This is a genomic window from Hydrogenophaga sp. GW101-3F08, assembly GCF_059424585.1.
The window spans coordinates 615,274-670,575 of sequence record NZ_JBWKZP010000001.1; the positions used below are offsets into that span (position 1 = coordinate 615,274).

Annotated in this window: 55 protein-coding genes and 2 tRNA genes (2 of these 57 cut by a window edge); 28 read left to right on the plus strand and 29 right to left on the minus strand. The window is 66.5% G+C overall.

All coding sequences use genetic code 11. The features are described from left to right. The 9 genes from bamA to rpsB all read right to left on the minus strand — a co-directional run. Positions 1-478, minus strand: the 5' portion of a protein-coding gene (bamA, locus tag AC07YZ_RS03110) for an outer membrane protein assembly factor BamA (RefSeq protein WP_226492778.1). It extends 1,823 nt beyond the left edge of the window; the window shows 478 of its 2,301 coding nt (coding positions 1-478); its start codon is at positions 476-478; its stop codon lies off the left edge, out of view. Positions 479-491: 13 nt separating this feature from the next. After that, complete coding sequence (rseP, locus tag AC07YZ_RS03115) at positions 492-1,856, minus strand: RIP metalloprotease RseP (protein WP_494793666.1); 1,365 nt, start codon at positions 1,854-1,856, stop codon at positions 492-494. A gap of 75 nt (positions 1,857-1,931) precedes the next feature. After that, a complete protein-coding gene (gene ispC, locus AC07YZ_RS03120; RefSeq protein WP_494793667.1) occupies positions 1,932-3,119 on the minus strand; it encodes a 1-deoxy-D-xylulose-5-phosphate reductoisomerase in 1,188 nt (395 codons plus the stop codon). 4 nt (positions 3,120-3,123) lie between these two features. Next, positions 3,124-3,957 (minus strand): phosphatidate cytidylyltransferase, encoded by an 834-nt coding sequence (locus AC07YZ_RS03125; protein WP_494793668.1) that lies wholly within the window; start codon positions 3,955-3,957, stop codon positions 3,124-3,126. Next, positions 3,950-4,723 carry a polyprenyl diphosphate synthase gene (gene uppS, locus AC07YZ_RS03130; RefSeq protein ID WP_226492774.1) on the minus strand — a complete coding sequence of 258 codons (774 nt, stop codon included), beginning with the start codon at positions 4,721-4,723 and terminating at the stop codon, positions 3,950-3,952. Before uppS ends, AC07YZ_RS03125 begins: the two co-directional genes overlap by 8 nt. Before the next feature lie 55 nt (positions 4,724-4,778). Beyond that, on the minus strand, positions 4,779-5,339 hold the full coding sequence (gene frr, locus AC07YZ_RS03135; RefSeq protein ID WP_494793669.1) for a ribosome recycling factor: 561 nt from the start codon (positions 5,337-5,339) through the stop codon (positions 4,779-4,781). A 42-nt stretch (positions 5,340-5,381) separates the two neighbouring features. After that, the gene (gene pyrH / locus AC07YZ_RS03140) at positions 5,382-6,092 is read right to left on the minus strand and encodes a UMP kinase (RefSeq protein ID WP_068166087.1); all 711 of its coding nucleotides are present in this window, start codon (positions 6,090-6,092) and stop codon (positions 5,382-5,384) included. Positions 6,093-6,274: 182 nt separating this feature from the next. Next, on the minus strand, positions 6,275-7,192 hold the full coding sequence (gene tsf, locus AC07YZ_RS03145) for a translation elongation factor Ts (protein ID WP_226492772.1): 918 nt from the start codon (positions 7,190-7,192) through the stop codon (positions 6,275-6,277). Positions 7,193-7,308: 116 nt separating this feature from the next. Beyond that, the gene (gene rpsB / locus AC07YZ_RS03150) at positions 7,309-8,064 is read right to left on the minus strand and encodes a 30S ribosomal protein S2 (RefSeq protein ID WP_494793670.1); all 756 of its coding nucleotides are present in this window, start codon (positions 8,062-8,064) and stop codon (positions 7,309-7,311) included. Positions 8,065-8,408: 344 nt separating this feature from the next. Here rpsB and AC07YZ_RS03155 point away from each other — a divergent pair, with 344 nt between their 5' ends. Together AC07YZ_RS03155 and AC07YZ_RS03160 are read left to right on the plus strand one after the other, a co-directional pair. Beyond that, the gene (locus tag AC07YZ_RS03155; protein WP_494793671.1) at positions 8,409-9,695 is read left to right on the plus strand and encodes an FAD-dependent oxidoreductase; all 1,287 of its coding nucleotides are present in this window, start codon (positions 8,409-8,411) and stop codon (positions 9,693-9,695) included. 295 nt (positions 9,696-9,990) lie between these two features. Continuing rightward, complete coding sequence (locus tag AC07YZ_RS03160; protein ID WP_494793672.1) at positions 9,991-11,598, plus strand: NAD(P)H-hydrate dehydratase; 1,608 nt, start codon at positions 9,991-9,993, stop codon at positions 11,596-11,598. On the opposite strand, the gene AC07YZ_RS03165 is transcribed toward AC07YZ_RS03160, so the two are convergent. The 3 genes from AC07YZ_RS03165 to rnr form a co-directional block, all read right to left on the minus strand. Beyond that, positions 11,599-12,150 carry a YggT family protein gene (locus AC07YZ_RS03165; protein ID WP_226492769.1) on the minus strand — a complete coding sequence of 184 codons (552 nt, stop codon included), beginning with the start codon at positions 12,148-12,150 and terminating at the stop codon, positions 11,599-11,601. Between the two features lie 112 nt (positions 12,151-12,262). Continuing rightward, the gene (locus tag AC07YZ_RS03170) at positions 12,263-13,231 is read right to left on the minus strand and encodes a gamma-glutamyl-gamma-aminobutyrate hydrolase family protein (RefSeq protein ID WP_494793673.1); all 969 of its coding nucleotides are present in this window, start codon (positions 13,229-13,231) and stop codon (positions 12,263-12,265) included. Positions 13,232-13,245: 14 nt separating this feature from the next. Further along, on the minus strand, positions 13,246-15,534 hold the full coding sequence (gene rnr, locus AC07YZ_RS03175) for a ribonuclease R (RefSeq protein ID WP_494793674.1): 2,289 nt from the start codon (positions 15,532-15,534) through the stop codon (positions 13,246-13,248). Positions 15,535-15,580: 46 nt separating this feature from the next. Between rnr and AC07YZ_RS03180 the strand changes: the two genes are divergently transcribed. Beyond that, positions 15,581-15,665 (plus strand) — tRNA-Leu (locus tag AC07YZ_RS03180). 172 nt (positions 15,666-15,837) lie between these two features. On the opposite strand, the gene rimO is transcribed toward AC07YZ_RS03180, so the two are convergent. From rimO to AC07YZ_RS03205, 5 genes are all read right to left on the minus strand, one after another. Further along, positions 15,838-17,223, minus strand: coding sequence for a 30S ribosomal protein S12 methylthiotransferase RimO (gene rimO / locus AC07YZ_RS03185; RefSeq protein ID WP_226492766.1), 1,386 nt, complete (start codon positions 17,221-17,223; stop codon positions 15,838-15,840). Positions 17,224-17,289: 66 nt separating this feature from the next. After that, positions 17,290-17,832: a polyhydroxyalkanoate synthesis repressor PhaR gene (gene phaR, locus AC07YZ_RS03190; RefSeq protein WP_226492765.1), complete on the minus strand. Its 543-nt coding sequence runs from the start codon at positions 17,830-17,832 to the stop codon at positions 17,290-17,292. A 198-nt stretch (positions 17,833-18,030) separates the two neighbouring features. Continuing rightward, a tRNA-Val gene (locus AC07YZ_RS03195) sits at positions 18,031-18,107 on the minus strand. A 63-nt stretch (positions 18,108-18,170) separates the two neighbouring features. After that, positions 18,171-20,501: a RelA/SpoT family protein gene (locus AC07YZ_RS03200; RefSeq protein ID WP_494793675.1), complete on the minus strand. Its 2,331-nt coding sequence runs from the start codon at positions 20,499-20,501 to the stop codon at positions 18,171-18,173. An 18-nt stretch (positions 20,502-20,519) separates the two neighbouring features. Further along, the gene (locus AC07YZ_RS03205) at positions 20,520-21,437 is read right to left on the minus strand and encodes an alpha/beta fold hydrolase (RefSeq protein WP_494793676.1); all 918 of its coding nucleotides are present in this window, start codon (positions 21,435-21,437) and stop codon (positions 20,520-20,522) included. 79 nt (positions 21,438-21,516) lie between these two features. On the opposite strand from AC07YZ_RS03205, the gene AC07YZ_RS03210 reads away from it, so the two are divergent. Next, on the plus strand, positions 21,517-22,287 hold the full coding sequence (locus tag AC07YZ_RS03210; RefSeq protein WP_494793677.1) for a 3-hydroxybutyrate dehydrogenase: 771 nt from the start codon (positions 21,517-21,519) through the stop codon (positions 22,285-22,287). Positions 22,288-22,359: 72 nt separating this feature from the next. On the opposite strand, the gene AC07YZ_RS03215 is transcribed toward AC07YZ_RS03210, so the two are convergent. Together AC07YZ_RS03215 and AC07YZ_RS03220 are read right to left on the minus strand one after the other, a co-directional pair. Beyond that, entirely contained in the window at positions 22,360-23,112 is a 753-nt protein-coding gene (locus AC07YZ_RS03215) for an SIMPL domain-containing protein (protein ID WP_494793678.1), read from the minus strand. A gap of 3 nt (positions 23,113-23,115) precedes the next feature. Next, positions 23,116-23,403 carry a hypothetical protein gene (locus AC07YZ_RS03220; RefSeq protein ID WP_226492761.1) on the minus strand — a complete coding sequence of 96 codons (288 nt, stop codon included), beginning with the start codon at positions 23,401-23,403 and terminating at the stop codon, positions 23,116-23,118. Positions 23,404-23,571: 168 nt separating this feature from the next. Between AC07YZ_RS03220 and ompR the strand changes: the two genes are divergently transcribed. Both ompR and AC07YZ_RS03230 read left to right on the plus strand, forming a co-directional pair. Further along, positions 23,572-24,303 (plus strand): osmolarity response regulator transcription factor OmpR, encoded by a 732-nt coding sequence (gene ompR, locus AC07YZ_RS03225; RefSeq protein WP_226492760.1) that lies wholly within the window; start codon positions 23,572-23,574, stop codon positions 24,301-24,303. Positions 24,304-24,507: 204 nt separating this feature from the next. Further along, positions 24,508-25,839 (plus strand): sensor histidine kinase family protein, encoded by a 1,332-nt coding sequence (locus AC07YZ_RS03230; protein ID WP_226494722.1) that lies wholly within the window; start codon positions 24,508-24,510, stop codon positions 25,837-25,839. A 31-nt stretch (positions 25,840-25,870) separates the two neighbouring features. On the opposite strand, the gene ispF is transcribed toward AC07YZ_RS03230, so the two are convergent. Continuing rightward, positions 25,871-26,368 (minus strand): 2-C-methyl-D-erythritol 2,4-cyclodiphosphate synthase, encoded by a 498-nt coding sequence (ispF, locus tag AC07YZ_RS03235; RefSeq protein ID WP_494793679.1) that lies wholly within the window; start codon positions 26,366-26,368, stop codon positions 25,871-25,873. A gap of 13 nt (positions 26,369-26,381) precedes the next feature. Continuing rightward, positions 26,382-27,104, minus strand: coding sequence for a 2-C-methyl-D-erythritol 4-phosphate cytidylyltransferase (gene ispD, locus AC07YZ_RS03240; RefSeq protein WP_494793680.1), 723 nt, complete (start codon positions 27,102-27,104; stop codon positions 26,382-26,384). Between the two features lie 123 nt (positions 27,105-27,227). Between ispD and mfd the strand changes: the two genes are divergently transcribed. The 3 genes from mfd to serB all read left to right on the plus strand — a co-directional run bounded on the left by mfd (position 27,228) and on the right by serB (position 32,129). Beyond that, the gene (mfd, locus tag AC07YZ_RS03245; RefSeq protein ID WP_494793681.1) at positions 27,228-30,719 is read left to right on the plus strand and encodes a transcription-repair coupling factor; all 3,492 of its coding nucleotides are present in this window, start codon (positions 27,228-27,230) and stop codon (positions 30,717-30,719) included. Positions 30,720-30,859: 140 nt separating this feature from the next. Beyond that, positions 30,860-31,366, plus strand: a complete 507-nt coding sequence (locus tag AC07YZ_RS03250; protein ID WP_494793682.1) for a DUF4405 domain-containing protein — start codon at positions 30,860-30,862, stop codon at positions 31,364-31,366. 37 nt (positions 31,367-31,403) lie between these two features. Beyond that, positions 31,404-32,129 (plus strand): phosphoserine phosphatase SerB, encoded by a 726-nt coding sequence (serB, locus tag AC07YZ_RS03255; protein ID WP_494793683.1) that lies wholly within the window; start codon positions 31,404-31,406, stop codon positions 32,127-32,129. A gap of 1 nt (position 32,130) precedes the next feature. Here the strand turns inward: serB and AC07YZ_RS03260 are convergent, their stop codons facing one another. Then, positions 32,131-32,493 carry a hypothetical protein gene (locus tag AC07YZ_RS03260; RefSeq protein WP_226492754.1) on the minus strand — a complete coding sequence of 121 codons (363 nt, stop codon included), beginning with the start codon at positions 32,491-32,493 and terminating at the stop codon, positions 32,131-32,133. Positions 32,494-32,677: 184 nt separating this feature from the next. On the opposite strand from AC07YZ_RS03260, the gene AC07YZ_RS03265 reads away from it, so the two are divergent. The 4 genes from AC07YZ_RS03265 to AC07YZ_RS03280 are packed head-to-tail and all read left to right on the plus strand — an operon-like array spanning position 32,678 to position 34,681. Then, positions 32,678-33,130: a DUF3106 domain-containing protein gene (locus tag AC07YZ_RS03265; RefSeq protein WP_226492753.1), complete on the plus strand. Its 453-nt coding sequence runs from the start codon at positions 32,678-32,680 to the stop codon at positions 33,128-33,130. Beyond that, the gene (locus AC07YZ_RS03270) at positions 33,127-33,786 is read left to right on the plus strand and encodes an RNA polymerase sigma factor (protein ID WP_226492752.1); all 660 of its coding nucleotides are present in this window, start codon (positions 33,127-33,129) and stop codon (positions 33,784-33,786) included. Before AC07YZ_RS03265 ends, AC07YZ_RS03270 begins: the two co-directional genes overlap by 4 nt. Then, entirely contained in the window at positions 33,783-34,136 is a 354-nt protein-coding gene (locus tag AC07YZ_RS03275) for a hypothetical protein (RefSeq protein WP_494793684.1), read from the plus strand. The genes AC07YZ_RS03270 and AC07YZ_RS03275 overlap by 4 nt, the downstream gene beginning before the upstream one ends. 2 nt (positions 34,137-34,138) lie before the next feature. After that, positions 34,139-34,681: a redoxin domain-containing protein gene (locus tag AC07YZ_RS03280; protein WP_494793685.1), complete on the plus strand. Its 543-nt coding sequence runs from the start codon at positions 34,139-34,141 to the stop codon at positions 34,679-34,681. Between the two features lie 33 nt (positions 34,682-34,714). Here AC07YZ_RS03280 and AC07YZ_RS03285 read toward each other — a convergent pair whose 3' ends face one another. Continuing rightward, positions 34,715-35,077 carry a translation initiation factor Sui1 gene (locus AC07YZ_RS03285; protein ID WP_494793686.1) on the minus strand — a complete coding sequence of 121 codons (363 nt, stop codon included), beginning with the start codon at positions 35,075-35,077 and terminating at the stop codon, positions 34,715-34,717. A 67-nt stretch (positions 35,078-35,144) separates the two neighbouring features. On the opposite strand from AC07YZ_RS03285, the gene AC07YZ_RS03290 reads away from it, so the two are divergent. After that, positions 35,145-36,395 (plus strand): DEAD/DEAH box helicase, encoded by a 1,251-nt coding sequence (locus AC07YZ_RS03290; RefSeq protein WP_494793687.1) that lies wholly within the window; start codon positions 35,145-35,147, stop codon positions 36,393-36,395. Between the two features lie 3 nt (positions 36,396-36,398). On the opposite strand, the gene AC07YZ_RS03295 is transcribed toward AC07YZ_RS03290, so the two are convergent. Both AC07YZ_RS03295 and AC07YZ_RS03300 read right to left on the minus strand, forming a co-directional pair. Next, a complete protein-coding gene (locus tag AC07YZ_RS03295) occupies positions 36,399-36,743 on the minus strand; it encodes a DUF6172 family protein (protein ID WP_494793688.1) in 345 nt (114 codons plus the stop codon). Between the two features lie 55 nt (positions 36,744-36,798). Next, positions 36,799-37,107, minus strand: coding sequence for a hypothetical protein (locus tag AC07YZ_RS03300; protein WP_226492746.1), 309 nt, complete (start codon positions 37,105-37,107; stop codon positions 36,799-36,801). 85 nt (positions 37,108-37,192) lie between these two features. On the opposite strand from AC07YZ_RS03300, the gene AC07YZ_RS03305 reads away from it, so the two are divergent. Beyond that, positions 37,193-37,789: a 3'-5' exonuclease family protein gene (locus AC07YZ_RS03305; protein WP_494793689.1), complete on the plus strand. Its 597-nt coding sequence runs from the start codon at positions 37,193-37,195 to the stop codon at positions 37,787-37,789. Between the two features lie 15 nt (positions 37,790-37,804). On the opposite strand, the gene AC07YZ_RS03310 is transcribed toward AC07YZ_RS03305, so the two are convergent. Beyond that, on the minus strand, positions 37,805-38,020 hold the full coding sequence (locus AC07YZ_RS03310) for a DUF3820 family protein (protein ID WP_068166182.1): 216 nt from the start codon (positions 38,018-38,020) through the stop codon (positions 37,805-37,807). Further along, positions 38,017-38,853 (minus strand): alpha/beta fold hydrolase, encoded by an 837-nt coding sequence (locus AC07YZ_RS03315; protein ID WP_494793690.1) that lies wholly within the window; start codon positions 38,851-38,853, stop codon positions 38,017-38,019. Before AC07YZ_RS03315 ends, AC07YZ_RS03310 begins: the two co-directional genes overlap by 4 nt. Positions 38,854-38,946: 93 nt before the next feature. Here AC07YZ_RS03315 and AC07YZ_RS03320 point away from each other — a divergent pair, with 93 nt between their 5' ends. After that, entirely contained in the window at positions 38,947-39,540 is a 594-nt protein-coding gene (locus tag AC07YZ_RS03320; protein WP_226492743.1) for a lysophospholipid acyltransferase family protein, read from the plus strand. A gap of 61 nt (positions 39,541-39,601) precedes the next feature. On the opposite strand, the gene AC07YZ_RS03325 is transcribed toward AC07YZ_RS03320, so the two are convergent. Together AC07YZ_RS03325 and AC07YZ_RS03330 are read right to left on the minus strand one after the other, a co-directional pair. Next, a complete protein-coding gene (locus tag AC07YZ_RS03325) occupies positions 39,602-40,099 on the minus strand; it encodes a GNAT family N-acetyltransferase (protein WP_494793691.1) in 498 nt (165 codons plus the stop codon). A 60-nt stretch (positions 40,100-40,159) separates the two neighbouring features. Next, on the minus strand, positions 40,160-41,350 hold the full coding sequence (locus AC07YZ_RS03330; protein WP_494794027.1) for an aminotransferase-like domain-containing protein: 1,191 nt from the start codon (positions 41,348-41,350) through the stop codon (positions 40,160-40,162). A gap of 194 nt (positions 41,351-41,544) precedes the next feature. Between AC07YZ_RS03330 and AC07YZ_RS03335 the strand changes: the two genes are divergently transcribed. The 12 genes from AC07YZ_RS03335 to AC07YZ_RS03390 all read left to right on the plus strand — a co-directional run. After that, positions 41,545-42,363 (plus strand): phosphate/phosphite/phosphonate ABC transporter substrate-binding protein, encoded by an 819-nt coding sequence (locus AC07YZ_RS03335; RefSeq protein ID WP_494793692.1) that lies wholly within the window; start codon positions 41,545-41,547, stop codon positions 42,361-42,363. Between the two features lie 380 nt (positions 42,364-42,743). Next, entirely contained in the window at positions 42,744-44,336 is a 1,593-nt protein-coding gene (locus AC07YZ_RS03340; protein ID WP_494793693.1) for a phage tail sheath family protein, read from the plus strand. Positions 44,337-44,347: 11 nt separating this feature from the next. Further along, positions 44,348-44,872, plus strand: coding sequence for a phage tail protein (locus tag AC07YZ_RS03345; protein WP_226492739.1), 525 nt, complete (start codon positions 44,348-44,350; stop codon positions 44,870-44,872). An 11-nt stretch (positions 44,873-44,883) separates the two neighbouring features. Next, positions 44,884-45,591, plus strand: a complete 708-nt coding sequence (locus tag AC07YZ_RS03350) for a hypothetical protein (protein WP_494793694.1) — start codon at positions 44,884-44,886, stop codon at positions 45,589-45,591. Positions 45,592-45,617: 26 nt separating this feature from the next. Next, a complete protein-coding gene (locus tag AC07YZ_RS03355) occupies positions 45,618-46,397 on the plus strand; it encodes a hypothetical protein (protein WP_494793695.1) in 780 nt (259 codons plus the stop codon). Beyond that, a complete protein-coding gene (locus AC07YZ_RS03360) occupies positions 46,394-47,722 on the plus strand; it encodes a Pvc16 family protein (protein ID WP_494793696.1) in 1,329 nt (442 codons plus the stop codon). The genes AC07YZ_RS03355 and AC07YZ_RS03360 overlap by 4 nt, the downstream gene beginning before the upstream one ends. Continuing rightward, positions 47,719-49,653: an ATP-binding protein gene (locus AC07YZ_RS03365; protein ID WP_494793697.1), complete on the plus strand. Its 1,935-nt coding sequence runs from the start codon at positions 47,719-47,721 to the stop codon at positions 49,651-49,653. The genes AC07YZ_RS03360 and AC07YZ_RS03365 overlap by 4 nt, the downstream gene beginning before the upstream one ends. Then, positions 49,650-49,904, plus strand: coding sequence for a hypothetical protein (locus tag AC07YZ_RS03370; protein WP_494793698.1), 255 nt, complete (start codon positions 49,650-49,652; stop codon positions 49,902-49,904). Before AC07YZ_RS03365 ends, AC07YZ_RS03370 begins: the two co-directional genes overlap by 4 nt. Further along, positions 49,901-51,211, plus strand: a complete 1,311-nt coding sequence (locus tag AC07YZ_RS03375) for an eCIS core domain-containing protein (protein ID WP_494793699.1) — start codon at positions 49,901-49,903, stop codon at positions 51,209-51,211. Before AC07YZ_RS03370 ends, AC07YZ_RS03375 begins: the two co-directional genes overlap by 4 nt. After that, positions 51,208-52,602, plus strand: a complete 1,395-nt coding sequence (locus AC07YZ_RS03380; RefSeq protein ID WP_494793700.1) for a TGL-type protein-glutamine gamma-glutamyltransferase — start codon at positions 51,208-51,210, stop codon at positions 52,600-52,602. The genes AC07YZ_RS03375 and AC07YZ_RS03380 overlap by 4 nt, the downstream gene beginning before the upstream one ends. A 214-nt stretch (positions 52,603-52,816) precedes the next feature. Then, entirely contained in the window at positions 52,817-54,589 is a 1,773-nt protein-coding gene (locus tag AC07YZ_RS03385) for an eCIS core domain-containing protein (RefSeq protein ID WP_494793701.1), read from the plus strand. A 79-nt stretch (positions 54,590-54,668) separates the two neighbouring features. Beyond that, on the plus strand, positions 54,669-55,302 hold the 5' portion of the coding sequence (locus AC07YZ_RS03390; RefSeq protein WP_226492731.1) for a carbohydrate porin. It continues 26 nt past the right edge of the window; the window shows 634 of its 660 coding nt (coding positions 1-634); its start codon is at positions 54,669-54,671; the stop codon falls past the right edge of the window.

The following is a 55,302-nucleotide window of genomic DNA, read 5'->3' on the forward strand; positions in this document are numbered from 1 at the left end:
CCACCTGCGCTGCGTACATGCTGCGGTTGATGTACTGGCGCTTGAGCTCCTGCTCGGCGCGGTCCGCCAGCGCCTTGTCAAACGGTCGACCCTCGGTCAACCCCACATCCCGCAACGACTTCTTCAACACGTCGGCATCGAACTCCTTGATGCCGGAGAAGCTCACGTCGGCCACGGTGGGCCGCTCTTCGACGATCACCACCAGCACATCACCGTTGATCTGCAGACGCACATCGGTGAACAGGCCCAGGCCAAACAACGAACGGATGGCGGTCGAGCCTTTTTCGTCGTTGTAGAGATCCCCGATGCGAAACGGCAGCGAGGCGAACACCGTGCCGGGCTCCACACGCTGGAGCCCTTCCACCCGGATGTCCCGCACCGTGAAGGGATCGGCTGCCCAGGCCGGCAAGGCCGCGAGCAGCGCCGTTGCCACGGCCGAAAGAGTCAGGCCACGCAGACCGGTTTTGATTTTTTTCATGGGAGAAGTACGTTCAGCCAGCCAAGCGGGCCACATCATTGAACAAGGCGACGGACATGAGGGCCAGAAGTACCGCGATACCTCCGCGCTGCAGGCGCTCCATCCAGACGTCGGAAACGCTGCGTCCGGTCACACCCTCCCAAAGATAATACATCAGGTGCCCTCCGTCCAAGACGGGCAGTGGCAGCAGGTTGAGCACCCCCAGACTGACGCTGATCAGAGCGAGAAACAACAGATAGGAGGTCAAACCCATGCTGGCCGACTTGCCTGCGTAGTCGGCGATCGTGAGGGGCCCGCTGAGGTTCTTGACCGAGGCTTCGCCGATCAGCATGCGCCCCATCATCTTGAGCGTGAGCCAGGACACTTCCCAGGTTCGCACAACCCCCAGGGTCAGGCCGTCCAGAAAACCGTGGCGCACAGTCATCATCTGTGGGGCTGCGCCAATGTAGGCGCCTATGCGCCCGATCCACAACTCGCCTTGCCGCTCGGGTGCTGGCTTGACACTCAGCTCCACGAGGCGCCCGGCACGCTCAACCACCCAGCGCTGCTCGACCGCCTGCCCGCCGGGGCCGACCGCGGCCTTGATCAAGGCGCGCAGGGCCTGACCATCCGCCACGGGCCGACCATCCACCTGTTGCACCCGGTCCCCTGCCTGCAAACCGGCCGCCGCCGCAGCCCCATCCGGCATCACCTCACCCACCAGCGGCGCTGTCCATGGTGCCGTGATGCCGATGCGCTGAAACAGGCTGGCATCGGCCTCGCGCACATTCAGCTCGCTCAGCGCCAGGGTCACAGCATGTGTGCTGCTGCCCTCTTCCCGCCCCACCCAAAGCGTCATGTCCTCACCCGACAGCGCCGCCTGGGTCAGGCGCCAGCGCAGGTCTTCAAACGAACCCACATCGGCCGGTTCCGCATCGGCTGTGCTGGACCGGGCCACCCATTCCCCGCCAGACAAGCCCGCGCCAGCGGCCAGCGAACCCGCAACGGGACTGCCCAGCACGGGCTTGGGCTCTTCGACACCCGTCCAGTTCACCACGGAGTACAGCGCCACGGCGAGCAGCAAATTGGCCAAGGGGCCTGCCGCAACGATGGCGGCCCGCGATCGCAGGGGTTGCGTGTTGAAGGCCAGATGGCGTTCGGCGGCATCCACCGGCGCCTCGCGCTCATCAAGCATGCGCACATAGCCCCCCAGGGGCAGCGCGCAGAGCACAAATTCGGTGGGACTGCCTTTGCGGTGCCAACGCAGCAGGGGCTTGCCAAAGCCAACCGAATAACGCAGCACCTTCACCCCGCAGGCCACCGCCACGCGGTAGTGGCCGTATTCGTGCACGGCGATCAGAAGTCCAAGGGCCACCACAAAGGCAACGAGTGTGAGCATGTCTGGGTATCCGTTGTGCCGCCTGGATGGGGATGTCCGGGGTCCATCGATCCAGGGCGATGGCCCGGGCTGGGTTCAGGCCCGAAGCCGATGAACCTGGGCTTCGGCCTGCGCGCGGGCTTCCGCGTCGATGGCCATCAGCTCGTCCAGGCTGTGCGGCTTGGAGGGCAACACAGCCGTCAAAGTTGCATGGTTGACCGCATGAATCTGGTCAAACCGCAGCCGCTGTCCGAGGAATGCGGCGACCGCCACCTCGTTGGCGGCGTTGAGCACGGTGGTCGTGCCTTCCGGCGCCAACAGGGCGTCCCAGGAAAGGTACAAGCCCGGATAACGTTCGCGCTGCGGGTCCATGAACGTCATCGAAACCAGTGAGGAAAAATCCAGCGGTTGCGCGCCGCTTTCCATGCGCTCCGGCCACGACAGGCCATAGGCAATGGGCACGCGCATGTCCGGGGTGCCCAGCTGGGCCAGCACCGAGGTGTCTTTGAACTGCACCATCGAGTGGATGATCTGCTGCGGATGGATCAGCACCTTGATCTTCTCCGGAGGCAGATCGAACAGCCAGCGCGCCTCGATGACTTCAAGCGCCTTGTTCATCATGGTGGCCGAATCCACCGATATCTTGCGCCCCATGACGAAGTTGGGATGCGCGCAGGCCTGATCGGGCGTGATGCCAGGCAGTGCCGACAGGGGGGTTTCCCGGAACGGTCCACCCGACGAGGTCAGCAGGATGTGGTCCAGCCGGGACGGCCAATGCCGCGCGTCTTCCGGCAGGCACTGGAAGATGGCCGAGTGTTCGCTGTCGATGGGCAGCAGGGTGCCGCCACCGTCGCGCACCGCGTCCATGAACAGCCCGCCGCCGACCACCAACGCCTCCTTGTTGGCCAGCAACAGCTTTTTCCCGGCATGGGCCGCCGCGAGCGTCGGCGCCAACCCGGCGGCACCCACGATGGCGGCCATCACCACCTGTACCGCAGGGTCCGCACTGACCTCGCACAAGGCCTGGGCCCCCGCCAGAACCTGGACCCGCAGGCCCAGTTCTTTCACCCGCGCGGACAGTTGCCGCGCATGGTCGGCGCTGGCCATGACCGCATAGCGCGGCGAAAACGCCTGGCACTGGACCAGCAGGGCCTCGACCTGGGTGGACGCCGTCAGGGCGAAGACCTCGTAGCGGTCAGGATGGCGGGAAATCACGTCAAGCGTGTTCACGCCGATCGACCCGGTGGAGCCGAGAATGGTGACGGTTTGTCTGGATGAAGTCATGGTTTCAGAAAGTGGCCAGCATCATGGCCAGCGGCAACACAGGCAGCAGCGCATCGACCCGGTCCAGCACCCCGCCGTGCCCGGGCAACAGTTGGCTCGAGTCCTTCATGCCCGCGCTGCGCTTCACAAGAGACTCCACCAGGTCACCGACCACGCTCATGGTGACGAGAAAAACACCGCCCAGCACCGCCAGCACGGGCCCCCAGGCCCACAGGCGGGAGAACAGACTGGGCTGCGCAAAGACCCCTTGGGCATCGATCCAGAGCCAGCCAGGCGCCAACAGCAACACACCCGCCATGCCACTGAACACCCCTTCCCAGCTTTTGCCAGGACTCACGGTGGGCGCCAGTTTGTGACGGCCAAAGGTCTTGCCACCAAAATAGGCCGAGATGTCGGCCATCCAGACCAGCGTCAGCACCGACAGCAGGAAACCCAGCCCAAGCATACGGGCCTGCACCAGGGCCAGCCAGGCGCAGGCGATCAACACCAGGCCAAGCCCCAGGCGCCAGGGCGCCGACCAGGCGCTCCACCCGGGCACACCGCGTCGCAACATGACCACCGCCAACAACACCCAGCAGACCGCAGCGGCCAGCCAGAGGCCGCGCCACGACAGCTCCAGTCCACCCGCGATCCAGACGCATCCGAGGATCAGCCCAAACCCCAGCCCCAAAGCCTTCGCCGCACGCTCGCTGCACCCATTGAGGCGTGCCCATTCCCAGCCCGCTGCCACAACCACCACCAGGGCCAGCACGGCAAAGGGTTCAATCGTCGGATAGAAAAGCGCCGGCAACAAGAAAGCCAGCAAGACCAGCGCGGTGATCACCCGCTGCTTAAGCATGGTGCAACCCGCCCACCGAAGCGGCACCGGGCACGGGCTTTTCCAACTGTCCAGACGTTTTGCCAAAGCGCCGTTCTCGGCTGGCGAAATCTGCCAGTGCCCGATCCAGCTCCGCATCATCGAAGTCGGGCCAGAGGCATGGGGTGAAAAACAGCTCGGTGTAGGCCGCCTGCCACAGCAGGAAGTTGCTGATGCGCATCTCCCCACCGGTGCGAATCATCAGGTCCGGGTCACCCACATGGGCCAGCGCGGTGTTTTCGGCCAGGCTTTGCTCGGTGATTTCCCGGCCAGCGGCCACCAGCCGGCGTGCGGCCTGCGCGATGTCCCAGCGCCCACCGTAGTTGAAACAGACGTTGAGCACCAGCCGCTGGTTCTGCGCCGTCTTGTCTTCGGCGGCTTGCAAGCCTTGCACCACCCGCTTGGAAAGACCCGTGCGATCACCCGGGAAAAACAGACGCACACCACTTTCGCTGAGCTTGGGCACCTCGCGCGACAAGGCCAGGGCCAGCAGCTCCATGAGGCTGGACACCTCCTCCACCGGCCGGTTCCAGTTTTCCGAGGAAAAGGCAAACACCGTGAGCACGGGGATGCCCCTGTCCAGGCAGGCCCGCACCGTACCTCGCAAGGCGTCCACGCCCTGCTTGTGCCCAGCGACACGCGGCAGATGGCGCTTTTGGGCCCAGCGACCATTGCCGTCCATCACGATGGCCACGTGGCGCGGCACACCGGCGGGCGTTGAGAACTCGGGGACGGGAGCGTCTGCCATCAGGGTGCTGGAAAAAAGGCCATGGGACAAGGCAGGAGGTGAGAGGCCGGACGCCTCAGACCGCCATGATGTCCTGTTCTTTGGAGGCGACCAGACGGTCGACTTCCGAGATCATGCGATCGGTCAGCTTCTGGATGTCCTCTTGCGAACGGCGGTCATCGTCTTCAGAAACCAGCTTGTCCTTGAGCAGTTTTTTCACCGCGTCGTTGGCATCGCGGCGCAAATTGCGGATGGCGATCTTGGCCGCCTCGCCTTCACCACGCACCACCTTGGTGAGCTCCCGGCGGCGCTCCTCGGTCATGGGGGGCATGGGCACACGGATCAGGTCGCCCTGGCTCGCCGGGTTGAGGCCGAGATCGGATTCGCGAATCGCCTTCTCGATCTTGGCGCCCATGCCTTTTTCCCACGGCGCCACGCCAATGGTGCGCGCATCGAGCAGCGTCAGGTTGGCCACCTGCGACAACGGCAACATGGAACCGTAGTAGTCCACATGCACCGTGTCGAGCAATTGTGGATTGGGCCGCCCGGTCCGCACTTTGGCCAGGTTGCCCTTGAACGACTCCACCGACTGCTGCATCTTGTGCTCAGCGGTTTGACGGACTTCAGCGATGCTCATGAATGCTCCTCCAATCGACAGTGTTCGGTGTTTCGGCTTGCGTCAGACGTGAACCAGGGTGCCCTCGTCCCCGCCCAGCACCACATTGCGCAGGGCGCCCGGCTTGAAGATCGAGAACACCTTGACGGGCAGTTTCTGGTCGCGGCACAGGGCGAACGCCGTGGCGTCCATCACCTGCAGGTTTTTCGCCATGGCTTCGTCAAACGAAATGGTCGTGTAGCGGGTGGCCGACGGGTCCTTGTTGGGGTCGGCGCTGTAGACGCCATCGACCTTGGTGGCCTTGAGCACGATCTCGGCGCCGATTTCCGCGCCACGCAGGGCGGCTGCAGTGTCGGTGGTGAAGAACGGGTTACCGGTGCCGGCGGCGAACACCACGACCTTGCCCTCCTCCAGGTACTGCAGGGCCTTGGGACGCACATAGGGCTCGACCACCTGCTCGATCGCAATGGCCGACATCACCCGGGCCACCAAGCCCGCCTTTTCCATCGTGTCGGCCAGGGCCAGCGAATTCATGACCGTGGCCAGCATGCCCATGTAGTCGGCGGTGGCTCGGTCCATGCCGACCGAGCCACCCGCCACGCCGCGAAAGATGTTGCCACCACCGATGACGATGGCCACCTCCACGCCCAGGCGCGTCACCTCGGCAATTTCTTCCACCATGCGAACGATCGTCGCCCGGTTGATGCCAAAAGCATCGTCGCCCATCAGGGCTTCGCCCGACAATTTCAGCAGGATCCGTTTGTAGGCTGGCATGGGGACAACTTTCTGGAAATGAATCAGCGAAAAACTCAACCCGCAAGTGTAGCGAGCAGCGACCAGCCTATGCAGGGCAGCGGCCCCGCATGCGATCGAAAAAACGGCACCCCACAAGACAACGGGCCTCACGGCCCGTTGTCTCACTCAGCAAAGGGGCTGGCCAATCGTCCAGCGACGGATCAGGCGCCCTTGGCTGCTGCGACCTGGGCCGCCACTTCGGCCGCGAAGTCGTCGACCTTCTTCTCGATGCCTTCGCCCACCACGTAGAGCGTGAAGCCCTTGACGGTGGTTCCGGCGGCCTTGAGCATCTGCTCGACGGTCTGCTTGTCGTTCTTCACGAAGGGCTGGTTGAACAGCGACACTTCCTTGAGGTACTTCTGCACGCCACCTTCGATGCGTTTGGTCACGATTTCGGCGGACTGCACCGGCTTGCCTGCGGCCTCGGCGACCTTGCGGTCCTCGTCGGCCTTGGCGGTCGCCACCGAGCGCTCGCGCTCGATCAGCTCGGCCGGCACGTCGGCGCTGGTCAGCGCAACAGGCTTCATGGCAGCGATGTGCATGGCGGTGTCCTTGGCGGGGGTTTCCTCGCCGTCAAACTCCACCACCACACCGATGCGGGTGCCGTGCAGGTAGCTCACCAGCCTGGCCGCGCCACTGTAGTGCTTGAAACGGCGGAAGCTCATGTTCTCGCCGATCTTGCCAATCAGACCCTTGCGCACGTCTTCGAGCGTGGGGCCGAAGCTGTCCTGGCTGTAGGGCAGCGCGCCCAGGGCGGCGACGTCGGCCGGGTTGTGCTCAGCCACCAGCTTAGCTGCGGCATTGGCCATGGCCAGGAAGCTGTCGTTCTTGGTCACGAAGTCGGTTTCGCAGTTGACTTCGATCAGGCCACCGGTGGTGCCGTCGATGAAGCTCGCGACCACGCCTTCGGCGGTCACGCGCGATGCGGCCTTGCCGGCTTTGGTGCCCAGCTTGACGCGCAGCAGTTCCTCGGCCTTGGCCATGTCGCCATCGGCTTCGGTCAGCGCCTTTTTGCATTCCATCATGGGGGCGTCGGTCTTGGCGCGCAGTTCGGCCACCATGCTTGCAGTAATTGCCATTTTCAGTTCTCCGTTGACCGCTGCACCCCGCAGGACGTGAGCGGACTAGTCAATTGATCGGTTTTCGCGTGCGAAAAAGGGGCCACGCGAGCCCCTCTTTCGCGCAAGGGCAGCAATCAGGCGGCTGCGCTGTCCTTGACTTCGACGAATTCGTCGCTGCCTTCGGCGGCCACGGCCTTGACAACGTCGTTCACGGCGTTGTTGCGGCCTTCGAGGATCGCATCCGCGATGCCACGGGCATACAGGGCCACGGCGCGAGCGGAGTCGTCGTTGCCGGGGATGACGTAGTCAATGCCCACGGGCGAGTGGTTGGTATCGACCACGCCCACCAGCGGAATGCCCAGCTTCTGGGCTTCGAGCACCGCGATCTTGTGGAAACCCACGTCGATCACGAAGATGGCGTCGGGCAGCGCGGCCATGTCCTGGATGCCGCCGATGTCCTTTTCCAGCTTTTCCATTTCGCGAGAGAAGGTCAGCTGCTCTTTCTTGGACATGCTATCCAGACCGGCTTCCTTCTGGGCCTGCATGTCCTTGAGGCGCTTGATGGACGTCTTGACGGTCTTGAAGTTGGTCAGCATGCCACCGAGCCAACGCTGATCCACGAAGGGCACACCGGCACGGCGGGCTTCCTGGGCCAGGATGTCACGGGACTGGCGCTTGGTACCCACCATCAGGATGGTGCCGCGGTTGGCGGAGAGCTGGCGCACGAACTTGGCGGCCTCTTCGAACAGGGGCAGCGTCTTTTCGAGGTTGACGATGTGGATTTTGTTGCGGTGACCGAAGATGTACGGAGCCATCTTGGGGTTCCAGAAACGGGTTTGGTGACCAAAATGGACGCCCGCTTCCAGCATTTCGCGCATGGAGATAGACATGAGATTTCTTTCCAGAGGTTGAGACTAAAATCCAGCCCCGATCACCTGGGTTGTGCGGCGCATCATGCACCGCCACATCCCTCGGCAACACCCGGTTGGGCTGGTTTGCGATTGGCTTCGCTGCATGGGCCTGAAAGGATATTCAGACCCATGGGGTAGCAAAGCCTATCAATTATAGCAGCCGGACCGACACCGACCCATTCCTCCAAGCCCGTCCGGTTGTGCCCGCTCCCGCACAGCCGGGAGTTTTTTGTGCCCAACCCCATGCCTCCCCCGCGTTCCCCCGTGCAAGCCCTGCTGAACCAGCCGTCCGCCCGGCGGACAGATCCAAGCCGGAGGCTGCCATGAAGCTCGCGATCATCGGGGCCGGCGTCGTTGGCACCACCACAGCCTACGAGCTGGCACTCGATGGCCACGAAGTCACGGTGTTTGAGCGTCGGCACACCGTGGCCGAAGAGGCCAGCTTTGCCAACGGCACACTGATTCACCCGGGCTGGATCCTGGCCCTGGCGGGCCATCGACGTGGGTGGCGGTCCTTGACGCCCTGGGCGGCCGCGGGATCGGGCCTGAAACTGGAGCGTCTTCCGCGCACAGGCGAATGGCCGTGGCTGTGGCAATGGCAGCGCGCGGGCCAGCCTGGTGCGCAGGTCGGCCACCTGGAACACGTGCACCGACTCGCGAGCTACAGCCACCAGCGACTGCAGGCTCTCAGCACCGCGATGCAGCTGGACTACGACCGCAGCCAGGGGTTGCTCGTGTTGTGGCGCACCCCGCAGGAGGCTGAACAGATGCGGGGGTCGTTACAGCTCATGCGGACACTTGGCGTGGAAGTGCGGGAGTTGTCCGGCCAGGACACCCGTTTGCTCGAACCCGCGCTGAACCCAGACACCCCGCTGCATGCCGGAATCGAGCTGTTCGGAGACGCCGTGGCGAACTGCCGCCAGTTCACCTTGCTGATCAAAGCACAGGCGCAGTCGCTCAACTGCCGCTTTGCGTTTGGCACCCGCGTCGAGCGCATCGATGTGGACGGTGGCGTCACCCTGACCCACGCGCCCGTCGACAGCGCCAGCCCATCGGAGGCGCCATCCAGCGAACGCTTTGACGCAGCGGTTCTCTGTGCCGGCGCCGCCAGCGCCGAACTGCTGCGCCCGCTGGGGCTGCGGATTCCCCTGCAGCCGGTGTATGGGCACTCCATCAGTGCCGCCATTCGGGAGCCCATGGACGCACCACTGTCCGGCGTGCTGGACGCGCGGCACGGTGTTTCGATCACGCGGCTCGGACAGCGGGTGCGGGTGGCCGGCGGCGCCCGCCTGGGTGGCCGCCCCGGGTTGAAATCGGCCACGGAACTGCGCCGCCTGTACCAAGTGCTCGCTGACTGGTTCCCCGGTGCCGCCCGGATGGGAGGTCAGCAAGACAGCGTGCTGGAGTGGCAAGGCGCCCACGCCATGCTGCCGGACGGCCCGCCGGTGGTGGGTGCGAGCCGGTTGCCGGGCCTGTGGTTGAACCTGGGCCATGGCGACAGCGGATGGACCACGGCCTGCGGCAGCGCACGGGCGCTGGCTGACGCCATCCGGGGCGGCTCGCCCGACATCGACTTGAGCACGTACTCGCCGCAGCGCTTCGGTCTCTGACCGGTGACGCGATCCGTCGGAGCCGCGTCACCTGACCGCCGCGCGACCGTGTTGAAATGCCATCAACAGGCTCACCGTCCGCGCAGGCGTGGGCAGGTGCCATGCGCCAAGGCCGGCGGTCACCATGCGGTGGACTTGACGGTTGGCGCACGGACCCGCAGGATGCCTGCTGGCTTTTCCCCCATCTCTCCAGGAGCACCACCATGGACATGTTCAGTTTCCTCGATGAGCCCGACGAAAAGCTGCTGGGTACCGGCAAGGCGCAGGCCGCGGCCTGAACGACTGTTGCGGGGCGATGCGTCAGATCGATCACACCCAAGCGCAGGCGCTGTACAGCGTTGAGGCCACCCGCCAGATGGAGCGGGCGGCGGCCAGTGCACTGCCCCCCCACACGCTGATGGCCCGTGCCGGCCTCGCGGTGGCGCGCCTGGCCCAGGCACTGCGACCCCACGCGCGCAGCATCTGGGTCGCCTGCGGTCCCGGTAACAACGGCGGCGACGGCCTGATCGCGGCGACCCACCTGCACCGCTGGGCCCAGGCCAACGGTGGTGCCGAGGTATGGGTCACCCACTTTCTCGGGGACCCGGCCGATGAAAGCCGCCTGCCCGCCGATGCCCGCAACGCCCTGAACCAGGCGCGCGCCGCCGGCCTGCGTTTCTGCGCCGAACCGCCCGCGTCGTGGGACCTCGCCATCGACGCCTTGCTCGGCATTGGCGCCACCCGTGCGCCGCAAGGGACGATGGCCCGATGGATGGAGCAACTGCAGACCTCGACAACGCCGGTCCTGTGTGTCGACGTTCCGAGCGGACTCAATGCCGACACAGGGCAATGGGTGGACATGTCCACGCTCACCCAGCCAACCCGCGGCACCACACCCCATGGCCCGCGCCACACGCTGACGCTGCTCACGGTCAAGCCCGGCCTCTTTACCGCCCAGGGGCGAGACGCGGCCGGAGTGGTCTGGTTCGACGATCTGGGTATCAACCCGGAACCCGACGCACCGGTGTCCGTCTGGCTGTCGGGCCACAGTGGCTGCGGCGTCGCGGCATCACAACCGCCACACGCCAGCCACAAAGGCAGTTTTGGCGACGTGCTGGTCATCGGCGGGCAGGACATGGCAGCGGATGGCGCGGGCATGACCGGCGCTGCCCTGCTGGCCGCCCGTGCGGCGTTGCACGCTGGTGCGGGACGGGTTTTCGTCGGCTTGCTCGAAGCCCCCTCCTCGGTCAGCAACGTCCGGTGGGACCCGGTATGCCCGGAGCTGATGTTCCGGCAAATCGCCCCTTTGCTGGAATCCGAGTTGCTCAAAACCGCAGGTGTAGTCTGTGGTTGCGGCGGCGGTTCTGCGGTGACCAGGGTGCTACCGAGGGTGCTGTCCCGCGCGCCACGCCTGGTGCTCGATGCCGACGCCCTGAACGCCGTGGCCGCGGACAGCGCCCTGCAAACCCTGTTGCGCCAACGCAGCGCGCGCGGCTGGTTCACGGTGATCACGCCACACCCACTCGAAGCGGCTCGCCTGCTGGGCAGCGACACAGCCACCGTGATGGCCGACCGCCTGCTGGCCGCACGCACCCTGAGCGAGCGTTTCGGTGTGGTGTGCGTGCTCAAGGGCTCGGGCACGTTGATCGTCGCACCCGGCCAGATCCCACGAATCAATCCCACCGGCAACGCAGCGCTGGCCACAGCCGGCACCGGCGACGTGCTCGCCGGCATGATCGGCCGCGCTGTGGCATTGCCAGGCGGCACAGAGCGTCACCGGCTGGACCTGGTGGCCGGCTCGGTGTTCCAGCATGGCTGGCTGGCCGATCACTGGAGCACCGAAGATGCACCGCCCGGCCACCGCACCGAAGCGCTGAGTGCCAGCCGGCTGGCGGCGCGGGTGCGGCCCATGGGTGGCGTGTAGCTAACCCAGCAGCATCAACCCGACCTGCAACAGGATCACCAGCACCAACACCGACAGGTCGACACCGCCCACCATGGGCACGATCCGGCGCACGGGGCGCAGGATGGGAGCGCAAAGCCGGTCCAGCGTGGCGAGCACGGGCGAGTGGGGCTGCACCCACGACAGTACCGCATAGGCCAACAACAGCACCATCAGACCCTGCAGCAGCGTGCGCAACAGGAACTTGACGGCCATCACCGGAATGGCCAGGACCAGGGCAGCAGGCGAAGCCGACACGGGAGACAGCGCCATGGCCAGCATCATCCAGATGCCGCCATACGCCATGGCCAGCAGCAGCGCCGCCATGAGACTGCCCCAGTCCACCCGGCTTTGCGCCAGGCTGCGGGGCAAGACGCGCCGCACCGGCGCCACCAGCCAATTGGTCACCGCGATCACCAACCGCCCCGGCTGGGCCGACATATGGACCCGCTGATGGTTCATCCACGCGCGCAGCAGCGCGGCCGCCACCAGGAAGAAAAACAGGGTATCCAACAGAAAGAAGACGATGCGCATAAGGGTGGTCCAGTGGGCTGGCCTGGCAGAGGATTGCGGCAAACATGCCATCGAGCCAAGCGTTGTGCACCGAGTTTAGAGGCAGAGCACCGGCCCCGGCGCCGGCGCCGCCTCAACCCGCGGGCAGTCTGAGCGGGGCCCTGGGCACCCTGGGGTCGGGCTCCAGACCGGCGGCCAGCCGCTCCAGCGCGGCCGATCGGGAGGCGTGCAGAAAGTCCAGCATGATGGGCGAGCTGTCGGCCAGGGAGTCTCGCCCGTGGTGAAACTCCGGGTGCCATTGCACACCCCGGGCGTACGCGTCACCGGTCCAGCGGATCGCCTCCACCAGACCGTCGAGTGTGGACACCGCCTCCACCACCATGCCCTTGCCCAGCTCCGCCACCGCCTGGTGATGGATGCTGGTGACGCGCAATTGCGACGAGGTGGGGTACAGCCTGGTCAGCGCACTGCCCTGCAGAAACGTGACGTCGTGTTCGAGTTGGTCGTACAGATCGGTGTCCACGTGGGCATGCGCTGCCGGGCACTGCATGGCGATGTCCTGGTACAGCGTTCCACCAAAGGCCACGTTGAGCAACTGCGCCCCACGGCACACCCCGAGCACCGGCCGTTTCTGTGCCAGAAAGGCCCGCAGCAACGCCAGTTCATAGCGGTCGCGCACCACGTCACCGTGCCAGCGTGGATCGATCGGCGTCTGACCGTAGGTCTGCGGCGCCACGTCGGCCCCGCCCTGCAGCACCAGCGCGTCCAGCTCCTGCACCACGAGTTCGACCTTGAGGTGGCGCGCCGCGTGTTTGCTGTCGTGCGCCACGGCCGGCACCATGAAGGCCACCGCACCGTGTTCCATGATCCAGTGCGCGAGCGACTGCTCGATGTACTGCAGGTTCTTGTTGCGAAAACCCAGCTCGGATGGCACCTGGTAAAGCAGACGGGCGGACACGCCGATGCGCAGAGGCCGCTCCGCGGGCCCCGCGCTCTTCTTGCGCCGCCGCTGCACCGGTTTTGCAGGTGCAGCGCCGTTTTCGGCACCCGCCGAACCCGCCGGCTTGCGCCGCACGGAGGGGGTGCTGGCAGCGCCGGACATGCGGTCCATCCTTCCTAACGGCGGCTCTTGCGGGCCTTGCCGGCGGTACCGCGGGCACCGCCGCCTCGCTCACCCTTCTTGGTGGCAGCCTTGCGCACGGACGCCTTGACCTCCATCACCGGCGGCAACGCCCCCCCGGCCTGCCGGCTCTGCCCCTGGGTTTCGTTGCGGCCCCGACGGGGCTTCCCACCGCGGCCGCTGGAAGACCCGCCTTCGGTTTGGCCGGTCTTGTCGCGCATGGCCCGCAGCACCAGATCGTCTTCGCCCGTGACCAGGCGGAAGTCGATGCGACGCCCATCCAGATCCACCCGGCTGACCTGCACCTGCACACGCGAGCCCAGTGCGTACCGGATGCCCGTGCGCTCCCCACGCAATTCCTGGCGCGCTTCGTCGAAGCGGAAATACTCGCCACCCAGTTCGGTGATGTGGACCAGCCCTTCGACATACATGGCGTCGAGCGTCACGAACAAGCCGAAACTGGTCACCGAGCTGACCACGCCGCTGAACTCCTCGCCTAGGTGCTCGCGCATGTACTTGCATTTGAGCCAAGCCTCAACGTCGCGGCTGGCCTCGTCGGCACGGCGTTCGTTGGCGCTGCAGTGCAGGCCCGCAGCCTGCCAGGCCAGCGTGTCGGCCGACGGCTTCTTCACCGGTTCCCCGGTGACCGGCTTGGCACGACTGGCCAGGCGCTTGCTCAGTTTGGCATGCGCCTCACCCGGCGTGGGCAAGGCCGGCAACTGGTAGCGCTTGCCAGCCAGGATTGCCTTGATGACACGGTGCACCAACAAATCCGGGTAGCGCCGGATCGGGCTGGTGAAGTGGGTGTAGGCGTCAAAGGCCAGACCAAAGTGACCGGCGTTGAGCGGCGTGTAGATGGCCTGCTGCATCGAACGCAGCAGCATCGTGTGAATCTGCTGCGACTCGGGCCGGTCCTTGGTCGCGTTGGCGATCAGCTGGAACTCCGAAGGATGCGGGTTGTCGCTGATGGTCTGCGTGACCCCCATGGCCTTGAGGTAATTGCGCAGGATGTCCTGCTTCTCGGGCGTGGGCCCTTCGTGCACCCGGAACAGACCCGTGTGTTTGCCTTCGCCAATGAAATCGGCCGAGCACACGTTGGCTGCCAGCATGGCCTCCTCGATCAGCTTGTGCGCATCGTTGCGGGTGCGTGGAACGATCTTTTCGATCCGGCCCGACTCGTCGCAGACGATCTGGGTCTCCACGGTTTCAAAGTCCACCGCGCCACGCACATTGCGCGCCGCCAGCAGCGCACGGTACACGTCGTGCAGGTTCAACAGATAGGGCACCAGCGCCTTGCGCTGCGCCGCCTCGGGGCCCCGGGTGTTCTGCAGGATGGCGGCCACCTCGGTGTAGGTGAAACGCGCATGGCTGAACATCACCGCCGGGTAGAACTGGTAGGCGTGCACCTCGCCTTTGGCATTGATCAGCATGTCGCAGACCATGCACAGACGCTCCACACCTGGGTTGAGCGAACACAGGCCGTTCGACAGCTTCTCGGGCAGCATGGGAATCACGCGGCGCGGAAAGTACACCGAGGTCGCCCGGTCATAGGCATCCACATCGATGGCAGAGCCGGTCTCCACGTAGTGGCTCACGTCGGCGATGGCCACCAGCAGACGCCAGCCTTTGCTTCGCCCGACCTTGGCCGGCTCGCAATAGACCGCGTCGTCAAAATCGCGAGCATCTTCGCCGTCGATCGTGACCAGCGGCACATCGCGCAGATCGACGCGGTGTTTGTGGTCCGAAGCACGCACGTGATCCGGCAAGGCACGGGCTTGCGCCAGTGCGGCTTCGGAAAACTCGTGAGGCACGCCGTACTTGCGCACCGCGATCTCGATCTCCATACCGGGGTCGTCGATCTCGCCCAGCACTTCCTTGACCCGCCCCACAGGCTGCCCATACAGCGCGGGCGGCTCGGTCAGTTCGACCACCACCACCTGCCCGGGCTTGGCCGATCCGGTCGCGCCCTTGGGGATCAACACGTCCTGCCCGTACCGCTTGTCTTCCGGCGCGACCAGCCAGACACCGCTCTCCTGAAGCAGCCGCCCGATGATGGGCGCGTTCGCGCGTTCGACAATTTCCGTGACGCGCCCCTCCGGGCGGCCCTTGCGGTCCAGTCGCACGATGCGCGCCTTGACCCGGTCCTTGTGCAACACGGCCCGCATTTCATTGGACGGCAGATAGATATCTGCCTGTCCGTCATCGCGGATCACAAAGCCATGTCCGTCACGATGACCCGACACGACACCTTCAAATTCGGCCAACAGGCTGTTTTTTTCGTTCACTTTTTAAATTCAATTTTCCGTGCTATACTAGCGTTTTTCCTGAGATGCCCAGGTGGCGGAATTGGTAGACGCACTAGTTTCAGGTACTAGCGCCGAGAGGCGTGGAGGTTCGAGTCCTCTCTTGGGCACCAATCATAAGGGCTTGCAAACGTGATGTTTGCAAGCCCTTTTTTATTGTTCCCTCGCGGGAAACCACAAAAGCCGCCACGCTCGCAGCGTCGCGGCTTTTCTCTTGAAAACAAGGACGGGCTTTGACCCCCACCGGCCGGCGGCTATCGCAGCGCACTGTGCCGGTGGCTGCGGTCAAAACGGAACCGCCAGCAAATCGTGGCCTTCCGCCGCCACGATGCGCGCCTTGGTGAATTCACCCACCTTGAGCGTCTTGCTGATTTTTTCCGGTGGCAACAAACGCACCACACCATCGATCTCGGGCGCATCGGCGTAGCTGCGCCCCACGCCACCCTTCTTGCCCAGACCGGGCGCCGAGTCCACCAACACCTGCATGGTCGCACCCACGCGCTGGCGCAGCTTGTCCGCGGACACGGCCTCGGCCACGGCCATGAAACGCGCACGGCGTTCTTCGCGCACCGCATCCGGCACGGCATCCGGCAGCGCGTTGGCCGCGGCACCGTTCACCGGCGAATAGGCAAAACAACCGGCCCGATCAATCTGCGCTTCCTGAACAAAGTCCAGCAGGTGCTGGAACTCCGCTTCGGTCTCGCCGGGGAAACCGGCGATGAAGGTGCTGCGCACCACGATCTGCGGACACAGTTCACGCCAGCGCGCGATGCGCTCCAGATTCTTCTCGCCACTGGCCGGGCGCTTCATGCGCTTGAGCACGTCGGGGTGGCTGTGTTGCAGCGGCACATCCAGGTAAGGCAGGCACAGGCCTTCGGCCATCAGCGGGACGACGTCATCCACATGCGGGTACGGATACACATAGTGCAACCGCACCCATGCGCCATAGCCCTTGGCCAGCTCACCGAGCGAGCGCACCAGATCGAACATGCGCGTTTTCACCGGCTTCCCATCCCAGAAACCGGTGCGGTATTGCACATCCACACCATAGGCCGAGGTGTCCTGGCTGACCACCAGCAATTCCTTCACACCAGCCTCAAAGAGTTTGCGAGCCTCGGTGAGCACGTCGCCGATGGGACGGCTCACCAGGTCGCCACGCATGGACGGAATGATGCAGAACGTGCAACGGTGGTTGCAGCCCTCGCTGATCTTCAGGTAAGCGTAATGACGCGGTGTGAGCTTGATCCCCTGCGCCGGCACCAGGTCCACGAACGGGTCGTGCGGCTTGGGCAGGTGCTGGTGCACCGCCTCCATCACTTCGTGCGTGGCATGTGGCCCCGTCACGGCCAGCACACTGGGATGCATCTGCCGCACCATATTGCCGCCGTCCTCACCTGCGCGCGCGCCCAGGCAACCGGTCACGATCACTTTGCCATTCTCGGCCAGGGCTTCGCCAATCGTGTCCAGGCTTTCCTTCACGGCGTCGTCGATGAAGCCGCAGGTGTTGACGATCACCAGGTCGGCACCGGCAAAAGTCTTGGAGGTCTGATAACCCTCGGCGCTGAGCTGCGTGAGGATGAGTTCGGAATCGGTCAGCGCCTTGGGGCAACCCAGGCTGACAAAACCGACCTTGGGCGCCGCAGCGCCCGGGGTGGCAACAGTTTCAATCATGGTCCGATTGTCTCAGACCATGGCCTGTCGCGTGCGCGGAGCGGCCACCGCGCGGCCCGCCAGCACTCAGCGCTTGAGCCCCATTGCCGCGAGCATCTGCTCGCTGCTCTTCTGCATCTGCTCCTGCATCTGGGTAAAGGCACTGCGCGACTGCTCCATATAGGCTCCCATCATGCCCTGCATCATGGGCGACTGCATGTTCGCAAATTGTTTCCACGCCTCGGGATTGAGGCCGCTGGACTGCTCGGACATCTTGTGCTGCAGGTCCATGAAAATCTGGACGTTCTTCTCCAGGTAGGCACCCATGAAGTCCTGCATGGCGTTGCCGTAAAAACGGATGATGTTGGCCAGCACCTGCTCGGTGAAGATGGGCACACCCGCCGTTTCTTCTTCCAGAATGATCTGCAACAGAATGCTGCGGGTGAGATCGTCGTTGGTCTTGGCATCGCGCACCACAAACCGCTCGTTGTCCATCACCAGCGCCTTCACCTCCGCCAGCGTGATGTAGGACGAGGTGTCGGTATCGTACAGACGTCGGTTGGGGTATTTTTTGATCACCCGCACGGCGCCCGGACTGGCGCTGCTGGCTTCGGCCTTGCTTTTTTGCACGACGGGACTTTCAGAATGGGACTGGGCACGGTCGCCCTGAACAGCTCAGAGCATACGGCACATTCTAGAAAGCCCGGTCGACGGCTGTCTGCATGGGTTTACCCTGTGCGGTATCCGGCAGCTGTGGCCGGCGCGAGCCATCGTACAAAGCAAAAGGGCCCGACGAAACGTCCGGCCCTTGGGTGCATCGAATAGGTTTGGTAGGCGCGATTGGACTCGAACCAACGACCCCCACCATGTCAAGGTGGTGCTCTAACCAGCTGAGCTACGCGCCTACAAACTGTTCGAAGCCTCGCAGTATAGCTGTTTTTTCAGCGATTTCTGAAAACCGACGAACATCATTTGCGACGCACCACACGAACACCGGGCACGTCCCCCACCACCGCCATGGCGCGGGCCACCTGGCGCGCGTCGAGCACTTCGATGGTGAAGGTCATCCAGGCAATGCCGCGCACCGACTGCGTCTGCACTCCGATGACGTTCATCTTTTCACGGGCGAACACGTCGGAGATGTCGCGCAGCAGGCCCTGGCGGTCCAATGCCTCCACCGCCACGTCCACCGGGTACACCGCAGCACTACCATCGCGACCGGGGCTGCTTTGTCCACCCCACTGCACCTCGATCACGCGGTCCGGGCTCTTGCGCTGCAGATGGGCGAAGTCACTGCAATCGGCCCGGTGAATGCTCACCCCTTTGCCACGGGTGACGAAGCCGCCGATCTCGTCGGGTGGTGCGGGTTTGCAGCACTTGGCCAGCTGCGTCATCAGCGAGTCCACCCCAACCACCAGCACACCACCACTGGGCTGGCCGGACGCCTTGCGCGGCTTCTTGAGCCAGGCCGGTATCTCCGATGGAGCTTCGGGTTCGGGCGGCCGCAGTTGGGTCTCAATGGCACGCAGCGAGAGCTCGTCCTTGCCCACCTGTTCAAACAGTTCCTGCGCCGACGACAGGCCAAGGGCGACCGCCAGATCGTCAAGCTTGAGGGCCGTCTTGCCTTCGCGCTGGAGCAGCTTTTCCACGGCCTCGCGCCCTCGCGCCACGGTCTCTTCCATGGCCTGGGCGTTGAACCAGGCGCGCACCTTGCTCTTGGCGCGGTGACTGACCAGATAGCCCAGATCGGCGTTGAGCCAGTCGCGCGACGGACCGCCCTCCTTCGCCGCGGTGATCTCCACCGTCTGCCCGTTCTGCAGCGGCGTGTTGAGCGTGACCATGGCGCCATCAACACGCGCACCGCGGCAACGGTGCCCCAGACTGGTGTGCACGCTGTAGGCGAAGTCCACCGCGGTGGCTCCCTGGGGCAGCTCCACGATGGCGGCGTCGGGCGTGAGCACGTAAATGCGATCGTCAAACAGCCCCTCGGCCGCGCCACTCAGGTCGCGCTCCCAAGCCAACAACTGGCGCAGCACCGCGATCTTGGCGTCGTAGTCGGAGCTGGCCGACACGCCGGCATAGCCCTTGGCTCCGGCCTCCTTGTAGGCCCAGTGGGCCGCCACGCCGTGCTCGGCGTGGTCGTGCATGGCCTGGGTGCGAATCTGGATCTCAAACGCGCGCCCTTGCTCATCGCGCACCACCGTGTGCAGCGACTGGTAGCCATTGGGCTTGGGCTTGGCGATGTAGTCGTCGAACTCTTCGGAAACCGGCGTGAAGTGCGAGTTCACGTAGGCCAGCGCAGCGTAGCAGTCGTTCACCTCGGGCACGATCACCCTCAAGGCCCGGATGTCGAACACCTGATCAAAGTCCAGCGATTTGCCGCGCATCTTCTTGACGATGCTGTAGATGTGCTTGGGACGACCCTGCACCGAAGCCTTCACACCCATCCGCTGCAAATGGTTTTCCAGCGACTGGCGCACCTGCTCCACATGGTCCTCGCGCTCGCCCCGCTTCTCGTCAAGCAGACGGGCAACCTGCTTGTAGGTCTGCGGCTCCAGGAAACGGAACGCCAGGTCTTCCATTTCCCACTTGATCTGCCAGATGCCGAGCCGGTTGGCCAGCGGTGCGAACACATGCAACGACTCACTGGCCAGGGCTTCGCCGGGCTCGCCACGGCAGGCAGCGAAATAGCGCAGCGTCTGCAGCCGGGAAGTCAGGCGCAGCATCACCACGCGCAGGTCGCGCGAGAACGCCAGCAGCATCTTGCGCACGTTTTCGGTCTGGCTCGCCGCCAGCTCCGAAACCGGCGCCTTGTTGGGTGACACCAGCGGCAAGGACAGTTCCTGAGCCGCCGCGCGCTCTTCATCCTTTTTGGCTTGCACCTCGGCCGCCTTGTAGCGCGCCTGGCGCTGCAGTTGGACCAGCTTGGTGGTCTCCACCGCGAGGTCCGCAAAATTGTCGCCAAAGGCCTTGGCAATCACGTCGTGCGGACGGTTGAGGTACTGGCAGGCGTACACCAGGTAGGCGGCGGCCTGCATGGCCTCGGAACCGCCAATGTCGTTCAGGATGGCCGCGACCGCGTCGGCGTGCGCCAGGATGTTTTCGCCCGTGTCCAGTTGCTCGCAGGCGAGCAGCGGTTCCGCAAACGCGCGGGCACGGGCCAGCGCCTGCGCCTGGTGCGGCAAACTGTCGGAGGTCGCCGCGACGATGGCCGAGGGCATCACCGTGCCCACAGGGGCGGTCTCCGCGTTGAAGGCCTGCGGTGCGCCGTTTGATGCAAGTGACGTCGAACGCTTCATGTCAATCCCGGGACGCACTCACGCAGCCCATAAAAAATCCCGAACCGCGGACCATTGATCGGCGGCCACCAGCGTGGGCGCATGGCCCACACCCTCGAACGACACGCAACGCGCGCAAGGACCGCGCCGGGTCATCAGCTCCGCCGTCTCCGGCGTGAGCAGATCCGACCCGGTGCCACGCAGCAGCAAGGTCGGTGCGGTGATGCTGTCGTACAGTGCCCACAGGGCTGCTTCACCCTCGCGCACGGCCTGTCTCGAAACGGACTCGTCCCCGGCCATCAAAGCCTTGAAAGGCAACGCGATCGCCGGGTCGTAATGCAGCCACCAGCGGCCATCGCGCTCACGCAGCATGGGCAATGACAAGGCCCGCCATTGCTCCGGACTGTGCGGTCCGAACCCCGGCGAGATGGACGCCAGGTAGTCCATCGCCGCCTGTTCGCTCGCAAACGACGGGTTCAGCCCCAGGTAGTTGCCGATGCGCTGCAAGGCCTCCCACTGGATCACAGGCCCGACATCGTTGAGCACCAGCCTGTGTGGCGCCAGTGCGGGCTGCGCCGCCAGCGCCATACCGATCAGCCCCCCCATGCTGGTGCCCACCCAGTCGATCCGCACCCCGGGCGTCTGCGCGCGCAATTGCGCCAACAGCGCGGCGAGGTCGGCCGCATACGTGCCGAGTTGATAGGCCATGGGGTCCTGCAACCAGTCGCTGTGACCCCTCCCCGCCACGTCCACCGCGATCACGCGGCAGCGGCTGGTCAGGCTGCACGCGAGGGTGTCGAAGTCGCGCCCCTGCCGCGACAGGCCATGCACGCACACCACCACATGGGCCGTGGTGGCACCGGTCGTGGGCCAGTCCCAATAGGCCATGCGCCGTGGCACACCACCCTGGGCGGCCGGCCCGCTGACGGGCAGAAAGTTGAGCGTGGGTTCCTGCATGCTGGTCTTGTGCCCCTGAGCGTCCGTGATAATGTTTTCAGCGTCTCTCAACGAATCGTAATGGAACTGGAGCTTACCCATGCTTGCAAACAAAACCGCCCTTGTCACCGGCTCCACCAGCGGTATCGGACTGGGTATTGCCAAGGCGCTGGCGCGCCAGGGCGCCAACATCGTGCTCAACGGTTTTGGTGACGCCGAAGGCCCGAAGGCCGGGATCGCGGCACTGGGCGCGAAGGTGGCCTACCACGGCGCCGACATGAGCAAGCCGGCCGAGATCGAGGACATGATGGCGTTTGCCGCGTCCCGGTTTGGCCAGGTGGACATCCTCGTCAACAACGCCGGCATCCAGCACGTGGCCCGGGTGGAGGACTTTCCCGTGGAACGCTGGGATGCCATCATCGCCATCAACCTCACCAGCGCGTTCCACGCCACGCGCCTGGCGCTGCCAGCCATGCGGGCCGCCAACTGGGGCCGCATCATCAACGTGGCGTCGGTCCACGGCCTGGTGGGATCGGCCGAAAAATCGGCCTACGTCGCGGCCAAACACGGTGTGATCGGTCTGACCAAGGTCACCGCGCTGGAAAACGCCACCTCCGGCGTGACCTGCAACGCGATCTGCCCGGGCTGGGTGCTCACGCCGCTGGTGCAAAAGCAGGTGGATGCCAAGGCCGGAGCCCTGGGCATTTCCAACGAGGACGCCAAGAAGGTGCTGCTCGGCGAAAAGGAGCCGTCCATGCAGTTCACCACACCCGAAGAGCTGGGCGAACTGGCGGTGTTTTTCTGCTCGCCGGCGGGCAACAATGTGCGCGGCGTGGCCTGGAACATGGACGGTGGCTGGGTGGCGCAATAAGGCTGCAAATCCCGTCATCGATGGAAAGGCCCGCTTCGCGGGCCTTTTTGCTGCGCGGAACACCCGTCCGTTTCAGCGCAGCTGGATGGAACCGGACACGGTCACGTTCACCATGCTCTTGCCCGCTTCCGCGGACACGGGAGAGGTGTCCGCCACCGACTTGGCCGATTGGGCCAGCATGCGCATGGGTATCGGAGCGTTCTCCTGGTCGGCCGAACTGATGGAGACCTCGCGCAAGGCGTAGCCAGTGAAACCAAACCCCTTGGCCACGTCATTGGCCCGTGCCTTGAAACGATCAATGGCCAGGGCCTGCACGTCGGCCTCCAGCTTTTGCCGTGCCTCTCGCGAAAGCGAAAAGCCCACTTGGCCCATGGTCAGGGTCTGGATCTTTCCGGCCGTGGTGCTGATGCGCGCGAAATCGCGCCCTTCGATCACGAGCTCGGTACTGCCCTGCCAACCGTTGATCTTGCCGTTGGTGCCGTAACGCGGGTATAGAGAAAACTGACCGGTGCGCACCTCCATTTGCTGGGGCTGGGCCGCCGTCCTGGCCACCACGAGCGCAGCGTCCAGTGCCACCTTGAGCTGGTTCTGCACGGTGGCGGCGTCGGGACCGTCCCGGGTGGTGTTCAGGCTCATGCTGAGCCAGTCCTGCTGGACTTCCAGAAACCCGCTGGCTGCGATGTTCACGATGTTGGCCGGCTCTTTGCCCTCCTGGGGCGCCTGGGCCCAGGCGCTGCCACCGCCACTGGCGATCAACAGGATGAGGATGACAAGGCGGCGATGAAATCGGTCAGAAAAGGCGGAGCGTCCGGAAAATGGCGACATGAATTACTTTTTGTGGAGGTTGTTGGTCTGGCTGCGAAGCTGCTCGCGCAAAAGGTGGCGCTCTTCCAGCGTCAACCGGTACGGCTTGCCGACGTCATCCCGTTCATCCAGTGGAAGCCGCAGGCTGTCACGCAGCCGTGTATGGCTGCGTGTCTCGCGCTCTTCGCCGGCCTCGGATGGCACGACCTCCACCGTGGCGCCCATCAGGGCATCACCGCGACCATTCGGCGCCTGGGCAAAGACCGGACCGAGCACGAACAACAACATCAGGGATGACAAATACGTCTTCATGAGCCACCAAGTATCCACGTTTCAGCGATTGTGAGATGAGCGCCCGGTGAAGCAGATGCCATCCGACGCAACATTTGTAACAGCCGGTCAGGAAAACAAAAAACCAGTGCTGACAGGCGTTTACCGCTGCCACAATCGCGTTTGTTACATTTTCCGGAGGTCACTTCCATGTCGCAAACCAACGCCCGCCCCAACAAGATTCTGGTTGTGGACGACGATGTCCGCATCCGTGATCTGCTGCGCCGCTACCTGATGCAGGAAGGCTTTGAAGTCATGCTGGCCGAAGACGGCAAAGCACTGAACCGGGTGCTCCAGCGCGAGTCGGTGGACCTGATCGTGCTGGACCTGATGATGCCCGGCGAGGATGGTCTGTCCATCTGCAGACGCCTGCGCGCCAACGGTGACCGGACCCCCATCATCATGCTGACCGCCAAGAGCGAAGACGTGGACCGGATCGTCGGACTGGAAGTCGGTGCCGACGACTACCTGGGCAAACCGTTCAACCCGCGCGAACTGCTGGCCCGCATCCACGCCGTGCTGCGCCGCCGTCCGCCCACCGAAGTACCGGGCGCCCCTTCGCAGGAAGCCGAGGTGGTCAACTTCGGTCCGTTCGAATTCGACCTGAGCCTGCGCACGCTGCGCAAGCAGGGCGAAGACTTGCCGTTGACCACCGGCGAGTTCGCCATGCTCAAGGCCCTGGTGCGCCACCCCCGCCAGCCGCTCTCACGCGAAAAACTCGCGCAGCTGGCGCGTGGTCGCGAGTTCGAACCGTTCGACCGCAGCCTGGACGTGCAGGTCTCGCGTCTGCGCAAACTCATTGAAGAAGACGCTGCTTCGCCGCGCTACCTGCAGACCGTGTGGGGTGTGGGCTATGTCTTTGTTCCCGACGGCAACACATGAACGCCGCGCCGAGCCACTCCCAAGCAAGCTCGCACCGCAACCCGCAGGGCGAAGGTGCTCCGGTGAGCGCTGCCCGGCCGAGGCGCTCAGTCCCACAGTGCGCAACACGGAGGTAGTCCAGTGAGCGCTGTACCGACGCGCGACTCGCGCGTCCCTTTTGAAACCCAGCCGGCGGCGCTGGAGACCGCACCGGCCCCGCTGGAGATGCGTCCGCAACGCGGCGTGAGCCTGTTCTGGCGCACGTTTTTCTTCCTCGCCCTGCTTCTCGTGGGCTGCATCGTTGCCTGGCTGCAAACCTTTCGTGCGCTGGAGTTCGAGCCGCGCGCGCTGCAAAGCGCGCAGCAACTGGCCTCGCTGGTCAACCTCAGCCGCGCCGCGCTGGTGCATTCGGATTCCATTGCCCGGGTATCGCTGGTCAAGACACTGGCCGACGAAGAAGGCGTGCGCATCGCGCCGCGCGAGCCCAACGACACCTACAAGCTCTACAACACCGACTCGCTCAGCCAGAACATCAGCGAGCGCCTGAGCGCGCGGCTGGGCCCGGGCACCGTGGTCGCCCGGGAGGTCAACGGTTTTCCCGGGCTGTGGGTGGGATTCAACATCGACGATGACCCCTACTGGCTGCTGACCGACCCCTCCCGCGTCGGACCGGTGACCGGCGCCACCTGGCTGATCTGGCTGGCCACCGCCGCCGCGCTGTCCCTGGCCGGTGCGGCGCTGATCGCGCGGCTGATCAACCACCCCCTGAAGAAGCTCTCGTTTGCCGCCAGCCGGGTGCGCGAAGGGGACTTCAACGCCAGTCAACTCAACGAAATGGTCGCCACCAGCGAGATCCGTGAAGTCAACATCGGCTTCAACCGCATGGCACAGCGTCTGTCCAAGGTCGAGCAGGACCGCGCGCTCATGCTGGCCGGCATCTCGCACGACCTGCGCACGCCACTGGCGCGGCTGCGGCTCGAAACCGAGATGAGCGTGGCCGACCCGCAGGCCCGTGAACACATGACGGCGGACATCGAACAGGTCAACGCCATCATCGACAAGTTCCTGGACTACGCACGCCCCGACCAGCTGAAGCCCGACCGGGTCAACCTCAACCAGGTGGTCGACGCCGCGATCTTTTCGCTGGGCAACGACCCCACCCTGATCATCGAAACCCAGATTCCCCCCGACACCTTCGTGCTGGGTGAGGCGGTGGAGCTGCAGCGGGTGTTCTCCAACCTGCTGGAGAACACCCAGCGCTACGGTCGCAATCCGGAGACGGGCATGGCCGAAGTGGGGATCGCCGCCAAGATTCGGGACGACTGGGTGCTCGTCAAGCTGCGCGACCACGGCCCCGGGGTCAGCCCCGATCAGTTGCAACACCTCACACAACCGTTTTTCCGGGGCGATGCCTCGCGCTCGTCGGCCACTGGCACCGGCCTGGGGTTGGCGATCGTGGAGCGGGCCATCGCCCGCATGGGCGGGCGCTTTGCCATGGCCAACAGCAGCACAGGCGGCCTGTCCGCCCACATGAAGCTGCCCAAAGCCCCGGACTGAGTCCAGCCGCCGCGCGGGCCGCTGCCCGGCGCTATGCCTGCGCGTTCAGCAGGACCACGGCGCGCGCTTCCATCGACAGTCCCTGCCCCACCGGCCCGAGCTTCTCGGCGGTCTTGGCCTTCACGTTCACCCGGCCGACCGGCACCCCCAGCGCGCGCGCAATGCTCTCGCACATGGCGCCGATGTGCGGTGCCAGCTTGGGTGCCTGGGCAATCACGGTGCTGTCGACGTTGACGATCTCAAAGCCGGCATCGCGCACGCGACGCGCCGCTTCGGCCAGCAACACGCTGGAGTCGGCCCCTTTGAAGTGCTGGTCGGTGTCGGGAAAGTGACGACCGATGTCGCCCAGCGCGGCCGCGCCCAGCAAGGCATCGGTGATCGCATGCAGCAGCACGTCGGCGTCCGAGTGTCCGAGCAGGCCCAACGTGTGCGGGATGCGCACCCCACCGACGATGAGCGGGCGGCCGGGCACCAATGCGTGGACGTCCCAGCCTTCACCGATGCGCAGACTGAATGGCGAGGGATTCATTGGGGGTTCCTGCTCAGGTTCGGTTGTTCAGAATGGCCTCGGCCAGGGCAAAGTCTTCCGGGTAGGTGACCTTGAAGTTCTGCGCGCTGCCGGGCACCAGCAGCGGACGGTGGCCCGCCAGCTCCATGGCGCTGGCCTCGTCGGTCACCCCGGCGAACCCGCTGTCGGCCTGCGCAGCGAGTGCGTCGCGCAGCGCACCGAGGCGGAACATCTGCGGCGTCTGGGCCAGCCATTTGTCGGAGCGGTCCACCGTGGCCGCCACGCGGCCGCCGGCCTCGGTTTTCAGGGTGTCGGGCAGCTTGAGCGCCAGCAGCCCGCCCACGGGGTCGTTTTCGCAGGCGTCGAGCAAGGCGTTGATCTGGGCCGGCGTGACCAGGCAGCGCGCCGCATCGTGCACCAGCACCCAGTCGTCCTGCGCCGCTCCCTGGGCCAGCAGCTCGTGCAGGCCGTTGAACACGCTCTCCGCGCGGGAACGGCCACCGCAGCGCGCCAGCACCACGCTCGGGTGGTCCACGCTGAGAAACCGGTCCCCCGGCGCGATGACGATCAGGCACTGGGCAATGCGTGGCACGGCCTGAAACGCGGCCAGGGTGTGCAACACCATGGGCAAGCCGGCCACCAGCTCGTATTGCTTGGGACCCGCCGTGCCCGCGCGCGACCCAGTTCCGGCACAAGGCAGCAGCACGTGGCAACGGGGAGCAAGCGCGGGGGGAATCGGGTGGGCGGTATCGGTCATGGCTTGTGCGCATTCTAGAATCAGTGTTTTCACACCCCCCGCCCAGCTGGACGGGGGGTGTTCGTCATGGCGGGTCCGGTTGGCCCGCCGCGCCCACCGCCCTCATTCACCACCCCCGCCCGCATGGACCTGCCCAAACTCACCCCCGGCAAACGCTTCACGCTGCCGCGCCCCAGCGGCGCGGCCGACGCTCTGCTGCTGGCCCGGCTCGGTGAGCGCGAGAAGGCCGCCGGCCGGGTCACCGCCATCGTCACCGCCGACGCCACCGACGCGCAGCGCCTGATCGACGAGATGGCGTTCTTCGCGCCCGGCCTGCGCTGCGCGCTGTTCCCGGACTGGGAGACCCTGCCCTACGACACGTTTTCGCCGCACCAGGACCTGATCTCCGAGCGCCTGGCCACGCTCTGGCGCATCCAGCAGCACGACAAGGACACCGGCGCCGACGTGGTGCTGGTGCCCGCCACCACCGCGCTGTACCGGCTGGCGCCGCCGGCCTTTCTGGCCGGCTACACCTTTCACTTCAAGGTCAAGCAGAAGCTCGACGAGGCCAAACTCAAGAGCCAGCTCACGCTGGCCGGCTACCAGCACGTGACCCAGGTCGTCAGCCCGGGCGAGTACGCGGTGCGCGGCGGCCTGATCGACCTCTTCCCCATGGGCTCGCCCGTGCCCTACCGCGTGGACCTGTTCGACGACGAGATCGACAGCATCCGCACCTTCGACCCCGACAGCCAGCGCAGCCTGTACCCGGTGCCCGAGGTGCGGCTGCTGCCTGGGCGTGAGTTTCCGATGGACGACGCGGCGCGCGCCAAATTCCGCAGCCGCTGGCGCGAACTGCTCGACGGCGACCCGACCAAGAGCCGCATCTACAAAGACATGGGCAACGGCGTGGCCACCGCCGGCATCGAGTACTACCTGCCTTTGTTCTTTGAACAGACCGCCACGGTGTTCGACTACCTGGGTGAAGCGGCCACCGTGGTGCTGCATGGCGACCTGGAACCCGCCTTCCAGCGCTTCTGGCAGGACACGCAGGACCGCTACCGCCTCGTCAAGGGCGACCCCGAGCGCCCCACCCTGCCGCCCGAGAGCCTGTTTCTCTCGGCCGAGCAGTTCTACACCGGAGCCAACGCCCACGCCCAGCTCGCCATCCGACCGGCGGTGGAAGACGTGGCCGACAACGCCTTCGCGCAGAAGCTGGGCGATCTGTCGGTGCTGCGCGGCGCCGAAGACCCGCTCGCGCGCCTGCAGGGCCACATGCGCAACAGCGCGCACCGCGTGCTGCTGCTGGCCGAAAGCGATGGCCGGCGCGAGAGCCTGCTGGACTTTCTGCGCGCCAGCGGCCTGAACCCGCCGGCCTTCGATTCGCTGACCGAATTCCAGGGCAGCGATGAACCGACCGGCATCGCCACCGCCGCCTTGACGGTGGGCTTCTCCTGGCTCGAAGGCGGCATCGACTTCGTCACCGAGACCGAACTCTTCGCCACCGGCCCCACCACGCGCCGGCGCAAGAAGCAGGAACAGGTCAGCGACGTCGATGCGCTGATCAAGGACCTGTCCGAACTCAACGTGGGCGACCCGGTGGTGCACAACGCCCACGGCATCGGCCGCTACCGCGGCCTGATCCACATGGACATGGGCGAGAAGAACCCGGACGGCACGCCCGCGCTGATGGAGTTCCTGCACCTGGAGTACGCCGACAAGGCCGTGCTCTACGTGCCGGTGAGCCAGCTGCAGCTGATCGGCCGCTACACCGGCGTGAGCGCCGACGAGGCGCCGCTGCACCGCCTGGGCAGCGGCCAGTGGGAGAAAGCCAAACGCAAGGCCGCCGAGCAGGTGCGCGACGCCGCCGCCGAGCTGCTCAACATCTACGCCCGCCGCGCCGCGCGCCAGGGCCATGCGTTCCGTTTCTCGGCGCAAGACTACGAGATCTTCGCCAACGACTTCGGCTTTGAAGAAACCGCCGACCAGCGCGGCGCGATCCACGCCGTGATCCAGGACATGATCAGCCCGCGCCCCATGGACCGCCTGGTGTGCGGCGACGTGGGTTTCGGCAAGACCGAGGTGGCCCTGCGCGCCGCCTTCGTGGCCGTGACGGGCGGGCGCCAGGTGGCGTTCCTCGCACCGACCACGCTGCTGGCCGAGCAGCACTACCAGACCCTGGTAGACCGCTTCGCCAAGTGGCCGGTGAAGGTGGCCGAGGTGTCGCGCTTTCGTTCCGGCAAGGAGATCACGGCCGCCATCAAGGGCATTGCCGACGGCACCGTGGACATCGTGGTGGGCACGCACAAGCTGCTGAGCGAATCGACCAAGTTCCACGACCTGGGCCTGCTCATCATCGACGAGGAACACCGCTTCGGCGTGCGCCACAAGGAGGCCATGAAGGCCATGCGGGCCGAGGTGGACGTGCTCACGCTCACCGCCACGCCGATCCCGCGCACGCTGGGCATGGCGCTCGAAGGCCTGCGCGACCTGAGCGTGATCGCCACCGCGCCGCAGCGCCGACTGGCGATCAAGACCTTCGTGCGCAACGAAGGCAACGGCGTGATCCGCGAAGCCGTGCTGCGTGAGTTGAAGCGCGGCGGCCAGGTCTACTTCCTGCACAACGAGGTCGAGACGATCGAGAACCGCAAGCAGAAGCTCGAAGAGATCCTGCCCGAGGCGCGCATCGCCATCGCTCACGGCCAGATGCCCGAGCGCGACCTGGAGCGCGTGATGCGCGACTTCGTGGCACAGCGCTACAACCTGCTGCTGTGCTCCACCATCATCGAAACCGGCATCGACGTGCCCACCGCCAACACCATCGTGATGAGCCGGGCCGACAAGTTCGGCCTGGCCCAGCTGCACCAGCTGCGCGGCCGCGTGGGCCGCAGCCACCACCAGGCCTACGCCTACCTGCTGGTGCCCGAGATCGAAGGCCTGACCAAACAGGCCTCGCAGCGACTGGACGCGATCCAGCAGATGGAAGAACTGGGCAGCGGTTTCTACCTCGCCATGCACGACCTGGAAATCCGCGGCGCCGGCGAGGTGCTGGGCGAGAACCAGAGCGGCAACATGCTCGAAGTGGGCTTCCAGCTCTACAACGAGATGCTCAACGAAGCCGTGCGTTCGCTCAAAGCCGGGCGCGAACCCGACCTGCTCTCGCCGCTCTCGGTCACCACCGACATCAACCTGCACGCCCCGGCCCTGCTGCCCAACGACTACTGCGGCGACGTGCACCTGCGACTGTCGTTCTACAAAAAACTCGCCACGGCCAAGACCACCGACCAGGTGGACGGTCTGCTCGAAGAGATCGTGGACCGCTTCGGCAAGCTGCCGCCCCAGGCACAGACGCTGATCGACGTGCACCGCCTGCGCTGCATCAGCGCGCCCTATGGCGTGGTGAAGGTCGATGCGGCACCCGGCGTCACGAACATCACCTTCAAGGCCAACCCGCCGGTCGAGCCGATGCGCATCATCGAGCTGATCCAGAAAAACCGGCACATCAAGCTCGCGGGCAACGAAAAGCTGCGCATCGAACGCGCGCTGCCCGAGGTGAAAGACCGGGTGCAACTGGTGCGCGACGTGCTCAAGGCCCTGGGCCAGCCGATGAGCGCTCCCCGCGCCGCTGGCGCGGTTTGACCCAGATCAAGGGAACCCCCTTCTGACGTGCGCCGGGGCGTCCGCAGGGGCCCCGTTCACGTGGCGTTCATGCGCCGGAAATGAAACTTCAAATGGCGGTCGCACCATTGCGGCTCGATCATTTGACGGAGAAAACGACCATGAACCTTGCCAATCAACGCCCCTGGATCACCCCGCTGGTGATGGGCAGCTTTGCCCTGTCCGCCGTGACGGGCGCCCTGATGTTCTTCCACCTCGACACTGGCCTGAACAAGGCGGCGCACGAATGGCTGGGCTGGCTGATGCTGGGCGCCGTGGTGCTGCATGCGCTGCTCAACCTGCCGGCCGTGAAACGGCATCTGCAGAACCCCACCGGGCGCTGGGTGGTGATCGGATCGTTCGCGGTGCTGGCCCTGAGCTTCATCCCGGTCGGCGGCAGTGGTGGCAGCGAGCCCGGCTTTGCGCCCCCGGTGCGCGCCCTGGCCAAGGCCCCGATCACCGTGCTGGCCCAGGTGGCGGGCACCAGCACCGATGAGGTCAAGACCCGGCTACAGGCCGCCGGTCTCACCGTCACCAGCGACCAGCAGTCGGTGGCCGATCTGGTGGGTGGTGATCTGAAGGCACAGATCGGCACGATGACCAAGGTGCTGGCACAACCCAAGTCCTGAGCGGAACGGCCGTCCCGGCTCCCGCGATAATTCCGGGATGACTTCCACCTCCGAATTCGCCCCCGGCCTCACCGTCCAGGGCTTCACGCCGCCGTTGAACCTGGAGGACTTCAAGCTCATCGCGTTTGACATGGATTCCACGCTGATCAACATCGAGTGCGTGGACGAGATCGCCGACGCGGCCGGGCTCAAGGCCGAGGTGGCGGCCATCACCGAAGCCACCATGCGCGGCGAGATCGCCGATTTCAAGGAAAGCCTGCGCCGGCGCGTGCGGCTGCTGCGCGGCGTGACCGTGGCCCACATGGAACAGGTGCTGGCCGAACGCCTGCAGCTGAATCCCGGGGCCGAGGCGCTGGTGAAAGCCTGCAAGGCTGCGGGCATGAAAGTGCTGCTGGTCTCGGGCGGTTTCACCTATTTCACCGACCGCGTCCGCGACCGCCTGGGCATCGACTACACGCGCTCGAACGTGCTGGAAATTGAAAGCGGCCCCAACTGCGGCCAGCTGACCGGCCGCATGGTGGACCAGCCCTGGGGCGACATCTGCGACGGCGCCGAAAAACGCAAGATGCTGCTGGAGACCTGCGCGCTGCTGGGCATCAGCCCCCAGCAGGCGATTGCCATGGGCGACGGCGCCAACGATCTGCCCATGATGGGCGAGGCGGGCCTGTCCGTGGCCTACCACGCCAAACCCAAGGTGCGCGAGCAGGCCATGGTCGCCATCAACGAGGGCGGGCTGGACCGCCTGCTCGAAGTACTGCGCTGATTCACTGGCCGCGCCGCTGGCGGTCGTGCTTGGCGTGGCGGATCGTGCGACTGGAACGGTCCTGCGCCTTTTCAATGCGCACGGCCTCCCGGACCGTCACTTTCCCGTCGGCCTCGGCGCGGTGCTCCATGCGATTGATGTGCCGCTGTTGCCGCTCCAGGCGCAACTTCTCGCGGCGGGTGATCTGGCCCGACGCCACGCCGTCCTCGATGCGATCGGCCTGCCGCTCCTGCCGGTTGTCCACGCGCTGCTCCTGTCGATCGGCCAGGCTGGCCGGCGTCTGCGCGCTGGCACTGCCCGCGAACACGGTCAGGCCAACGGCGGCGATGGTGGCGGCGGTGAAGGATGTGAGCCAGGTGGTCATGGTGTTTTTCCTTGGTGGTTGAATCACAGGGGCCGGGCTGGCCCATGCCTCCCTTGAACCTGCGCACGGTCGCCGGCTTACGCGGCGCCGGGCAATTCCGGGTAAAACCCTGGGGTATCGCGTAAGAACCTGTCTGGAGCGGGGTTCAAACGGGAAAGACCCATACCGCCTGATCACCCACCCCATGAAAACGCCCTTCCGTTCGCGCCTGTGCCGCTGGTTCGCCACCAGCGTGCTGCTGGTCTGCGCCACCGTACAGGCCGCCCCCGTCGCGGTGCCCGACGCCCAGGACTGGGCCCGCCTCACGCCCCAACAGCAGGCCGAGCGCCAGGCCGAGATCAAACGCCAGCTCAAGCTCGCCTCGCCCGAGGAACGCAAGGCCTTCCGCCAGCGGCTGCGCCAGCAGCTCGAAGCCCTTTCGCCCAGCGAACGCCAGGCCCTGATCGAACAGACCCGCCAGCGCTGGCAGGCCCTCACGCCCGAGGAAAAACGCCGCTTCGCCGACGAGCGCCGCGAACAGGTGCGGGCCATGACGCCGGCCGAGCGTCGCGAGCTGTTGCGGCAGCGGCGCGAGATGCTGGACAAGCTCAGTCCCAAAGAGCGCAGGGCCTTGCGCGAAAAGCTCTCGGCCCCGTGAGCGCGCCCCTACAAGACCCCCAGGCGGCGGCCAGCTTCGGCGGCTCGCTCACCCAGCTGGGCCGCTGGGTCGGCCGCGCGCTGCTGCCGCCCGGCTTGTCCGGTAGCCGCCCCGACGGCTGGGCCCTGTGGCACGCGGCCTGCACGGGCGACGCCGCCAGCGCCACCCGGCTGGTGCACCAGCTCACACCCCAGGCGCACGGCCTGGCGATGCAGATGCTGGCGCGGCGCGAAGACGCCGAAGACGTGGTGCAGGAGGCCTTCCTGCGCCTGTGGGGCAGCCGCCCGAGCGATGCCCACGGCGCCACGCTGGCCACCTACTTCAACACCATCGTCATCAACCGCTGCAAGACCTGGCTGACCCGGCGCCACGAACTCAGCGCCGACCACGAGCAACTCGTCGAACTCTCCGACGCGTGGCAGCACGCCCAGCGGGCCGACGCCGACCCGCTGCCGGCCCTGAGCGCCCCGCAGCTGCAGGCCGCCATGGCACGGCTGCCGGCCCGCCAGCGCATGGCCCTGGCCATGTGGGCCTACGCCGACGCCGATGTCCCGCAGATTGCTCGCGCCCTGGAACTCGACACCAACGCCGCGCATCAACTGCTGTACCGGGCCAAAATGGCCCTCAGAAGCCTGTTGCAGGAAGCCGCCCCATGAACACCCCGAAACCACCCGCCACACCGCCTGCCCAGCCGGACGACCTTGGACTGCGCCAACGCCTGCGCGAAACCCTGGCCCATGCACCCGCCGACGGCCTGGAGGCGCTGGAGTCCCGTGCCCTGGAACAGTGGCGCATGCGAACCGCGCAGGGCCAGAGCCTGCCCGCGGGCCCGCTGGCGGCCCTGCAGGCCGGCTGGCGCCACCACCCGATCGCCTGGAGCGGCACGCTGCTGGCCCTGGGCCTGGCGGCCGTGCTGCTGCTCAGGCTCTGGGCCCCGCCCGACCCCGCCCTCGACGAACTGATGCAGCCCGACGTGTTATCGCTGATCGCCGTCGGCGAACTCTGAACGTGCTGCGACAACGTCTGGTCCAACTGCGTCAGCGGTGGAAAAGCCACCTCGGCACCCTGCTGCTGGTGGTGGCCGTGGTGGTGGGTGTGCAGGCCTGGCAGACGCGCGATGTGCCGCCCGCTCCCGACCCCGGGCTCCACCTGACCCTGCTGAACCCCGACGGCAGCCGCACCCACACCACGCTGGGCGCGTGGCGCGCCACCCACCCCGGGCAGCCGGTGGCGCTGCACCTGTGGGCCGAGTGGTGCCCGATCTGCCGCACCGAAGAACACAGCGTCACCCGCCTGGCGCGCGACTGGCCGGTGCTCACCGTGGCCATGCAGTCCGGTCCGCCCGAGGCCGTGGCCCGCGTGCTGGCGCAGCGGCAGCTGCCCTGGGCCACCGCCGTGGACCCGCAGGGCCAGATCGTCCACACCCTCGGCTTCAAGGCGGTCCCGGCCTTTGTGGTGGTCGATGCCCAAGGCCAGCTGCGCGGTGCCAGCGTCGGCTACACCAGCGAGATCGGCATGCGGCTGCGACTGTGGTGGGCGCGGCTCTTTTAGCCAAAGCGAAGCGCCGCGGGGTCGGTTTTCGCTTCAACCGCCCGCGCGTTTGACGTTGTGACCCTGCGCTTTCAGCGCTGCCATCACACGCTCGATGTGGTCGCCCTGGATCTCGATCACGCCATCTTTCACCGTGCCCCCGCTGCCACACGCGGCTTTGAGCTGCTTGCCCAGCGCGGTCAGCCCGGCCGCGTCCAGCGCAACCCCCTTGACCAGGGTCACGGCCTTGCCGCCGCGGCCCTTGGTTTCGCGCGAGACGCGCACGGTGCCGTCGCCCGCCGGCACCGGCTTCTGGCCGCAGGTGCATTGCGCCACCGGCTGGCGGCAACCGGGGCACATGCGACCCGCTTCGGTGGAATACACCAGGCCGCCCAAGGAAGACAACTTGCTTTTCATGAGCCCGGATCGTAACGCGGGCTGCCGCGCGGGAGGCGCCCGTTAAACTGGGCCAAAACACCGACCCATGCCATTCACATCCCTCGGGCTTGCCCCATCCCTCGCCAAAGCCGCCGCCGAACTCGGCTTCACCGCCCCCACCCCCATTCAGCTGGAAGCCATTCCCGCGGTGCTGGGCGGCGCCGATCTGCTGGCCACGGCCCAGACCGGCTCCGGAAAGACCGCAGCCTTTGCCCTGCCCTTGCTGCAACGCCTGCAGACCGGCGCGGTGCACACGCCACGGCGCGTGCGCGCCCTGGTGCTGGTGCCCACCCGCGAACTCGCCGCCCAGGTGGGTGAGGTCGTGCGCAGCCTGGCGCAGCACCTGCCGAACCGGCCCAAGGTGGCGGTGGCGTTCGGTGGCGTGTCCATCAACCCGCAGCTCATGGCGCTGCGCGGCGGTGCCGACGTGGTGGTTGCCACGCCCGGGCGCCTGCTCGACCTGGTGGAGCACAACGCCTTGCGCCTGTCGGCGGTGGAACTTCTGGTGCTCGACGAAGCCGACCGCCTGCTCGACCTGGGCTTTTCCGACGAACTCCAGCGCGTGCTGGCGCTGCTGCCGGCGCAGCGCCAGAACCTGTTTTTCTCGGCCACCTTCCCGCCAGCGGTGCAGGCGCTGGCCGGTGGTCTGCTGTGCGACCCGCAGCGCGTGGACGTGCCCACGCCAGCGCAAGCGGAGGCGGTGGTGTTGCAGCGCGCGATCATGGTCGACGCGAGCCGGCGCACCCAGTTGCTGCGCCAGCTCATCAAGGACAACGGCTGGGAACGCGTGCTGGTGTTCGTGGCCACGCAGTACAGCGCCGATCGCGTGGCCACCAAGCTGCACCACGGCGACCTGTTCGCCACCTCGTTTCATGGCGGCCTGAGCCAAGGCGCGCGCAAACAGGCGCTGGCCGAATTCAAGGAAAAGCGCTGGGACGTGGTCGTCACCACCGACCTGGCCGCGCGCGGCATCGACATCGCGCAACTGCCCGTGGTGGTGAACTACGACCTGCCGCGTTCGGCGGTGGACTATGTGCACCGCATCGGCCGCACCGGCCGTGCGGGCGAAAGCGGGCTGGCGGTGAGTTTCGTGAGTGCATCGACCCTGCCCCACTGGCGCCTGATCGAAAAGCGCCAGGGCATGAGCCTGCCGCTGGAAGCAGTGGCCGGGTTCGAACCCAGCGAGGTCGCCACGCAGGCCGAGCCGGGCACGGGTGGTGTCAAGGGCAAACGCCCGAGCAAGAAAGACAAGCTGCGCGCAGCGGCTGCCGCGGCGCAGGCCCCCACCAAACCGTAAGACTCAGTCCTCGGCCGCGTCCGTTCCGGGGGCGGCTTCGGCGGGGCTGGCCGGTTCTTCCGCCGGGCGCGGCTGGCGCACGCCGGGTTTGGCGAGCAGTTCCACATAGCACTGCTCGCCACCGGCCTTGGCCAGCGCGTCGAGCAGGCCGATCAGCTCGGCCGGGTTCGCGGTTTGCGCACTGTCTTTGTCGGCGCCGAAGCGGCAGTCAAAGTCCCAGAAACTGGCGCCTTCGGGCAATGCGCGGCGGCGCTCGCGCTTCATGTATTTGCGGATGTCGTGTTTGACGGCGTCGAGCACGCGGTCCGGGTGTTTGCCTTCGGGCCGCAGGGGGTAGATTTTTCGCATGGAATGTCCTTCAAAGAGGGTGATCGCCCTGAGAGGACGCGCAACGGGGGGCTGATTATGCGGGCAAGCCGATCTCGTAGCCGCCCTCGTCCAGGTGGCGGTGCGGGCCGAACACGGCCTGCAGCGCGGCGCTCTCGGCCAGTTGCCAGTGCTCCAGCACCATGCGTTCGTCGGTGGTGAGGGCTTCGGGGTCGGGCGTTTCGCCGTGCTGGGCCACGATGCCCTGGTAGGCCGCATACACCGGGGCCACCAGGGCGGCGTCGCCGAGCGCGGATTCGAGCGCCTGCCGGAACAGCCGTTCGGCCGCCCGGCGTTGCTCGGGCGTGGTGTCGTCGGACACGTAGAGTTTGAGGGAGTAGGTCATGGGGTGGCGAGGGGGCAGCGCAGCGCGTTGCACAATGCCCCGATTATCGATCCCGCCCCGGGACGCCAGCCCTCCCCCCGAACCCATGCAAACCACCCGCCCCACGCCCAGCAAAGAAGAGATCGCGCTGTTGCCCGAATTTGGCCGCCTGGGCCTGGAGCGCATCACCCTGGTGGACAGCGGCCCCCGGGCCGTGGAAGCCTGCGCCACCTTGCGCAATCACGCGGCCTGGGGCTTCGACACCGAGTCCAAACCCACCTTCTTCAAGGACCAGGTGTCCGACGGGCCGCACATCGTGCAGCTCGCCACACTGCAGCACGCCTGGGTGTTCCAGCTGTCCGACCCGGCCTGCCGCGATCTGGTGGCCGGCCTGCTGGCCGAAGCGGCCCACACCAAGGCCGGTTTCGGCCTGGGCGACGATACCAAGCGCATCGTCTCCAAGCTGCTGGTGGAGCCCGCCGGTGTGCTGGAACTCAACGCGGTGTTTCGCCAGCGCGGCTACCGCAAGGACATGGGCGTGAAAGGTGCGGTGGCGGTGCTGTTCAACCAGCGTTTCATCAAGTCCAAGAAGGCCGCCACCTCCAACTGGGCCAACCCGCGCCTGAGCGAGGCCCAGCTGATCTACGCAGCGAACGACGCCTACGCCGCGGCCCGGGTGCTCGACGCGCTGGCGCTGGGCTGAGCGCACCCGCTGCGCTCAGCGCGGCCGCCGCAGCGGCGTGAGCAGATCGCTCAGCCCGTTGTGGTCGATCTCGTGCATCAGCGCGAGCAGGCGACCCACCTCGCCCGGCGGGAACCCTTCGCGAGCGAACCAGTTGAGGTAGTTGCCCGGCAGGTCGGCGATGGGCCGGCCCTTGTATTTGCCGTAGGGCATTTCCACGGTGAGCAGACGCTCCAGGTCTTCGGGCTTCATGTTGTTTCGTCCCTGCTCGCCATGGGCTGGTCGAGCCAGGCGCGCAGCCAGGCGTGGAACTGCACGGGCTTTTGCCGCATCACCCAATGCCCCGTGTCCAGGCCGTGCACGGCGCTGCCCGGCGTGGTGGCCAGCGCGGCCAGCCAGCGCGCCGAATGGAACATGAAGGACTTGCGCTTGCCGAAGAAAAACAGCGTCGGAATGACGGGGCCAAACACCCTGTCCACCCGCGCCACGCCCCGCAACCCACCAAAGGCACCCAACCACTGCATCGCATACGGGTAGTTCATCTGCCAGCCCATGCGCTCGGGCGCGGTGCGGCAGCCCATGGCGCGCGCCATGAAGCGCGTCATGCGGTTGGCCAGCCACGGCAGCCAGGGCCCCAGCTTCCAGGCCAGGGCCAGCCAGAGCTGGTAGCCCGCGATCAAGGCCTTTTCCTTCGGCTTGAGCGACTTCAGGTAGGTGCCCGAGTTCGTGTCACCAATGTCCACGGCCGCCACCCGCGCCACCCGCTGCGGATGGCGCGCGGCGTATTCGTAGCCGAAGAAACAGCCCCAGTCGTGCAGCAGCAGCGTCACCGGCTCGCCCGGGCTCACGGTGTCCACCACCGCGCCCACCAGCTCGCACATCTGGTTCACCGACACCGGGCGCGGCGGCTTGGAGAGATCAAAACCCGGCAATGAAAAACGCACACAACGGTAGCCGTCGCGCAGCGCGGCCACGGTGTCGTCCCACAGCGCCCGCGTATCGGGCCAGCCATGCAGCATCACCACGGTCGAGCCGCGGCCTTCGACGATCACGTTCAGGCCCTGCACGTCGAGGGTGGTTTGCATCCGTTGATCTCCGTCAAGTTGAGGTGGCGGCGATGGTAGCGCGCGGCGGGCCGGGGCGCGTCGCGCAAATGTCATCGGCGATACTCGCCCGCCATGCACCGCACCGTCTTCACCACCCCGGTCGTCAACACCCTGCTGCGTGGCTTCTCCATCGCCTACCTCAAGCTGACCGGCTGGCGCGTCGAAGGCGCCCTGCCCGAGGTGGCGCGCAAGAGCGTGCTGATCGCCGCGCCGCACACCAGCAACTGGGACCTGCCCTACACCCTGATGGTGGCGTTCGCGCTGCGGCTCAACATCTACTGGATGGGCAAGCAGAGCATCTTCAAAGCCCCGTTTGGCGGCCTGATGCGCTGGCTCGGCGGCATTCCCGTGAACCGAGCGCAATCCAGCAACCTCGTGGCCGCCTCGGCCGACGCCATCCGCGCCGCCGACGGACCGCTGCAGCTCATCGTGCCGCCCGAAGGCACACGCAGCAAGACGCGCTACTGGAAAACCGGCTTCTACTACATCGCCCTGGGCGCCCAGGTGCCGATCGTGATGGCGTACATGGACTACGCCACCAAACGCAGTGGCCTGGGCCCACTGTTCGAGCCCACCGGCGACATGGACGCCGACATGGCGGCCATCAAGGCGTTTTACGCGCCGTTCAAGGGCAAGAACGCAGACCAGTTCGAGAACGTGACCTGAAACCGGCCGCCCGTGGCCAGGCCCAGCTCAGCCGCCAGCGGCGTCCCAGCGTTCCATGCGCTCAGGATGTGGCGCCGAAGGCCTCGTGAAAGGTCACCGTTCCCCGTGGCAACACATCGGAGAACGGCAGCACCATGAAGTACGCCTGCGGGATACCCGGGTACTCCAGCTGCGGCTCGTTGCGAAAGCCGAAGCGCCGGTAGTAGCCCGGGTCGCCCACCAGCATGAGGCCGGCCGCGCCCTGCCCGCGCAGCGTCTGCTGTGCCGCCCGCATCAGCGCCGAACCGATGCCCTCGCCCTGGTAAACCGGCAACACCGAGATCGGCCCCAGCCCATGCCAGCCCGGCGTGCCGTCGGACACCACCACCGGCGAGGTCGCCACATGCCCCACCAACTCGCCCCCCTGCTCCGCCACCAGCGAGGCGCTCAGCGCACCGGCGCGTCGCAGCGCGTTGACGATGAAGGCTTCGGTGTGGCTGGTGTGGGGCGCGTTGAGGAAGGCGGCCGTGGTCAGGGTGGCGATGGCGGCCGCGTCGGCGGGGGTCTCGGGCCGGATCATGGGGTGGGGGCTGTCAATGCCTCGGTTTTTTTGGGCGCTGGAGAAAAGGGTGTCAGCAGATCAAACCGCTGCCCCCAAGCGCCCCACACCCTCTTCAATCTTCTCCACCCCCACCGTGGCAAAGGAGAGGCGCAGGGTGGCGTGGTCGGGGTTGGAGGCGTAGAACGGTGCGCCGGGCACGAAGGCCACGCCTTTTTCAATCGCGCGTTTGGCCAGCTCGCCGCCGTCGGCCACCTTGCCGCCCGCGCCGGTGAGGCGGGCCCAGACGAACAGGCCACCTTTGGGTTGCACGAACTCGATGGCGTCGCCCAGCTCGCGGCGCAGGGCGTTGCCCATGGCGGTGGCGCGTTCGGCGTACACCGCGCGCACCTTGGCGAGCGTGGCGGGCATGCGGCCTGCTTTGAGGTACTGCGCGGCGGTGGCCTGGGCGAATGTGCTGGTGTGGGCGTCACTGAACTGTTTGCACATGGTGGCCTTGGCCAGCAGCGCTGCCTGGCCGATCATCCAGCCCACGCGCAGGCCAGGGCTGAGCACCTTGCTCAAGGAACCGCAATGCACCAACAGCTCGCGGCTGCCGGGCACGCTGGCGCTCAGGGCCAGCAGGCTGGGGGGCGGCGCTTCGCCGAAGTAGAGATCGCCGTAGGGGTCGTCTTCCACGATCAGCGTGTTGTGTTTCACCGCCATTTCGAGCACTTGTCTGCGCCGCTCCAGGCTGAGCATGGCGCCGCTGGGGTTGCCGAAGGTGGGGATGAGGTAGACGAACTTGGGCTTGTGCTCTTCGATCAGCTTTTCCAGCTCGTCGGTCTTCACGCCGTTGCCGTCCACCGGCGCGGTGATGAGCTGCGCGCCGTAGAGGCGGAAGCACTGGATGGTGGCAAGGAAGGTGGGGCCTTCGACGATGACCTTGTCGCCGGGGGAGATGAGCGTCTTGCCCAGCAGGTCCAGCGCCTGCTGGCTGCCGGTGGTGACGATGAGGTCGTTGGCCGTCACACCCTGGTTGCCCTTGCTGGTCATGAACGCGGCGAGCTGTTCGCGCAGCGGGTTGTAGCCCTCGGTGGCGCCGTATTGCAGGGCACCGCCGGGTTCTTCGGTCAACGCGGTGTTGACGGCTTCGCGGATGCCATCCACGTCGAACATGGCGCTGTCGGGAAAGCCCCCGGCAAAGCTGATGATGCCGGGCTTGCCCAGCAGCTTGAAAAGTTCGCGGATGGCAGAGGTCTCGACGTTGTTGAGACGGTCGGCAAATTGCAAAGGCATGAACAAATCTCCAGTGTCAGAAAGTGCGTGCGATCTTAGGCGAAACAGGCCCCGTCGCCCTGCCAAAGGACTTGCGCGCGCGCGGCGTGTGAGACCGAGGGTTCTCCCGGATGTTGCCGGTGTTATCGGGGGCCCAATCGGACGTTGATGTCCCTAGAATGCAAAAACTTGTTAACTGGAATATTTGAATGCGCAAATATCTGAAATCACTACTTATATATGTCGCATTGCAGATGGGCATGGAAACAGCGTGGTCGCGGGACTTCATGCTGGCCATCAGCGAAGGCTCTTCGGGCGGCACCGATCACGCCCGTGTGATTGCCAAGTACCAGGGGCTGGCCGATGCCATCGGTCAGAGCATCGGCCAAAAAGTCAACGTGGTGTTCATCCGGGAGTTCGCGGCGCTTGAGGACGGGCTCAAGAACAACCGTTTCGATCTGGCGATCGCGCGCCCGAGCGACTACCCCGCGCGTGGCATGCGCGACCACGGCTACCAGTACGTGGCGTCGGCCCGACCCGATGGACACTGCGTGCTCATCGTGCCCAAGGATTCGCCTTACCAGACGCTGGCCGACATCAAGGGCAAGCGCATCGTGCTGCCCGATGCGGCGTCCTACATGGCGAAGTTCTGCGGCGCCGAGCTGCGCGACCAGGGCATCGACCTGAGCAAGGAGCGCATCGAATGGGTGCGCGAACAAGGGGCGGTGCCGTTTTACTTGAACAACAAGTTCGGCGACGTGGGGGGCGTGGCCTCGTACTCGGGCGTGGCCAAGGCCCTGGACAAGACCGGGCACCGTGTTCTGCACACCAGCGTGTCGCAGCCCTACTTCCCGCTCATTGCACACAGGGCCCTCACCGCCGCGCAGATCGCGGCCATGCAATCGGCGCTGCGTGCACTGCCCGAAACCGAGCCGGGCCGCGAGGTGCTCAAGAGCATCGGTATCCAGGGCTTTGACACCAGCACCGAAAAGCGCCTGCGCAACCTGCTGCCCTGGCTCGGACTCTGACGGCGCGCCCGCACCGAACGATCTCGACACCCCACTCGGCGGCCATGAAACCCGCCACCCCACCGCCCTCGACGCAGGCCTCCTGGTGGGCCCGATCCCGCCGTTTCCGGTACGTTCTTTCGCGTCCCGTCAGACTGATTTCGTCCTCCGTTTGAGGTATGTCGGTTGCACCGATCTGTGGCGCAATGCGGTCCAGAAGAACCAGCGTTTGGCCCACGGATCGCAGTGGTGGGACAAGGGATCGAGCGACACAAACTGTCACAACATCGGACCGGTGAAGTTCGTAGCCTCTCGGTCCTGAAGCACACCGCTGGCTTCACCAGGCGCCACAAGGCGCACTCCGGGCACCCGACCAACACAGTCAACAAGGAGCGTCCACCATGCCTTCAGCCCTCACATATCCTGGGGTTTACGTCGAAGAGGTTCCCAGTGGTGTGCGCACCATCACCGGTGTCGCCACGTCCATCACAGCCTTCATAGGCCGCTCGACGCGCGGCCCGGTCAACCGGGCGGTACGGGTACAAAGTTTTACGGAATACGCGCGCATCTTCGGCGGCCTCTGGCGCGACAGCACCATGGGCTACGCGGTGAGCCACTTCTTTCAACACGGCGGGGCAGACGCGCTGATCGTGCGCGTGTTCAACGGCGACATCGCCGCCAGCACGGCCACCATCACCCTGCCCGCGGGCGCCGGCAACCTGGTGCTGGAGGCGGCCAGCCCGGGCCTGTGGGGCCAGGCCTTGCGGGCCCGGGTCGACCACCTCACCCGCGACCCCGCCGATGCGCTGCTCTTCAACCTCACGGTCGAAGAGCTCGACCGGGTGGGCGGCAGCCAGGTGGTGGCCGCGGAGAGCTTTCGCAACGTCTCGGTCTCGCCGTTGAGCCCGCGCTTCGTCGACACCGTGCTCAACGAACAATCGGCCCTGGTGAGGGTACGCACCCCCGCGCCGACGGATGCCAGCCCGGACGATCCGGCCGACCCGACCCTGCCCAACGTGGCGGCCGTGGGCGTTGCGACCGCCGATGGCGCGGCGATCACCGATACCCAGCTCGTGCCCACCAACGCCACGGCGATCGCCAACCGCGAAGGCATGTACGCGCTGGAGGCGGCCGACCTGTTCAACCTGTTGTGCCTGCCGCCGCTGACGCACGAGGTCGACGTCGCCCCGGCCACCTGGGCCCTGGCCGCCTCGTACTGCCAGGACCGGCGCGCGATGCTTATCATCGACTCGCCCGCCGCCTGGACCGCCAACGCCGCTACCGCCATCAGCACCGCGCAGACGGGTGTGAACGCGATGCGCGCCGCGACGGGCAACGACGACGCCCGCAATGCCGCGGTGTACTTCCCGCGCCTGCGCATGGCCGATCCGCTGAGCGAAAACCGCCTCGCCGAGTTCGCGCCCTGCGGCGCGGTCGCGGGCATCATCGCGCGCACCGATGTGCAGCGTGGTGTCTGGAAGGCCCCGGCGGGCCTGGACGCCTCGTTCTCCGGTGTGCAGGGCTTCAGCTACACCATGACCGACGGCCAGAACGGCCTGCTCAACCCGCTGGGGCTGAACTGCCTGCGCAGCTTCCCGGTCACGGGCAACCTGGTGTGGGGCGCGCGCACGCTGGCCGGCGCCGACCAGTTGGCCTCCGAGTGGAAATACCTGCCGGTGCGGCGCTTCGCGCTGTTCCTCGAAGAGAGCCTGTACCGCGGCAGCCAGTGGGTGGTGTTCGAACCCAACGACGAACCGCTGTGGGCGCAGATCCGGCTCAACGTGGGCGCCTTCATGCAGAACCTGTTTCGCCAGGGCGCGTTCCAGGGCCGCAGCCCGCGTGAAGCCTATTTCGTCAAGTGCGACCGCGAGACCACGACGCAGAACGACATCAACCTCGGCATCGTGAACATCCTGGTCGGGTTCGCGCCGTTGAAGCCGGCCGAATTCGTGGTGCTCAAGATCCAGCAGATGGCCGGTCAGGTCGAAGTCTAAGGAGAACCGTCATGGCTCAGTTCAGCGTCAATGCACAGCGTTTCGACCCCTACAAGAACTTCAAATTCCGCGTCAAGTGGGACGGCCGCTACGTCGCGGGCATCAGCAAGGTCGGCGCGCTCAAGCGCAGCACCGAACTCGTCGAGCACCGGGAGGGCGGCGACCCTTCGGTCACGCGCAAGTCGCCCGGGCGCACCAAGTTCGAGGCGATCAGCCTGGAGCGCGGCGTGACGCACGACCCCGAGTTCGAGCGCTGGGCCAACAAGGTCTGGAACTTCGGCTCCGGCCTGGGCGCCGAGGTCTCGCTGCAGGACTTCCGCAAGGACCTGATCATCGAGGTCTACAACGAGGCCGGCCAGCTCGTCCTGGCCTACAAGGTGTTTCGTTGCTGGGTCTCGGAATACCAGGCGCTGCCCGACCTGGACGCCAACGCCAACGCGGTGGCCATCCAGTCGATCAAGCTGGAGAACGAAGGCTGGGAGCGTGACTACGACGTCACCGAACCGGCCGAGCCGCGCTTCACCGAACCGGCCTGAGGCCCGCCGCCATGCGCGCGCTCGACGAAGCCGAGCTGCTCAGCCTCTGGGAAAGCGGCCAGCCCCGCCATCCTATTGACCGGGCCTTGCTGCTCTGCGCCTGGGCCCGGCCCGACGTGGCGCCCGAGCGCTTCGCGCAGCTGCCGCTGGGTGTGGTCAACGCCGGGCTGCTGCGCATGCGGGCCGCGCTGTTCGGCCCGTGCGTCGAGGTGCAGCTGGACTGCGAACACTGTGGCGAACACCTGGAGCTGGCGCTGGACATCGGCGAGCTGCTGGCCGACGCCAGCGCACAAGACGAGCGTGCGGACGTGGCGCTGCAGGGGTTCCGGTTCCGCGTGCCCCACAGCCGCGATCTCGCGGCCCTGGCCCATGAAACCGATGCGCAGGCCGCCGCGCTGCGTCTGCTGGAGCGCTGCTGTGTGGCGCGCCCCGATGCCCCCGCCACGCTGGCCGAGGTCTTGAGCGAGGCAGAAGAACAGCTCGAAGCCGCCGACCCGCTGGCCGACCTGCGGCTGAGCGTGGCCTGTGAGGCCTGCGGCCAGCCGACGCAGGCCTCGCTGGACGCGGGCGACCTGTTGTGGGGCGACGTGCAGCAGCACGCCCGGGGCCTGCTCGGCCAGGTGCACAGCCTGGCGCAGGCCTACGGCTGGACCGAAGGCGAGGTGTTCGCCCTCAGCCCGGTCAGGCGCGCCGCCTATCTGGACCTGGTCCGGGACTGAGAAACCACCAGGAGACGAGGCAGACCATGACCGGATTCTTGCAACGTCTCGCCCAACGGGCCAACGGAACCGCCCGCACGGTGCGCGCAGCATCGGGCGCGCGGTTCGCACCCGAGCTGCTCGGACCACACACGCCGCTGCAGGACGGCGCTCTAGCGCCCGAGCCCACCACGCCAGTTCAGCCAGCCGACACGACCGCCAGCACGCCCCCGGGCGCCAGCCCCGGCTTTCCCGACCCGGTGTTCGCACCGGCCGAAGCACCGCATCAACCGGTTCTGCAAGCGCCTCGGCGCGGGCAGAGCGCGCCAACGGCCTTCGCCCCCGCCCCGCTGCTGGCACCTGCCGACGAAGCCGGCGCGGCGCCCACGCCGGCGCGGGAGGCGCGTGCCAATGCACCGACATCCGACCCACGCGCGCCGGACCCAGTGGACAAAGCCCTGGCGGCCCGCAGCGTGCACCTCGCAACTGGCGAACCCACCACCCCGAGGCCGGACGCGACACTGGCAACAACGTCGCCTGGATCGTCAACCGAAGCGCCCCCAGCGTGGAATCAGGTCGAGCCGCTGCTCTCACCGGTGATCCGCGTGCGCCAGCCCGCCACCGCCCAGGCGCAACCCCTGGAGCCTCGGCGGCCGGGGCACGGTAGCCGGTTCGAAGAGACCACCGAAGTGCACGTGAGCATCGGCCGCATCGAGCTCACAGCCATCCACGAACCGGCGGCGCCCGCGCAACGCCCCGCCGCACGACGCAAAGCGCCGGTCTCGCTGGACGAATACCTGGCCCGGCGCCAAGGGGGCCGCCCATGACCACCGCCCTGGGTATTGCCGCGGTTACCGCCACGCTGCGCAGCCTGCTGAGCGAGGGGCTGGTGGAGCACAACCTCAGCGGCGTGCTGGGCAGCACCGCCACCGTCAGCGTTCTGCCGCCCGACCGCGTGGTGCCGCAAAACGGCACCGAGGCCTCGCAGCTCAACCTGTTCCTGCACCGCGTCAGCGCCAATACCGGCTGGCGCAACGAAGGCCTGCCCAGCCGCGATGCGTCGGGGCGCAACCGGCTGAGCAACGCGCCGCTGGCGCTGGACCTGCACTACCTGCTCTCGGCCTACAGCGGCGGCGACCTGCACGCCGAGATCCTGCTGGGCTACGCCATGCAGTGGCTGCACGAGTCCCCGTTGCTCACGCGCGGCCTGATCCGCCAGGCCCTCACGCCCACACCCCTGCCCGGCACACCGCTCGAACGCGCGCTGTTCGACTCGGGCCTGGCCGATCAGGTCGAGCTGATCAAGATCACGCCCGAGCACCTCGACACCGAGGAAATGTCCAAGCTCTGGACCGCCACGCAAAGCCATCTGCGCCCGACCGCGGCCTACCGCGCCACGGTGGTGCTGATCGAAGCCACGGAGCCGGTGCGCTCGGCGCTGCCGGTGCTCACGCGCGGCGGCGTGGACCCGCAGAGCGGGCGCGAGCGCGGCGTGTTCGTGGTGCCCGGCCTGGAGCCCGCCATCCCGACGCTGGAGGCGGTGTCGCCACCCGGCGGACAGATCGTCGCCCGGCTCGGCGAAGACATCGACCTCACCGGCCACCACCTGGACGGCACCGGGCGCACCGTGCTGCTGAGCAACGACCGCTTCGAGAGCGAACTCAGCCTGCCCGCGCTCGCTTCCGGCGGCGCGGCCCTGGTGCGGTTCAACATCCCGGTGGTCGACGCCGCGAACTTTCCGGTGGGTGTCTACCGCGTCGGCGTGAGCGTGCTGCGCCCGGGCGAGAGCGCCGCGCGCAGCAGCAACCGCCTGGCCATGACGCTGGCGCCGCAGATCACCGGGCTGCCGCTGAACGTGGTGCGCGCGGGCGACGACAGCGCCAGCTTCACGATCAACTTCCACCCCGCCCTGCGCGCCGGGCAAAGCGTGGTGCTGGTGCTGGGCCAGCAGGAATACGCGCCCCAGGCCTTCACCACGCCCACCACCTCGCTCGACTTCGTGATTCAAGACGCGCCCGTCTCCCCGCCGCCCCCACCGGGCCAGCCCCCCGGCCACTTGGCGCGCCTGCGCATCGACGGCATCGACAGCCCTGTCATCGACCGCACGGCCGTGCCGCCGACCTTCCTGAACCAGCGCGTGGTGATCACATGAACGCCCGCGACACCACCCGCGCGCCCACCGACTGGACCGAGGCCAACCAGCGCCTGCTGTCGGCCGAGTTCGCGCGGATCAAGGCCCGGCTGCGCGGTGAGGACGAGGCGGCTGCACAGGCCCGGCTGGAACAATGCCGAGAAGAACTGGACCAGCCGGCAGCGATTGACCAGCTGGTCGAACGCTTCGACCTCTCCCGCTTCGAGCGCGACATCCTGCTGCTCGCGGCCGGCGTCGAAATGGACAGCGAGATCGGCGCCCTCTGCGCGGGCGCCTCACCCAGCGGCCAGCGCCCCTGGGCCACCTTCGGCCTGGCTCTGGCCGTGCTGCCCGACCCGCACTGGAGCGCGCTGACCCCGGTGCGGCCGCTGCGGCTGTACCGCATGCTGGACATCGCGGAAGACGCCGCGCTGGTCACGGCCCGCCTGCGGCTGGACGAACGCGTGCTGCACTTCCTGGCCGGCATCGGCTTTCTGGACACACGGTTGCAGCCCCTGATGCAACGGGTCGCCGAACCCGACCTGATGGCACAGGCGCAGCGGCAAACGGCCCTGCACATCGTGGCCGAATGGAAGCGGGCCGGCCCGGCCCTGCCGGTGGTGCAACTGCCGGGAAAGGACCCGCACGGCAAGCGCGACGTGGCCGCCCACGCCGCGGCACAACTCGGCCTGCAGCTCTATGCCATCCAGACCGACGACCTGCCCTCCCCGCCCCAGGAGCTTGACGCACTGGTCTGGCTCTGGCAGCGCGAAGCGGTGCTGAGCGACGCAGCGCTGTTGATCGAATGCGCCGACACCTCCTTGCCCCCGCAGGCGCTGCGTTTCGTGGAGCGCATCGGTGGCGTCTGCCTGATCGCGGCCCCCGAGCCCGCGGCGCTGGCGCGGCGCGACCTGCGTGTGCGCGTGGAAAAACCCGGCGCCAGCGACCAGCGACACTTGTGGCGAGCCACTTTGGGTGCCAGCGCCGAAGGTCTGCGCCACGCGACGACCGGCGTGGCCGCCGAGTTCAGGCTCAGCACCCACGACATCCAGCGCATTGCGCAAACACTCGACCCTCACAGCGACGACGCGGCGCTGGAGCGCAGCCTGTGGCAGGCCTGTCGCGGCCTGGAAAGCCGGCGCATGGCGGGCCTGGCCCAGCACATCGAGGCCGTCGCGGGCTGGGACGACCTGGTCCTGCCCGAGGCTCAGAAAGCCACCCTGCGCGAGATTGCCTCGCACCTGCGGCACCGGACCACGGTGCACGAGCACTGGGGCTTTGCGGGACTGGGCGCGCGCGGCCTGGGCATCGCCGCCCTCTTCGCGGGCGAGAGCGGTACCGGAAAGACCCTGGCGGCCGAGGTGCTGGCGAACGAGCTGCACCTGGACCTGTACCGCATCGACCTCTCGGCCGTGGTCAGCAAGTACATCGGTGAAACCGAAAAGAACCTCGCCCGCGTGTTCGACGTGGCCGAAGACAGCGGCGCGGTGCTGCTGTTCGACGAGGCCGACGCATTGTTCGGCAAACGCAGCGAGGTCAAGGACAGCCACGACCGCTACGCCAACATCGAGGTGAGCTACCTGCTGCAGCGCATGGAGGCCTATCGCGGGCTGGCGATCCTCACCACCAACCAGAAAACCGCGCTCGACCCGGCCTTTCACCGCCGGCTGCGTTTCGTGGTGCATTTCCCGTTCCCGGAGGCCAGCGAACGCGAAGCCATCTGGCGCCGGGTGTTCCCAGGCAACACACCCACCGCCGGGCTGGACCACGCCCGGCTCTCCCGCTTGCAGATGGCGGGCGGCAACATCCGCAACATCGCGCTCAACGCCGCTTTCCACGCCGCCGAAGACGCACAGCCGATCGGCATGGGCCATGTGCTGCGGGCCGCGCAAGCCGAAGCCCTGAAGCGCGAACGCCCGTTGAGCGACGCCGAAACCCGGGGGTGGGCATGAACCGCGTCGTGCTGCACATCGACCGGCTGGTGCTGCGCGGCTTCGACCGCGACGACCAGACCGGCATCGCCGAAGGGCTGCGTGCGGAGCTGGGCCGGCTGCTGGCCACGCCACAGGCCGCACAGGCGCTGATGGCGCAACACAGCGTGCCCCGGCTGAAGATCGCGGCCCTGCGCATCGCGCCGGGCGCGCGGGCCACGGCGGTGGGTGAGCAGACCGCGCAAGGCATCGTGCGGGGGATGCGGTCATGAGCACAGCGGCACCCCTGATGACGAAGGCCGGTAAACCCAGGGCATCCACCCACATGCCGGTGCCGAGCCAATGGCTGCAACGCCAGTGCGCTTGCGGCTGCGGTTCGTCCGCTACCGCATCGGATCGCTGCAAGGAAGACGCCTCCACCGTCGCCCCGCAACGCAAGCTCGCCATCGGCGCCAGCAACGACGCGCTGGAGCAGGAGGCCGAACAGGTCGCCCACCAGGTGCTCGCCGCACCAGGCCAATCCCACGCTGGCGCGGTGGCGCCACGCATCCAGCGCTTCAGCGGCAGCGCGTCGCAGGGTGCGGCCGCGGCGCCCGCCAGCGTGGACAAAGCGCTCGCGGGCACGGGCCGCGCGCTGGAACCGGCGCTGCGCCAGGACATGGAGCAACGCTTCGGCCACGACTTCTCCAGGGTGCGCGTGCACGCGGACGCGGCGGCCGAAGTCTCGGCCCGGGACGTCAACGCCCATGCGTACACCGTGGGCCGGGACGTGGTGTTCGGCAGCGGCCAGTACGCGCCAGAAACGGCAGCGGGCCGCCACCTGATCGCCCACGAGCTGACCCACGTGGTCCAGCAGACCGGCCCGTCGGGCGAACCAAGCACCGGTTCCGCGCAGACCCTGCACCGCTACCGCCGCAAGGGCAAGGACACGATTGCCTTCGAGGCTGCCGACGAAACACTGACAGACGCCAAGACCCAGCCCTGGGTGGAACACATCGACATCCAGTTCGACAAGGCCGTGGTGGACGACGGACACAAGGCCGCGGCCCTTGCGGCCGGCCAGCTGGAGCCGCGCATGCCCACCGGCACCCTGACGGCCAAATACAGCTCGGCATCGTCCAATGTGCCGGCCGACATCGTGATGTCCATCGCGGGCGGCTCCACCATGCTGGGCGTCGGTCTGACCGATCGCGTCAAGAAGTCCAAGGTCTCGCGGCTGGAAGGGCTGGGCTACACCGACTCCGAAAACATCCGCCTGGGCAACCTGACCGATCCCGTGGCAAAGAAGGGCAAAGGCGCGCGCTACTCGGCCAGCGGCGCCGGGACCATGAACTACGCGATTTTCTTCAAAGGCATCCAGGCGATTCACGAGGGCTTGCTCAACACCGGCTCGCACGCCTGCGTGCACGTGGGCACCCAGTCCCTGATCCGCACCCTGAACCATCACAGCCGCATCGGCGTGACCACGGTGTCGGTCAGCTACAGCGGCGCGGTGCTGGACGACCTCTGTTGCCACCGAAAGAAGACCGGCAACACCCGCTGGAACGCCAACCCTTGCGGGAGCACGAAATGCCCATGAGCACGGCCGCCCCCCTGCAGGTCGCACCGGCCAAGGCGGCGGGCACATCGGTCGCGCACGGCGTGTTGCAGCGCAAGCTCATGGTGGGTGGGACCAGCGACCCCTTGGAACAACAAGCCGACCGCGCAGCCGATCTGGCTCTGGTGGCGGCCCCGCGCGCAGCCACTGCCCGGACCGTACCGCACATCCAGCGCATGGCAAGCCAGCCAGCCGCAGGTGTCGGTACGGCTCCGATGAGTGTGGACCACGCGTTGGCGCAATCGGGCCGGCCACTGGAGCCTTCGCTCAGACGGGACATGGAGCATCGGCTGGGCCACGACTTCTCCCGTGTACGCATACACACCGGGCCAGCCGCCGAAAGCTCCGCACGTGAGGTCAGCGCCCGTGCTTACACCGTTGGGCAATCGGTGGTCTTCAACACATCACAGTTTGAACCGCAAAGCCTTTCAGGACGGCGTCTGATTGCCCATGAACTCACCCACGTCGTTCAACAGGATGGTGGGACGCGCCGCGTCCAGCGCACACCAAGCCCAGCCGCCGAAGGAGCCGCGCAAGCCGGTGAAAAGAACCCGACCTGGCAATTCGGACGGACGATGGAAGGCCGTGGTTTTCAAATGGACCCCGCGCTCTGGCTCGTGACCTATCACTTGCGGTCATCCGCTGGCACCGAAGCCATCACCAATGGTTCCGGGCGAACGGCCCTGGAGAACGTGCACCGTCATCTGGCCAACCATCCTACCTGGCAAAAAGATGCGACCGTCGAGCGCATTGAGGTGACGCTGGTACCCAAAGCCAGTGCGGCAGCCGCCGCGCAGGACCTCATGTCGAGCACCGCAAAGAAGCGCTACTCATTTGAGTGCTTCACCGCCGCGGCATTGATCCAGTTCGTGGGAGTCTTCCGGAGTCTGCAGGCCGCCGATCCCGCCACCGCCGTTGCGAAATTCGACCGCAGCCACAGCGACATCAGCGTAACGATTCCTTTCTCGGGCAATCCAGGTGTCCGCATGGGCGGGAGCTCCCTGGTTTTCAACATGGCCAGCCTGCCCGATTTCTCGCTGCGAAAGCTGCTGGACAGCTCCACCGACATGGGTCTGCAACGCGGTGATTGGGTGTTCCTCGACAACAAGAAATTCATAACGAGTGGCGCCTTTCAAGGGGAAAACGCCACCTATCTCGGCAAAAAACGATTTTTTGGTCACGGCATGGGGATATTCACCGCCAAGGAATATGCCCAACGGTTGCGCCAGGACCATCGGGTGAAATTGACCGAGGACCAGATCCTGGATCAGGTCCGCGTTGGACCGCGCTATCGAGCGCCGGACCCGGCGGCCACTGCATCAGGCTCAACGCCGCCGACCTCATCGGGTTCAGCGCAACCCAAAAAACCATGAGCCATCCATGAGCTCAAACGCAAGACAAGCCACAACCGGAGGGTTGGCGAGACACCCAGCCGCTCCCAGGCCGAAGCCTTTGCCCGGGCGGGTGTCCCTGCTCCAGCGAAACACGACCGAAACATCATGGGGTCGCACCGCCGCCAAACACGGCCCATCACCAGCCGACCCATGGTTGCAGACCAAGTTGGTCGTGGGCTCGGGAAACGACCCGATGGAGCTGGAGGCCGACAAGGTCGCCGAGCGGGTGGTGTCCACCCTGGATCGGGGCCCTGCACAGGACGTTGCACCGGTCATCCAACGCTCCCGCGGCGTCCATCAGGGCGATTCGCTCGATGCTGCGCCACCCAGCGTGGAGCAGGCTCTGCGAACCTCTGGTCAATCGTTGCCCGAGCCCCTCAGGCGAAACATGGAACACCGGTTCGGGTATGACTTTTCCCGTGTTCGGGTTCATTCCGGCGCTGCAGCGGAGGCATCGGCGCGGGATGTCGGCGCCAAAGCCTACACCGCGGGAAATGCGATCGTGTTCGGTGCCGGCCACAACAACCCGGGCAACCCTGCAGGTCAACGACTGATTGCCCACGAGCTGACCCACGTCATTCAGCAAGGCAACCTTGGGCAGACCATTCCTTCTCACGGGCCGACGCTGATTCAGCGCGATCTGGAAGATCCCTCTCGGCTGGGTACGGTGCACGAAAACGTCCGGATTGACGGGCCACCCCGGCAGACGCCGAGCGGCAGCACAGCGGCGCGCAAGCCATGGGTGGACCCGGTGGGCGCGGATGGTGGGACCGCCGAACTGCTGTTCGGTCAGGCTTTCTCATTCCTGGACAACCGCAGCTTCTCCCGCCGCGAGCCGACCCATACGAACGACACCAACCTCGATAGCGATGCGGTGGCCATGCACCAAAGGGTACTTGCGCGCTTCCCACTGATTGCATCGGCGCTGCCAGATTCCGAGATTGAACGCCGGGTGAGCCTGTTTGAGCCGGCAACCATCCGAAACGACCGCACCTACCTCAGGGAGTGGCTCGACAATTTCCTCCCGCAAATGTCCGAGGCCGAGGACTTTGCGATCGACGACACGAACACGCACTATGTGGCCATGCTGGATCGGCTGATTGACGACAGTGATGTGGGCCCCAAGATCGTGACCCTTGGTGCGCGACAACCGGCGTTCACTCGGGGAGATGGGGCCAGCCGCGAGATATTCGTCCACCGCCGGGTGGAAGCAGGACCTCGACAGCTGACATTGATTCATGAGCTCGTTCACTTCTACCGTCACCCCGACTACGCTGCCTGGGTTGCCGCTTCAAAGGACTCCGATTTCTACAACGAAGGCCTGACGGAATGGCTTGCACGCAAGGTCATGACATCGGAAGAGCTGGTCGACCGGACCACCTACCAGCCCAGAGTGGATGTGGTGGAGCAGCAGATTGCACGCCACGTGCCGGAAGATGACATTGCGAGAGCCTTCTTCAGAGGCGAAATCTGGCGCCTCGAAACACGCAGTACCGAGGCCAGAACCGCCTTTGAAACATCAACGGGCATCAGCGAAACCGCGCCCGAAACCGACCAGAACACTGCGTCTCGAACCGGCCCCGGCATATTCCAGACCGTCGAGTCAGGTCGTCACTATCGTTTTCTGAACCTTGGTTTCGACGAAGTCCAGCCCAAGCCAGAACATCTGTCGGCGTTCCGTGAAATCAAGGCGGCGCAGATCGAATCCGATCCTGAGGTGAAAGTCCGATTTGTTGGACACGCATCGAGTGCCGGCAGCCTGGAGGTCAATGACCGGGTAGCCCGACGGCGTTCGACGGCCTTCTACCAGATGGCCAGGCGTGAGCGTCTCCCGGCGAGTCGCCTGCTGGATGCAGGGAACCCACCCCACTTCGGAGAAACGCTACCCACTGCAACCGAAGAGGACGCCATCACCCGGGCCATGAACAGGCGCGTCGAGATGTTCCTGGTGCGGGGAGAAAGCTGATGGCCATGCACCTGTTCGTTCGAACCGCAATGCCATTCGCTTGTCACGAGCCCATTCAACCGGGCGCAAGGAAAAACGCATGACCAGCTTCCCCAACTCCCCCAAAGTCCTCAAAGGCGGTCTGGTGCTGATCGACCCCGAGTCGTCGCGGGTGTTGCGTGTCATCTCGCTGCAGTACAACCCGGAAAAACTCACCCGCAGCCTGCAGGTGCAGGCCGCCGGTGGCGAGGCGGCCAACCGCAGCGAGGCGATGCGCTTCAAGGGGCCGGCCATCGAGACCTTCCGGCTCGAAGCCGACATCGACGCGGCCGACCAGCTGGAGTTTCCCGACCAGAACCGCGGCACCGTGGACCACGGCGTGGCGCCCCAGCTGGCCGTGCTCGAAGCGCTGGCGAACCCGGGCAGCGCGCAGTTGCTCGAAGTGCACCGGCAGGCCGATTCCGGCACGCTGGAGATCGCGCCCATGGAGGCCCCGCTGATGCTGTTCGTGTGGGGCAAGAACCGCATCGTGCCGGTGCGGCTGACCGAGTTCTCGGTCACCGAAGAGGCCTTCGACCCGGCGCTCAACCCCATCGTCGCCAAGGTCAGTATCGGCCTGCGCGTGCTGTCGGTGGACGACCTGGGCTTCTCCCACAAGGGCGGCAGCCTGTTCATGGCGTATCTGCAGGGCAAGGAGCGGCTCGCCGGCCAGGCGCAGGCGGGCAGCTTCGGCG

Bases quoted from the DNA above. Each gene is read 5' to 3' on its own strand.
- AC07YZ_RS03205 (WP_494793676.1), bottom strand. From the start codon at position 21,437: ATGCAGGAACCCACGCTCAACTTTCTGCCCGTCAGCGGGCCGGCCGCC.
- AC07YZ_RS03355 (WP_494793695.1), top strand. From the start codon at position 45,618: ATGACCGGATTCTTGCAACGTCTCGCCCAACGGGCCAACGGAACCGCC.
- AC07YZ_RS03265 (WP_226492753.1), top strand. From the start codon at position 32,678: ATGAAAACGCCCTTCCGTTCGCGCCTGTGCCGCTGGTTCGCCACCAGC.
- AC07YZ_RS03315 (WP_494793690.1), bottom strand. From the start codon at position 38,853: ATGCAAACCACCCTCGACGTGCAGGGCCTGAACGTGATCGTCGAAGGC.
- AC07YZ_RS03155 (WP_494793671.1), top strand. From the start codon at position 8,409: ATGAAGCTCGCGATCATCGGGGCCGGCGTCGTTGGCACCACCACAGCC.
- AC07YZ_RS03220 (WP_226492761.1), bottom strand. From the start codon at position 23,403: ATGAAGACGTATTTGTCATCCCTGATGTTGTTGTTCGTGCTCGGTCCG.
- AC07YZ_RS03370 (WP_494793698.1), top strand. From the start codon at position 49,650: ATGAACCGCGTCGTGCTGCACATCGACCGGCTGGTGCTGCGCGGCTTC.
- AC07YZ_RS03170 (WP_494793673.1), bottom strand. From the start codon at position 13,231: ATGTCCGGCGCTGCCAGCACCCCCTCCGTGCGGCGCAAGCCGGCGGGT.
- AC07YZ_RS03260 (WP_226492754.1), bottom strand. From the start codon at position 32,493: ATGACCACCTGGCTCACATCCTTCACCGCCGCCACCATCGCCGCCGTT.
- AC07YZ_RS03320 (WP_226492743.1), top strand. From the start codon at position 38,947: ATGCACCGCACCGTCTTCACCACCCCGGTCGTCAACACCCTGCTGCGT.
- tsf (WP_226492772.1), bottom strand. From the start codon at position 7,192: ATGGCAATTACTGCAAGCATGGTGGCCGAACTGCGCGCCAAGACCGAC.
- AC07YZ_RS03365 (WP_494793697.1), top strand. From the start codon at position 47,719: ATGAACGCCCGCGACACCACCCGCGCGCCCACCGACTGGACCGAGGCC.
- AC07YZ_RS03295 (WP_494793688.1), bottom strand. From the start codon at position 36,743: ATGCGAAAAATCTACCCCCTGCGGCCCGAAGGCAAACACCCGGACCGC.
- AC07YZ_RS03275 (WP_494793684.1), top strand. From the start codon at position 33,783: ATGAACACCCCGAAACCACCCGCCACACCGCCTGCCCAGCCGGACGAC.
- AC07YZ_RS03350 (WP_494793694.1), top strand. From the start codon at position 44,884: ATGCGCGCGCTCGACGAAGCCGAGCTGCTCAGCCTCTGGGAAAGCGGC.
- AC07YZ_RS03215 (WP_494793678.1), bottom strand. From the start codon at position 23,112: ATGTCGCCATTTTCCGGACGCTCCGCCTTTTCTGACCGATTTCATCGC.
- AC07YZ_RS03160 (WP_494793672.1), top strand. From the start codon at position 9,991: ATGCGTCAGATCGATCACACCCAAGCGCAGGCGCTGTACAGCGTTGAG.
- rimO (WP_226492766.1), bottom strand. From the start codon at position 17,223: ATGATTGAAACTGTTGCCACCCCGGGCGCTGCGGCGCCCAAGGTCGGT.
- AC07YZ_RS03165 (WP_226492769.1), bottom strand. From the start codon at position 12,150: ATGCGCATCGTCTTCTTTCTGTTGGATACCCTGTTTTTCTTCCTGGTG.
- AC07YZ_RS03310 (WP_068166182.1), bottom strand. From the start codon at position 38,020: ATGAAGCCCGAAGACCTGGAGCGTCTGCTCACCGTGGAAATGCCCTAC.
- AC07YZ_RS03285 (WP_494793686.1), bottom strand. From the start codon at position 35,077: ATGAAAAGCAAGTTGTCTTCCTTGGGCGGCCTGGTGTATTCCACCGAA.
- rseP (WP_494793666.1), bottom strand. From the start codon at position 1,856: ATGCTCACACTCGTTGCCTTTGTGGTGGCCCTTGGACTTCTGATCGCC.
- ispF (WP_494793679.1), bottom strand. From the start codon at position 26,368: ATGAATCCCTCGCCATTCAGTCTGCGCATCGGTGAAGGCTGGGACGTC.
- frr (WP_494793669.1), bottom strand. From the start codon at position 5,339: ATGAGCATCGCTGAAGTCCGTCAAACCGCTGAGCACAAGATGCAGCAG.
- pyrH (WP_068166087.1), bottom strand. From the start codon at position 6,092: ATGCCAGCCTACAAACGGATCCTGCTGAAATTGTCGGGCGAAGCCCTG.
- AC07YZ_RS03300 (WP_226492746.1), bottom strand. From the start codon at position 37,107: ATGACCTACTCCCTCAAACTCTACGTGTCCGACGACACCACGCCCGAG.
- AC07YZ_RS03340 (WP_494793693.1), top strand. From the start codon at position 42,744: ATGCCTTCAGCCCTCACATATCCTGGGGTTTACGTCGAAGAGGTTCCC.
- AC07YZ_RS03385 (WP_494793701.1), top strand. From the start codon at position 52,817: ATGGAGCTGGAGGCCGACAAGGTCGCCGAGCGGGTGGTGTCCACCCTG.
- ompR (WP_226492760.1), top strand. From the start codon at position 23,572: ATGTCGCAAACCAACGCCCGCCCCAACAAGATTCTGGTTGTGGACGAC.
- AC07YZ_RS03345 (WP_226492739.1), top strand. From the start codon at position 44,348: ATGGCTCAGTTCAGCGTCAATGCACAGCGTTTCGACCCCTACAAGAAC.
- AC07YZ_RS03375 (WP_494793699.1), top strand. From the start codon at position 49,901: ATGAGCACAGCGGCACCCCTGATGACGAAGGCCGGTAAACCCAGGGCA.
- AC07YZ_RS03230 (WP_226494722.1), top strand. From the start codon at position 24,508: ATGCGTCCGCAACGCGGCGTGAGCCTGTTCTGGCGCACGTTTTTCTTC.
- AC07YZ_RS03290 (WP_494793687.1), top strand. From the start codon at position 35,145: ATGCCATTCACATCCCTCGGGCTTGCCCCATCCCTCGCCAAAGCCGCC.
- AC07YZ_RS03325 (WP_494793691.1), bottom strand. From the start codon at position 40,099: ATGATCCGGCCCGAGACCCCCGCCGACGCGGCCGCCATCGCCACCCTG.
- uppS (WP_226492774.1), bottom strand. From the start codon at position 4,723: ATGGCAGACGCTCCCGTCCCCGAGTTCTCAACGCCCGCCGGTGTGCCG.
- AC07YZ_RS03200 (WP_494793675.1), bottom strand. From the start codon at position 20,501: ATGAAGCGTTCGACGTCACTTGCATCAAACGGCGCACCGCAGGCCTTC.
- AC07YZ_RS03360 (WP_494793696.1), top strand. From the start codon at position 46,394: ATGACCACCGCCCTGGGTATTGCCGCGGTTACCGCCACGCTGCGCAGC.
- rpsB (WP_494793670.1), bottom strand. From the start codon at position 8,064: ATGTCTATCTCCATGCGCGAAATGCTGGAAGCGGGCGTCCATTTTGGT.
- AC07YZ_RS03335 (WP_494793692.1), top strand. From the start codon at position 41,545: ATGCGCAAATATCTGAAATCACTACTTATATATGTCGCATTGCAGATG.
- AC07YZ_RS03125 (WP_494793668.1), bottom strand. From the start codon at position 3,957: ATGCTTAAGCAGCGGGTGATCACCGCGCTGGTCTTGCTGGCTTTCTTG.
- AC07YZ_RS03305 (WP_494793689.1), top strand. From the start codon at position 37,193: ATGCAAACCACCCGCCCCACGCCCAGCAAAGAAGAGATCGCGCTGTTG.
- AC07YZ_RS03250 (WP_494793682.1), top strand. From the start codon at position 30,860: ATGAACCTTGCCAATCAACGCCCCTGGATCACCCCGCTGGTGATGGGC.
- ispC (WP_494793667.1), bottom strand. From the start codon at position 3,119: ATGACTTCATCCAGACAAACCGTCACCATTCTCGGCTCCACCGGGTCG.
- AC07YZ_RS03380 (WP_494793700.1), top strand. From the start codon at position 51,208: ATGAGCACGGCCGCCCCCCTGCAGGTCGCACCGGCCAAGGCGGCGGGC.
- AC07YZ_RS03210 (WP_494793677.1), top strand. From the start codon at position 21,517: ATGCTTGCAAACAAAACCGCCCTTGTCACCGGCTCCACCAGCGGTATC.
- serB (WP_494793683.1), top strand. From the start codon at position 31,404: ATGACTTCCACCTCCGAATTCGCCCCCGGCCTCACCGTCCAGGGCTTC.
- ispD (WP_494793680.1), bottom strand. From the start codon at position 27,104: ATGACCGATACCGCCCACCCGATTCCCCCCGCGCTTGCTCCCCGTTGC.
- mfd (WP_494793681.1), top strand. From the start codon at position 27,228: ATGGACCTGCCCAAACTCACCCCCGGCAAACGCTTCACGCTGCCGCGC.